This is a genomic window from Paracoccus sp. (in: a-proteobacteria), from assembly GCF_032007265.1.
Classification (GTDB): Bacteria; Pseudomonadota; Alphaproteobacteria; order Rhodobacterales; family Rhodobacteraceae; genus Paracoccus.
On sequence record NZ_DALZMB010000004.1, the window covers coordinates 1 to 46,095 of the forward strand.

A 46,095-nucleotide genomic window follows, 5' to 3' on the forward strand; every position below is an offset into this window, starting at 1 on the left:
TCCATGACCGAAATGGTCTTTGGGGCCACGCCCGTACGGGCGGGCGACCCGATTCTTCCACGCTGGTGGCGAACAGTCGACCGATGGTCCTTGGCCTGTGTGCTGGGACTTTTCGCAATGGGGCTGCTTCTTGGGCTGGCGGCATCCGTGCCTCTGGCCGAAAAAAACAACCTGCCGCAATTCTATTACGTCACGCGCCAGACCGTGTTCGGCGTGATGGCGCTTTGCGTGATGATGATCGTGTCGATGATGTCGCCACGACAGGTTCGCAGGCTGGGCGTTCTGGGCTTTGCGGTAACGATTGCTGCGGTGATCGCGCTGCCGGTGATCGGAACGGATTTTGGCAAGGGCGCGGTGCGCTGGCTCAGCTTTGGCTTTGCCTCGGTGCAGCCCTCCGAGTTTCTCAAGCCCTGTTTTATCGCACTTTGCGCATGGTTCATTGCCTCATCGGATGAGTTGGGCGGGCCTCCGGGCAAGTTCTATTCCTTTGTCGTGGCCTTTACCGTTGTGCTGATGTTGGCGCTGCAGCCGGATTTCGGTCAGGCCTCGCTGGTGCTGTTTTCCTGGTGCGTGATGTATTTCGTGGCGGGCGCGCCGCTGGTTCTGCTGTGCATCGTCTTGGGTGCGGCGCTGTTTGGCGGGGTCATTGCCTATGAGGCCTCGGATCACTTTGCCCGCCGCATCGATGGCTTTCTGGCCGCCGAGGTCGATCCGCGTACCCAGCTTGGCTATGCCACCAATGCCATTCAAGAGGGCGGATTTTTCGGGGTCGGCGTTGGCGAGGGCACGGTCAAATGGTCGCTGCCCGATGCGCATACCGACTTCATCATCGCGGTCGCCGCCGAAGAATACGGCCTGATCATGGTGCTGGCGATCATCGCACTTTATGCCACCATCGTCGTGCGCTCGCTTCAACGGCTTAAGCGCGAGCGTGATCCGTTCGCACGGATCGCGGGCACGGGTCTTGCCTGCGCGTTTGGCGTGCAGGCGCTGATCAATATGGGCGTGGCGGTACGGCTTTTGCCCGCCAAGGGCATGACGCTGCCCTTTGTCAGCTATGGTGGCTCATCTGTTATTGCTTCGGGAATTGCGCTGGGAATGCTTCTGGCTTTGACCCGCAGCCGCCCACAGGGCGAAATCAGCGATCTTTTGGGACGGGGGCACTGATGGGCGCACCATTGTGCATGATCGCCGCCGGCGGGACCGGCGGCCATATGTTTCCTGCCCAAGCGCTGGCCGAGGTGCTGTTGTCGCGCGGCTGGCGGGTCAAACTGTCCACCGACGAACGCGGCGCACGCTATGCCGGTGCCTTTCCCGCCGAAGTCACCCGCGAGGTCGTGGCATCGGCCACCACCGCACGCGGCGGCGCGACGGCGAAACTGGCAGTGCCGCTACGCATTGCACAGGGCGTTTGGGCTGCAAGGCGCGCGATGAAGGCTGACCGCCCCGCCGTGGTCGTGGGCTTTGGCGGCTATCCCACCATTCCCGCAATGTCGGCCGCGCTGACGCTGGGTGTGCCGCGAATGATCCACGAGGCCAATGGCGTCATGGGCCGCGTCAACCGCGCCTTTGCAAACCGTGTCGATCTGGTTGCCTGCGGCATCTGGCCGACCGAGCTGCCCAAGGGCGCAAAAGGCATCCACACCGGCAATCCCATTCGGGGCGCGGTGCATGATCTGGCTGGTGCGCCTTATTTGCCACCGGGCCAGGATGGGACGATCAATCTGTTGGTGATCGGCGGCTCGCAGGGGGCGCGGGTCTTGTCCGAGGTTGTGCCTGCGGCCATTGCCGGGCTGCCTGCGGACCTGCGCGCGCGGCTGGATCTTAGCCATCAGGCCCGCGCCGAAGACGCCGAAGCTGTCATTGCGACCTATCAGGCCGCGGGTATCCGCGCCGATGTTCAGCCCTTCTTTACCGATGTGCCCCAGCGCTTGGCCAAGTGCCAGCTGGTGATCAGCCGCTCGGGGGCGTCATCGATTGCCGATATCACGGCGATCGGACGTCCCGCGATCCTGATCCCCTTTGCCGCCGCGACAGGCGATCACCAGACCGCAAATTCGCGCGCTCTTGCCGAGGCAGGGGCCGCCATTGTCATGCCGGAATCGGTCCTTGACGCCGAGAGCCTGAGGCGCGACATCCTTGCCATCCTTTCGACCAAGGGCCGCGCCGCCAATATGGCCGCCAAGGCCCTGAGTCTCGGGCGCCCCGATGCGGCGACCCGCCTTGCAGATCTAGTGACGGAAATCAGCCGATGAATGCAGCGACGAAACTTCCCGGCGAGCTTGGGCCTATTCACTTCATAGGCATCGGCGGCATCGGCATGTCCGGCATTGCAGAGGTGCTGATCACGCTTGGCTATCAGGTGCAGGGCTCGGATGCGAAGCGCTCGAAGATCACCGACCGGCTCGAGGGGCTGGGCGCGACGATCTTTGAAGGGCAAAGCGAGCAGAATATCGGCGAGGCGGGTGTCGTGGTGATTTCGACCGCGATCAAAAAGGGCAACCCCGAGCTGGAAGAAGCGCGCCGTCGCGGCCTTCCGGTTGTGCGCCGCGCTGAAATGCTGGCCGAGTTGATGCGTCTGAAATCCAACGTCGCCATCGCGGGCACGCATGGCAAGACCACGACGACGACCATGGTTGCAACCTTGCTGGATGCAGGTGGGCTGGATCCGACCGTGATCAATGGCGGGGTCATTCACGCCTATGGCTCGAACGCACGGGCGGGGGCAGGTGAATGGATGGTGGTCGAGGCCGACGAATCGGACGGCAGCTTTAACCGCCTGCCAGCGACCATCGCCATCGTCACCAATATCGACCCCGAGCATATGGAGCATTGGGGCAATTTCGACGCTTTGCGCAAAGGCTTTCAGGATTTCGTCTCGAATATCCCGTTCTATGGTCTGGCGGTTTTGTGCACCGACCACCCCGAGGTGCAGGCGCTGGTCGGCAAGCTGACCGATCGTCGCGTCGTCACTTTCGGTTTCAACGCGCAGGCCGATGTCCGCGCGATCAATCTGCATTATGAAAACGGCGTGGCTCATTTTGATATCGCCCTTCAGGGTGAGGCCGAGCTGAATGACGGCGTCGCCCCGATCATCGAAGGTTGCACCTTGCCGATGCCGGGTGATCACAACGTCTCGAATGCGCTTTCGGCTGTCGCGGTCGCGCGTCATCTGGGCATGAAACGCGCCCAGATCCGCGATGCTTTGGCAAAATTCGGGGGCGTCGGTCGGCGCTTTACCCGCGTGGGCGAAGTTGATGGGGTCACCATCATCGACGATTACGGTCATCACCCCGTCGAGATCGCGGCGGTGCTGCGTGCCGCGCGTCAGGCGACCAAAGGTCGTGTCATCGCGGTTCACCAGCCCCACCGCTATTCGCGGCTCTCGAATCTGTTTGATGATTTCTGCACCTGCTTCAACGAAGCCGATGTCGTCGCCATCGCCGAGGTCTATGCCGCAGGCGAAGATCCCATCGATGGCGCAAGCCGCGATGATCTGGTGGCGGGGTTGATCGCGCATGGGCATCGTCATGCCCGCGCCGTCATCAGCGAAAGCGATCTGGCGCGGCTTGTGCGTGAACAGGCACGTCCGGGCGATATGGTGGTCTGCCTTGGCGCTGGTACGATTTCCGCCTGGGCCAACAACCTGCCGCAACTGCTGCAAGAGGCAGCTGCGTGACGGCGCTCGCCGCCAAGCCCTTTGCCACCGAGGCCGCCTTGCTGATGGTGGTCCTTTGGGCGATTGCTGCCAGCCTGGTGCCTTATGTGCGGCTGCGCTGGCGCGGCCGGGCGTTTTGGGCGCTGGTCATGATCGGCGTGCCGGTTCTGGGCTGGCTGACCTTTGTCACCGGCCCGATGATCGGCCTTGCGGCATTTGCCATCGGCATCGTGGCGCTTTTGCGCGCGCCGATGGGGCGCACGCGGGCAAACCCGGATCGCCCCCGTGACCGCGCCAGTCCGGCCGAGCCCTGACGCGACACGGCCCATCGGGTGAGGTCGATCCCGATCATGGCCATGTCAGCGCGCCAAACGCCATCTTGCGCACCAAAGCGCCAAGCCCTGCACAAGACCCGCTTTCCCTGTCTCTTACCGACCCCCAAGCGGGGTGGCGCAGGCGGGTCTAGACGCTTCTGATCTGAACTTTGCCGTGATAAAGCCTTGCCATGACCCAATTGCCCCTGCCTCAACTGCCCAGCCCGCGCGGTGCGCTGACCGCCAAGCGAACCCTGTCCGATCTGACCTGGCTGCGCGTCGGTGGCCCGGCTGATTGGCTGTTTCAGCCCCAGGATCATGATGATCTGGCAGAATTTCTTGCCCAATTGGACCCGGAAATTCCGGTTTTCCCCATGGGCGTTGGCTCGAACCTGATCGTCAGAGACGGCGGCATTCGCGGCGTGGTGATCCGTTTGGGTCGCGGCTTTAACGGTATCAGCTTTGATGGCGATCGTGTGATCGCGGGCGCGGCGGCACTGGATGCCCATGTCGCGCGCAAGGCCGCAGATCAGGGCCTGGATCTGACGTTCCTGCGCACGATTCCCGGCGCGATCGGCGGGGCAGTGCGGATGAATGCGGGCTGCTATGGCAGCTATGTCGCCGATCATCTGATCGAGGCGCAGGCCATCACCCGCAACGGCGAGCGCGTCACGCTGACCCCAGATGATCTGCGATTCGGCTATCGCCATACAGATCTGCCCCAGGGATGGGTGCTGACCGAGGCGAGCTTTCACGCCAAGCGCGACACCCCCGAGGCACTTCATGCCCGCATGGATGAACAGCTTGCGCGTCGCGATGCCAGCCAGCCGACCAAGGACCGGACCGCAGGCTCGACCTTTCGCAATCCCGCGGGCTTTTCCTCGACCGGGCGCGCCGATGACAGTCACGAGCTGAAGGCCTGGTCGCTGATCGACGGGGCGGGCCTGCGCGGCTATCGTCTGGGCGGTGCCATGATGAGCGAGAAGCACCCGAATTTCCTGATCAACACCGGAACCGCGACCGCAGCCGAGCTCGAATCACTTGGGGAATTGGTCCGCAGGCGCGTGCGGGAAAGCTCGGGGCATGACTTGCAGTGGGAGGTCATCCGTATTGGTGAGCCAAGCCCCGCTGGTTAACCCATTTTGTATGAAAAAGGCCTTTTGTGGCAAAGGGTTTGGGGCTACACTTTGCAAACGGGTGCATGATCGCAGATCAAACTGCGGCGCGGCCCCAAACGATTTCAGAAAATCCTGATTAAACAGGATGAAAGGCGAGGCGTGGCGGGCAATTCGAGCAGGATAGCCCCGACAGTCGCGGTCTTGATGGGAGGGCCCTCGGCAGAGCGCGAGGTGTCTTTATCGTCAGGGCGAGAATGCGCTAAGGCGCTGCGGCAGGCGGGCTATGAAGTCACCGAGATCGATGCGGGCAAGGATCTGCCTGCACGGCTGGCGCAAGTGCAGCCTGATATCTGCTTTAACGCATTGCATGGGCGATTCGGCGAGGATGGGCGCGTGCAGGGCCTGTTGGAATGGCTGGGCTATCGCTATACCCATTCCGGCGTTCTGGCCTCGGCCACGGCCATGGATAAATCCCGCGCCAAAGAGGTCTTTCGCCAGGCAGGCCTGCCGGTTGTCGAAAGCCTGATCGCGGATCGTGACGAGGTGCGCCAGCGCCACATTTTGCCGCCACCCTATGTTGTGAAGCCCAATGACGAGGGCTCGTCGGTGGGTGTCTATATTGTCCAGGATGGCGCCAACTGCCCACCGCAGCTGTCGGATGACATGCCAGCGCGTGTGATGGTTGAAACCTATGCGCCGGGTCGCGAATTGACCGTGGCTGTGATGGGGGACCGCGCGCTTGGCGTGACCGAGATCATCACCTCGGGCTGGTATGACTATAATGCGAAATATTCCGTCGGCGGGTCGACCCATGTGTGTCCGGCGGAAATTCCGGCCGAGATTACGGCCGCTTGCCTGGATTTTGCCGTGCGCGCCCATCAGGCCCTGGGCTGTTGCGGCATGTCGCGCACGGATTTCCGCTGGGATGACACGCGCGGCCTTGATGGGTTGATCCTGCTAGAGACCAATACTCAGCCCGGCATGACCCCCACCTCGCTTGCGCCCGAACAGGCCGCCAAAGCCGGTATCAGCTTTCCTGAACTTTGCAGCTGGATCGTCGAGGAGGCCCTATGTTCGGCGTGAACCGTGATCCGCGCAGCGCGGGCAATGCCTTTGGGCGTCCGACCCCCAACCGTGCCGCCCCAGCGCGCCCCACGCCTCAGCTGCGCAATGCGCCGATGCGTGACCCCGCACCCTCGCGGCTGGCCTATCGTTTGCACCGGCTGTGGCTAACGCCTTTCGTACGCAAGATGATGCATGTGGGTTTGCCCGCCTTTCTGGTGGCGCTGACCGCAGGCATCTGGCTGTCGGATGAAACCCGTCGGGCGCAGCTTTCGGGTGGCGTTACCGGGCTGATCGAAAAAGTTCAGAACCGTGATGAATTCATGGTTCGCGAGATGCAGATCGAGGGCGCATCGCCCGTGGTCGACAAGGGGTTGCGCGCCATGCTGCCCGTGACCCTGCCTGCTTCAAGCTTTGACATCGACCTCGAGATGCTGCGTGCCCGCGTGCTCAAGCTGGATGCGGTCGAATCGGTCGAATTGCGTATTCAACCGGGCGGTATTTTGACTGCTGTCGTGACCGAGCGCATCCCGGCGGTCCTGTGGCGCCATTCGCGTGGAATCGAGTTGTTGGACAAAACCGGCCATCGCGTGGCCTCGGCGACGTCGCGCGATGTGCGTCAGGATCTGCCGATGATCGCGGGCGAGGGCGCCGACAAGGCCGCAGCCGAGGCTTTGCTTTTGCTGGATGCCGCAGGTCCGATTCTGCCACGTTTGCGTGGGTTGGAGCGGATTGGCGAGCGGCGCTGGGATCTGGTTCTGGACCGTGGCCAGCGCGTCATGCTGCCTGTCGATGGGCCGCTGCCCGCGTTGGAACGGGTGATGGCTTTGGACAAGGCACAGGACGTTTTGGGCCGCGATGTCGCAATCGTTGACATGCGCGCCGAAGGCAGGCCGACCGTTCGTATTGGCCTGGATGCGCAAAACGCGGTGCGCCGTGCGCGTGGCCAGCCTGAAATCGGCCCCGATGGCAAAGCGATTGATCCCGAGACGCTGGCGGCCAGCGACAAGAAAAAAGGTAGCGGGGCTGCCAAGCCCGGCACGAGCAATAAGAAGAAAAGCGGTTAATCCAGACACCCGGAGGAGGAAGGAATGAAGGACCTATATCAAGGCCAGCGCGCGATGCGGAATATGCGGCGCCAGGCGATGCAACGCGGCGTGATCGCCGTGCTTGATATTGGGACTTCGAAAATCGCCTGCCTCATCCTTCAATTCGACGGCCCCGGTCAGTTCCGCGAGACGGACGGCGTGGGCCCGATGGCGGGGCAGTCGAATTTCCGCGTGATCGGCGCGGCTACGACACGCTCGCGCGGGGTGCGCTTTGGCGAGATCGAGGCCATGGCCGAGACCGAGCGCGCGATTCGAACCGTTGTGCAATCGGCCCAAAAAATCGCTGGCTTGAGGGTGGATCACGTCATCGCCTGTCTGTCGGGCGCACGCCCGGCCTCTTACGGGTTGGCGGGCGAAATCACGATCAATAATGGCAAGGTAACCGAGCAGGACGTGGCCGGGGTTCTGGCCGCTTGCGAGGCGCCCGATTTCGGCCGGGGCCGCGAGGTGCTGCATGCGCAGCCAGTCAATTTCGCGGTCGATAACCGCACCGGCTTGATGGATCCGCGCGACCACTCGGGCAACAAGCTGGCCTGCGACATGCATGTGCTGACCATTGATGGCGATGCTGCGGGCAATCTGGTGCATTGTATCCGGCGCTGCGACATGGAGCTGGCGGGCGTGGCCTCGGCCTCTTATGTCAGCGGGCTGGCCTCGCTGGTCGAGGACGAGCAAGAGCTGGGCGCGGCCTGTATCGACTTGGGCGGCGGCGTGACCGGCGTGTCGGTTTTCATCCGCAAACACATGATTTTTGCCGATGCTGCCCGCATTGGCGGCGATCTGATCACATCGGATATCGCCAAAGGCCTGCGCGTTTCGCATCAGGTCGCCGAGCGTCTGAAAACGCTGCATGGCGGGCTAGAGGCCACGGGCCGCGACGATCACGAGATGATCGAGCTGGGCGGCGATACCGGGGATTGGGAAACCGACCGTCGCACGGTCAGCCGGGCGGATCTGATCGGGATCATGCGTCCGCGCGTCGAAGAAATTCTGGAAGAGGTGCGCGCGATTCTGGATGCCTCGGGCTTTGATCATCTGCCTTCGCGCCAGATCGTGCTGACGGGTGGCGGCAGTCAGATCCCGGGCCTGGACACTTTGGCCGCTCGGATGCTGGGGCAGAATGTCCGGATCGGCCGTCCGCTGCGCATTCAGGGGTTGGCCCATTCTGCAACCGCACCGGGATTCGCCTCGGCGATCGGATTGGCGCTTTTGACCGCGCATCCGCAAGATGAATGGTGGGACTTTGAAATGCCTTCGGAAAGTTATCCCGCCCGCAGCTTCCGTCGCGCCTATCGCTGGTTCCGAAACAACTGGTGATTGAGCGACCCTAAATGGGATGGTGGGCCTATGCCCACCAGATGATGCGTCATGGGCAAGATGCCGCCGAAGCGCTTCGTTTGTACTGCTATATTTTGTATGTTAACTGTGTTTTTCGGGTGACGCTCACGAGGATTCTCGGTAGGCTTGTCCGTAAACGGGGGATTCGTCCGGGTGGCCCGAATTGCCCGGCGTAACAGGCAAAGGCAATCGAGCAATGAACCTTAATCTGATGCTGAACGAAGATCAGGAATTGAAGCCGCGGATCACCGTATTTGGCGTCGGCGGGGCTGGTGGTAACGCCGTCAACAACATGATTGAGAAGCAGCTTGATGGGGTCGAGTTCGTGGTTGCGAACACCGATGCTCAGGCGCTGCAGCAATCGCGTGCAGAACAGCGGGTCCAGCTTGGTCCCAAGGTCACTGAAGGCCTGGGCGCAGGGGCAAAGCCCTCGATCGGGGCGAAAGCCGCGGAAGAAACCATCGAAGATATCGTTGACCACCTGATGGGCGCTCATATGTGCTTCATCACGGCAGGTATGGGCGGTGGAACCGGCACGGGCGCCGCTCCGATCATCGCGCAGGCCGCGCGCGAGATGGGGATCCTGACCGTTGGTGTTGTGACCAAGCCCTTCCAGTTCGAAGGCAACAAGCGCATGCGTCAGGCCGACGAGGGCATCGAAGCCCTGCAGAAGGTCGTCGATACGCTGATCATCATTCCCAACCAGAACCTTTTCCGTCTGGCCAACGAAAAAACCACCTTCACCGAAGCCTTCGCCATGGCGGATGACGTGCTGTATCAGGGCGTCAAAGGCGTGACCGATCTGATGGTTCGCCCCGGCCTGATCAACCTCGACTTTGCCGATGTCCGTTCGGTCATGGACGAGATGGGCAAGGCGATGATGGGTGCGGGCGAAGCCTCGGGCGAGAACCGCGCGGTTCAGGCTGCCGAAAAGGCGATTGCCAACCCGCTGCTGGACGAAATCAGCCTGCATGGCGCACGTGGCGTTCTGATCAACATCACCGGCGGCTACGATCTGACCCTGTTCGAGATGGACGAGGCAGCCGAAAAGATCCGCGAAAAGGTCGATCCGGAAGCCAATATCATCGTCGGCTCGACCCTCGATCCGTCGCTGGATGGTTCGATCCGCGTGTCGGTTGTGGCAACGGGTATCGATTCGGCCGAGCAGGTCGCTGCGGATATGAACCAGCGTCGCGGTCTGCGCGAGCCGCTGACCCAGAACCCGCCGGTCGCACAAAAGCCTGCCCCGTCGATCGACGAGGACGATCTGCCCCCGCCCCCGCGTCGTGCTGCCCCCGAGGCCGCCGAAGCACCGGCTCCGCGCCCCAGCGCCAGCAGCTTTGGCAATGAGGTCGCCGACGAAATGCCCGCTCCGGCCTATCGTCCGGCCGAGCCGCGCCGTCCTGCAGCCGATCCGCTGACCGGTGATGCGGCCGAATTCACGGCGCCGCGTCGTGCCCCGGCCGCGGGTTCGCCCTCGCCCGAAGTGCTTGACCGGATGCGCCGCGCCGCAAGCGCGCAGCAATCCGCCCCCGAGCGTGCGCCGCAGCCGCAGCAGCAAACGCGCGCCTTGACCGCAGCCCAAGAGGCGGCACAGCGCGGCATGGGCCGTATGGCCGGCCTTGGTCGCATGATCGAGCGTATGGCGGGTGGTCAGAACGAGCAGCCTCAGGCCCCCAAGCCGCCGGCAGGTTCGATCGCCGAGCGCGTCAGCGAGCGCGTGGCCAGCCGTCAGAAAAGCGGTTTTGACGCCGGTTTCGAAGATCTGGCCAGCCCCGATCGCGCCGATGACCGTGTTGAAATCCCGGCATTCCTGCGTCGTCAGGCCAATTGATCCAATCACGAAATTGAGACGTGAGATCGAATGAAAGGGCCGCTTTGCGGCCCTTTTTCGTTATTTATCAATGCTTTATTTTGCGCAATCACTGCTTGGCAACATATCGCCCCCGATTGTTACAGCGAGTCATAATTCGTTAATTGAGACCTGACCGCCGCATGCCTAACTGGAACCATGCAGAACCGGGACTTGCCGGGACCGCATAAGTTTAGAAAAGAAGTGACGGTTATCATGCAGTACACGATCGAACGCAAAGCTCAGTTCCGTGGCGTCGGCCTGCACTCTGGTGCGGCGGTTCGCCTGACGATTCTGCCTGCGCCCGTGGATCATGGGATTGTCTTTTCACGTTCAGATCTTGACGGTCTGCGCGTTCCGGCCCGCTGGGATCTGGTCAAGCCTTCGCAGCTTTGCACGCTGCTTGAGGGCGAGGATGGGGCCAGCGTCTCGACCATCGAACATGTCATGGCCGCATTGGCGGGTCTGGGCATCACCAATGCCTTGATCGAGGTGAACGGCCCCGAAGTGCCGATCCTTGATGGCTCGTCCGCGCCCTTCGTGGCAGGTCTGCAAGAGGCAGGGCTGCGCGCCCAGCCCGAAGCGCCCTTGCGCGCCATTCGGGTGCTGCGCACCGTCGAGGTCCACCACGGCGAGGGATTCGCCCGCCTGTCGCCTGCCGACAATCTTGAGATCCATTTCGACATCGATTTTACCGATGCCGCAATCGGACATCAGGAAAAGCAGCTGAACATGGCCAATGGCGCCTTCGTACGCGAGCTGATGGACAGCCGTACCTTTTGCCGTCTCAAAGATGTCGAGGCGATGCAGAAATCGGGTTTGGCGCTTGGCGGCACCTTTATGAACGCAGTCGTCATCGACGGTGACAAGGTTCTGTCGCCCGGCGGGCTGCGCCACGAGGACGAGGCCGTGCGCCACAAGATGCTGGATGCCATGGGCGATCTGGCGCTTGCCGGTGCGCCGCTTTTGGCGCGCTACACGGGCCATCGTGCGGGCCATGCCATGACCAACAAGCTGTTGCGTGCTCTTTTTGCAGCACCTGACGCTTGGGAATGGGTGACCCTTTCCGAAGGTCAGCACAAACGTTTGCCGGGGGCGGGTGTCTTTGAAAAGCATCACGCATATAAAGAGCTGGCAGTCGCATAAGCGGCTGCTAGACCAATCGGCGGAAAACACCTCCACGGAAACGCTTTGGCATTTTGCGCAGCCGGATTTTCTGTGCTAGGAGATCAGCGCTGTGGCCGTCGGCCATTGCTAGGGATAATGGATTCTGACAGGCAGGATATGATGGCAGGTTTCAGAACGGCGGGTTCCTTGGTCGCAATGGCACTCTCCGTGGCCCTGCTGGCTGGATGCTCGGGTGCGGGCAAGACGAGTAAGGTCGAATCACTCGAGAACTTCACCGCAGAGCAGATCTACAAGCGCGGCGAATATGAGCTTGAGAACAACACCAAGCCCAAAGACGCTGTGCATTACTTCAGCGAGGTCGAGCGGCTTTACCCCTATTCAGACTGGGCCAAGCGCGCCCTGATCATGCAGGCCTATAGCTATCACAAGGCCCGCGAATATGAGGATGCACGCGGCGCGGCACAGCGCTTTATCGACACCTATCCCGGCGATGAAGATGCGGCCTATGCAAAATATCTGCTGGCGCTGAGCTATTACGATCAGATCGACGATGTTGGTCGCGATCAGGGCCTGACCTTCCAGGCGCTGCAATCGCTGCGCGAAGTGATCGAGCAATATCCCAACACCGAATATGCGCGCTCGGCGATTCTCAAATTCGACCTGGCCTTCGACCACCTTGCCGCCAAAGAGATGGAAATCGGTCGCTATTACCTCAAGCGCGGGCATTACACCGCCGCGATCAACCGCTTCCGCGTGGTGGTCGAGGAATATCAGACCACGACCCAGACCCCCGAGGCGCTGATGCGTCTGACCGAGGCCTATTTGGCCCTTGGTCTGACCGATCAAGCCCAGACGGCCGGCGCGATTCTTGGTCACAACTTCCGCTCCTCTCCTTTCTATGAGGATGCCTATAAGCAGCTACATGGACGCGGCCTTGAGCCCGAAGCCAAAGGCGACAGCTGGCTGACCAATGTCTATCGCCAGGTCATTCAAGGTAAGTGGCTGTAGTTCGGGATGCTGCGGCATCTGGATATTCGCGACGTTCTTCTGATTGACCGGCTGGAGCTTGACTTCCATCCGGGGCTGAACGTGCTGACCGGCGAAACCGGGGCGGGCAAGTCGATCCTGCTTGACTGCCTTGGCTTCGTGCTGGGGTGGCGGGGCAGGGCCGATCTGGTTCGCCAGGGTGCGGCACAGGGCGAGGTGACCGCCTCATTCGATCTGCCGCCGGACCATCCTGCGCGTGATTTGCTGCGCGAGGCGGGCATTCCGGTCGAAGATGAGCTGATCTTGCGGCGCATCAACAATTCCGATGGCCGCAAAACGGCCTGGATCAACGACCGTCGCGCCTCGGGCGAGGTTCTGCGCGCGCTGTCGGAAACGCTGGTCGAGCTGCATGGCCAGCATGATGATCGCGGCCTTTTGAACCCGCGTGGGCACCGTTTGTTGCTGGATGCGTTCTCGGGGCTGGATCTTGGCGCAGTGCGCCGCGCCTGGGCCAAGCGCCGCGAGGCGGGGGTGGCGCTTGAGGCCGCCGAGGCGCGCTTGGCCGCGGTTCGCGGCGAAGAGGATTTCCTGCGTCATGCGGTGGCCGAACTCGACAAGTTGTCGCCCGAACCCGGCGAAGAGGTCACACTTGATACCCGCCGCCGCGCCATGCAGGGCGCCGAGAAGATCCGCAGCGATGTCACCCGTGCGCTGAATGCGCTGGGGCCTGACGGCGCTGAAGGGGCGATGCTGGATGCGCACCGCTGGCTTGAGGGCGCGGCCGATCGTGCCGAAGGCGCGCTTGAGGCGCCATCCGCTGCGCTTCAGCGGGCCTTGGCCGAATTGGGCGAGGCGGCTTCTGGTGTCGAAGCTGCGTTACGGACGATGGATTTTGATCCGCGTGATCTGGAACAGACCGAAGAGCGTCTGTTCGCGCTCCGCGCTTTGGCGCGCAAACACGATGTTTTGCCCGATGATCTGGCGGCCTTGGCCGATCAGTTGCGCGCGAAGCTGGCCTCGTTGGATGCGGGCGAGGGGGATTTGGCACGTCTGCAATTGGCCCTGTCCGAGGCCGATGCGGCCTATGAGCGCGAGGCGGGTCAGCTAAGTGCGAAACGGGTCTTGGCCGCGAAATCTCTGGACAAGGCCATGGCTGGCGAGCTGGCCCCCCTGAAAATGGAGCGCGCGGTTTTCGAGACCCGCGTAACGCCGGGCGAGCCCGGTCCCGAGGGGCGCGATGCGGTGGCCTTTACCGTGGCCACAAACCCCGGCGCGCCATCCGGGCCGCTGGACCGCATTGCCTCGGGGGGCGAGCTTTCTCGTTTCCTGCTGGCGCTGAAAGTCTGTCTGGCACGTGGAAACGATGCGCTGGTGCTGATTTTTGACGAAATCGACCGTGGGGTTGGCGGCGCGACCGCTGATGCCGTGGGGCGGCGTCTGGCCAAGCTGGCCGATGGGGCGCAAGTGCTGGTCGTCACCCATTCCCCGCAAGTTGCCGCCTTGGGCAGCCATCACTTCCGCGTCGCCAAATCGGTCGCCAAAGGCATGACCACCTCGCGCGTGGCCGCATTGTCACATGATGAGCGGGTCGAAGAGCTGGCAAGGATGCTGGCTGGCGAGGAAATCACCCAAGCCGCAAAAGAAGCGGCGCGGGCCCTGCTTAACCCCTGATGCAGACGGCTGGCCATGGGCTGCAGAGGTGCCGACTGGCCAAAGGGCCAGTCTGGCAGCCTGCTTGTAGCAACTGAAAAGCGGTCATTTCTGCGCAGTCAGTCACGTATCGCATCGACGATGCGAATCACCGACAGGATTTGCAGAGTTCGGGGGTCGAACCTGACGAGACGATGATCGACGATGCCATATTTGCTGCCACGTGGTGCGATCCCGATGCCGTAAAGCCCCGGTCTGCTGACCACATGCAGCCTGCTTTCGTCGATCCGGCTGCCCACGCGCAGATCTCCACCAACGTTGGTGCCGACCGGATTGATCGGCGGACGCAACGCAGTGGGCGGCTTGGGGGCATTTGCCTGCGAATCCAAGCGAACGTTGACCGTGCTATGGCTGGGGCTGCTTTTATTTGCGGTGCCATTGGGGCCTTTGCGTTGGCTGACCCCGTCCGAGCCATCTGATTGACCAGAGCTATCGCCCCGGCCGAAACCGGTTTGGCCATTCGACCCCGCGGCGGCGCTTGGACCGCGTCCGACCGCGTGTTCAGCACCGGTTGGGGCTTTGGCGCTCGCGTCCGTCGAAGTGAGGCCACCACCAGAGTGCTGACCTGTCGAGGGAGATGCCAAAATGATGGGAATGATAAGCAACAATCCCAGATAGAGCGGTGATATTTTGTAGTTCAGTTTCATAAGACGAGCCGTTCAGACCGACCTTCGCGCGTGCTGATCAACGAACCAGATGCAGGGCCGTTCCGTTCCGGCTGCGACTCTTGCGGAACTGTTGTAAAAATCACACGCGATGGCGCTTGGCAAAGCGTGGCAACATCGCTGAAAAGTCGCGACCGCTGCCGTCCTCATCCTCGACAAAACTGCCATAAAGGGTGGCGGCCAGCTTACCCATTGGCGTGTCGGCATCGACCTGTTGCGCGGCCTGTTGCGACAGCCGCAGATCTTTGAGCATCAGATCCGCCGAAAAGCCCGGTTGATAATCATGATCGGCTGGTGATTGCGGACCCACGCCGGGCGCGGGACAATAAGCGTTCATCGACCAGCTATAGCCCGAAGAGGTTGAAACCACGTCGAACATCTTGGCACGGTCCAAGCCCAGTTTATCGGCAAGGGCAAAGGCCTCGCAGGTGGCGATCATGGTGACGCCAAGGATCATGTTGTTGCAGATCTTTGCCGACTGTCCCGCGCCCGAGGCACCGCAATGGACCGATTTCTGTCCCATGATCTCGAATAGGGGCAGCGCCTTGGCATAGGACGCATCGGTGCCCCCGACCATAAAGGTCAGTGTGCCCGCCGCAGCCCCGCCAATACCGCCCGAAACCGGCGCATCCAGCGCACCCAGCCCTGCGGCATCGGCGGCCTGTGCCACATCGCGCGCACTGGCCACATCGACGGTCGAGCAATCGCAAAAGACCGCCCCCCGCGCCATCGCCGGGATGATTTGCTTGGCCACCTCGCGCAGGATGGCCCCATTGGGCAGCATGGTGATGACGATATCGGCATTCTGCGCCGCCTGCGCCGCGCTGCTGGCTGGCGTGACGCCCGCGGGCATCGGGGCGATGGGGTCATGACCGGTGACCTCATGGCCAGCTTTGACCAGATTGGCGGCCATTGGCGCGCCCATATTCCCAAGTCCGATGAATCCGATCTTCATGTTACTCCTCCCAATCCAGCTCTTGGGGGCCAAGCGAAGCCAGCATGGCATCGACCTTGGCCGGGGTGGCTTCGGCGCGCCATTGCGGGTTGCGATCCTTGTCGATGATCTGGGCGCGGACCCCTTCTAGGAAATCTGCCCCGGCGGTGGCGCGGGCGGTAAAGCGGTATTCGCGGCTTAGCGAATCTTGCATGCGCTGATCGCCGCGCGCGGCGCGAACCATGGCCAGCGTCGCTGCCATCGACAAAGGCGAGTTGCGGCGCAGGGCCTTGAGCGTCTCCTCATCGCCCGAGGCTTCCACCGCTTTGATGATCTCGGGCAGGCTGCGCGCGCCAAAGGCCGAAAGGTCGCGATCGGCCAGCGGGGACAGCGGCGCGGGATGGGCCTTAAGGCCGCTGACAGTTCCACTTTGGGCCAGATTGTCGATGACAGTGGGCCATTCTTCCTCGGGGATGAAGAAATCGGCAAAACCCGCATGGATCGCATCGCCAGCGGTCATACGCCCCCCCGTCAGGCCCAGAAACTCGCCGATGCGCCCCGGTGCACGCGCCAAAAGCCAGCTGCCCCCGACGTCGGGCACAAGGCCGATACCGGTTTCGGGCATGGCAACCTGTGTTGAATTGCCGACCACCCGATGCGCAGCATGGCCGCCCACGCCCACGCCGCCGCCCATGACAAAGCCTTGCATGAAGGCCACGACGGGTTTGGGATAATCGGCCAGCATCGCATTCATGCGGTATTCATCGGCAAAGAACTCTTGCCCAAGACGGTGATCGCCCGCTTTGCCCGCCTGATAGACCGCAGCAATATCGCCACCCGCGCAAAAAGCGCGATCGCCCTCGGCATCAATGATGATCAGGGAAATTTCAGGGTCCGCGCGCCAGTTTTCCAAAGCTGCCGTAATCGCCAGCGCCATGTCATGGCTTAGCGCATTCAGCGCCTTGGGACGGGTAAAGGTGATGCGGCCCGCCTTGCGGTCCCTGCGGATTGAGAGATCATCCATCTCAGTCCCTTTCTGTCAGTAAAGCACGACCGATGATCAGCCGCATGATTTCATTGGTGCCTTCAAGGATCTGATGAACGCGCAGGTCACGCACGATCTTTTCGATCCCGTAATCCTCAAGATAGCCGTAGCCGCCATGAAGCTGCAGGCATTGATTGGCCGTCTCGAATGCTTTGTCGGTGACCAGAAGCTTGGCCATCGCACAGAATTTTGTGGCATCCCCCGCACCCCGATCCAGCTTGACCGCAGCCTGATGCAGAAAAACCCGCGCCGATTGCAAGGCGGTTTCCATCTCAGCCAAGCGAAACTGCAGGGCCTGGAACTGGTCAATGGTCCGGCCAAAGGCATGACGCTGGGACATATAGCGCAAAGTGGCGTCAAAAGCGGCCTGAGCGCCGCCAAGTGCTGTCGCTGAAATATTCAGCCTGCCACCATCCAGCCCGGCCATCGCATAGGCGAAACCTTGTCCTTCGACACCGATCAGCTGATCTGCGGGAACGGCGCAATCGTCAAACCGCATCTGTGCCGTGGGCTGCGCCTTCCATCCCATCTTGCGTTCGGGCGGACCAAAAGAAAGCCCCGGCGTATCGGCCTCGATGAGCAGCGCCGAGATGCCCTTGGGGCCGTCACCGCCGGTGCGCACCATCGCCAGATATAGATCGGAATACCCCCCGCCCGAGATAAAGGCCTTGGTCCCGTTCAAAACCCAGCTTTGCCCCTGCCGCTTGGCGCTGGTGCGCAAGGCCGCCGCATCCGAGCCGCTGCCGGGCTCGGTCAGGCAGTAAGAGGCGATTTTTTCCATCCGGCACAGCGCGGGCAAAAAGCGGGCCTTGATCTCGGGCGAGGCGAATTTGTCGATCATTGCCGCCGACATGTTGTGAATCGACAAGAAGGCAGCAACGGCGGGGCAGGCCATTGCCAATGCCTCGAAGATCAGGGTGCCATCCAGCCGAGACAGCCCGCTGCCGCCATATTCCTCACTGACGTAGATCCCGCCAAAACCAAGCGCGCCCAATTCCGGCCAGAGCGCGCGGGGAATGGTGCCCTGCTTTTCCCAATCGGCGGCAAAAGGGGCAATCTGGCTTGCGCCAAAGTCGCGAGCCAGATCTGAAATGGCCTGCTGCTCGGGGCTTTGATCAAAGTCCATGGGCACGTCCTTCTGAAGGAGGATGGGTCAGGGATGACGCATTTGGGCAACGCTGCACAACCAGCCAAGCGCAGCTCGTGAATTTTCTTGGCGAAATACCGCCGCCGTCTCACCATTCTGGCAGCATTTGCCAAGATCATGAGGAGTAAAGATCATGGCTGTCATTAACCCGTCTCCCGCGCTCTATAACGAAGATCTTGCCCCGGCAGAGGAAAGAAAATGGGGCGCATATTCGATCTTCAACGTCTGGACTTCGGATGTACACAGTCTGTGGGGCTATTATCTGGCCGCAAGTCTGTTTTTGCTTTGTGGCAATCTGGTCAATTTCGTTTTCGCAATCGGGCTTGGCTCTTTGGCGATCTATGCGCTGATGCAAATGGTCGGGCTGGCGGGGGTGCGAACGGGGGTGCCATTCCCTGTGCTGGCCCGGGCAAGCTTTGGAACCTTTGGGGCAAACGTCCCAGCCCTGGTGCGCGCCATCGTCGCGTGCTTTTGGTATGGTGCACAGACTGCGGCGGCTTCGGGGGCAATCGTTGCCCTGTTGATCCGCTGGCCGGGCATGCTCGAGTTTCACCAAAGCAGCCATATGCTGGGGCATTCGACCCTGCAGGTGATTTGCTATGTCGTGGTCTGGGCGTTGCAACTGCTGATCATCCAAAACGGCATGGAAACCGTGCGCAAGTTTCAAGATTGGGCGGGGCCGGCGGTCTGGGTCATGATGCTGGTGCTTGCGATCTATCTTTTGGTGAAATCGGGAACGTTCAGCTTCGGCTCCGAGATCCCCGAGGATGTCCTGCTCGAGGCGACCCGCGCTGCGGGCGTGCCCGGAACGCCCGGCTCGCTACCTACGCTGATGGCGGCTGCGGCAACCTGGATCACCTATTTCGCGGCGCTTTATTTAAACTTTTGCGACTTTTCGCGCTATGCCACTGATGAGTCCGCACTCCGGCGCGGCAATGCCTGGGGCTTGCCGATCAATCTGCTGGCCTTTTGCCTGGTTGCAGGTGTCACCACCACCGCCGCATGGCACGTCTATGGCGAGGTTTTGCTGCACCCGGAAGAGATCAGCGCAAAGTTCGATAGCTTCTTTCTCGCCTTGTTGGCCGCCCTGACCTTTGCCGTCGCGACGCTGGGGATCAACGTGGTCGCGAACTTCGTCTCGCCAGCTTTTGACTTCGCTAATGTGTTTCCCAAACATATCAACTTCAAACGCGGAGGCTATATTGCCGCGCTGATCGCGCTCGTCCTTTTCCCATGGTCCCCGTGGGAAACCAGCGCGACCCATTTCGTGAACTTCATTGGTTCAACGATGGGGCCGATTTTCGGGATCATGATGGTGGATTACTACCTGATCCGAAAAAGCAAAATCGATGTGGCAGCGCTTTACGATGAGAACGGTGAGTTCCGCTTTCAGGCCGGCTGGCACGTCAAGGCATTTATCGCCTTGGCCGTAGGCATGATCTTCTCGTCAATTCTACCGACGTTTACGACGATCTTGCCAAGCTGGTGGCTGATTTACGGCTGGTTCTTCGGCGTGATTATTGGTGGCGGCACCTATCTGCTCTTGCGCTGGGGCGAGCAGCCGTCGGCTGAATGAAATCCCGCCAGAGGGCGATGGGAGCGCCCTCTGGCGGAATGGGTATTTGGATGATGAAGAAAGCGTCTCTTTCTCTGTCACCCAAATACCCAAAGAGCCGTGCAATTAGTCCAGAGCTTTGAAGTTCAGGCTCGCACCGTCTTTGATGCCAGAGAACCACCGCGCGGTGACGGTTTTGGTTTTGGTATAGAAGCGGAAAGCGTCGGGTCCATATTGGTTCAGGTCGCCGAAGGCCGATTTTTTCCATCCGCCGAACGTGTAATAGCTGAGCGGCACAGGGATCGGAAAGTTGATGCCGACCATCCCCACATTCACGCGGCTGGCAAAGTCGCGCGCCGTGTCACCGTCCGCCGTGAAGATCGCGGTTCCGTTGCCGTATTCGTTGTCGATGACCAGGTTAAGTGCATCCTCGTAGGTTTGGGCGCGTACGGTCGACAGCACGGGGCCAAAGATCTCTTCTTTGTAGATGTCCATGTCGGGGGTGACATTGTCAAAGAGTGAGGGGCCGACGAAGAAGCCGTTCTCATAGCCTTGGATATGAATATTGCGGCCATCGACCAGCAGCGATGCGCCCTGCTCGACCCCTTTGTTGACCAAACCGTCAATGCGCGATTTGGCGGCGGCTGTGATCACCGGGCCAAAATCGACATCATCGCCTGCCGTATAGGGGCCGACCTTCAGCTTTTCGATACGGGGGATCAGCCGCTCGATCAGGGCATCAGCGGTGGCCTGGCCGACAGGAACCGCGACCGAAATGGCCATGCAACGCTCGCCGGCTGCACCAAAGCCTGCACCGATCAGGGCGTCTGCGGCCTTGTCCAGATCGGCATCCGGCATGATGACCATGTGGTTCTTGGCGCCGCCAAAGCACTGTGCGCGTTTGCCATTGGTTGCGGCGCGACCATAGATATATTGCGCGATCGGGGTTGAGCCGACGAAACCCACGGCCTGGATGGTGGGGTGATCAAGCAAGGCGTCTACGGCCTCTTTATCGCCATTGACCACCTGAAGCACGCCATCTGGCAGGCCTGCCTCTTGTGCCAGTTTGGCCAACATCAGCGAGGTCGAGGGCACGCGCTCGGACGGCTTGAGGATCATCGCATTCCCCGCCGAAAGGGCAGGGCCCATTTTCCACAGCGGGATCATTGCCGGGAAGTTGAAGGGCGTGATGGCGGCGACCACGCCAAGCGGTTGGCGCATCGAATAAAGATCAATGCCGGGACCTGCGTTATCGGTATATTCGCCCTTCAGCATCGAGGGGGTGCCCATGCAGACCTCGATGACCTCAAGGCCGCGCTGCACATCGCCGCGCGCATCCGGCAGCGTTTTGCCGTGCTCGCGGCTGACCTCTTCGGCGAGGCTGTCCATATTGTCATTGATGAGCTGGCCGAACTTCATCATCACGCGCGCGCGGCGCTGCGGGTTGGTCGCGGCCCAGATCAGCTGGGCTTTTTCGGCGCTGGCGATGGCGCGATCCAGCTCGGCCGGGGTGGCGAGGGGGACGCGGGCGATGAGCTCGCCGGTTGCAGGGTTGAAGACATCCGAGAACCGACCCGAGGTTCCTTTGACTTCCTTGCCGTCAATCCAATGGTAAAGCTCTTGCATCGCGTCCTCCGGGTGATGTGCCGTGCTGATTTCAGACAAAGGATAGACTTGCGGAACTGCTACGGAAAGAGGAAGTCTGGCAAAACAGTTTTGCATTTTTGCAAAGGTTTCGCGCGGAGGCTGGCCATGGATTGGGATGATTTGCGGGTCTTTCTGGCGGTTGCCCGTGATGAAAGCCTTTCGGCTGCGGGGCGCAGGCTGGGGATGGATGCGTCAACGGTGGGGCGCAGGATCGTTCGGCTTGAGCAGGCCTTGGGGGCCAAGCTGTTCGTGAAAATGCCGCAGGGCTATCAGATCGCCCCCGAAGGGCTGCGCCTTTTGCCCCATGCCGAAGCCGCCGAGACGGCGCTGCATGGGGCCGCCGAGGCGCTGATCGGTCGAGACGAGCTCAGCGGGCAGTTCCGCATCGGGGCCCCTGATGGTTGCGCCAATTACCTGCTGCCGCAGGTTTGTGCCGCGCTTTGTGCCCACCATCCTGGCCTTGAGATCCAGATCGTGGCGCAGCCCCGCATCTTTAACCTGACGCGACGCGAGGCGGATCTGGCGGTTGGGGTGTCCCCGCCGCAGACCGGGCGGCTGACCGTTCAGCGGTTGACCGAATATCGGCTGCATCTGGCAGGGCATTGCGATTATCTGGCGGCCCATCCCCCGATCACCACGCGCGCGGATCTGAAGGGGCATCGGATGATCGGCTATATCGCCGATATGATCCATGACCCCGAGCTGGACTATCTGACTGAAACCGGGGCCGACACAGCCGCACTTAGCTCGAATTCGGTTTCCGTGCAGCTTCAGGCGATTCGCGCGGGGGGGGGGCTGGGCATTGTGCATGATTTCGCCATTCCCTTTGCGCCCGGAGTGCGTCCTGTCTTGGCCGATCAGATTTCCCTGACGCGGAATTTTTGGTTGATCCGACACGCCGACGACCGACATTCGGCGCGCATGACGCTGTTGGCCGAGGCATTGGCCCAAGGTCTGCGCGCCGAGGTGCTGCGCCTTGAGGCACAGGTTTTCGTCTGATGGCAGATGGTTGCACGCCGGACTTGACGTAGCGGGCCGATGCGGCGACCTTTGAGATAAGCCCATATTCGACCCAACCAGAGGAAGGACCACGATGCTTGTCAATCAGATCCTGTCGATGAAGGTCAGCGCGGACATCGTAACAATTCGCCCCGATGAGCTGGTCTCGGAGGCCACCAGAATTCTGTCGGAGCGTCGCATCGGTGCGCTGGTGGTCAGCGAAGACGGCCGGACTGCACTGGGGATCTTGTCAGAGCGCGACATCGTGCGGGCGCTTGGGCGCAATGGCCCGGCCATTCTGGATGGCCCCATCAGTGAACTGATGACGCGCAAACTGATGACCTGCACCACGGGCGAGGATGCGCTGACCGTGCTGGAGCGGATGAGCGAGGGGCGCTTTCGTCACCTTCCCGTCGTGAATGCCGAAGGCAATCTGATCGGGCTTGTATCGATCGGAGATGCGGTTTCCGCACGCCTCAAAGAGCTGCATGCCGAAAAGGAAGCGCTGACCGGGATGATCATGGGCAGCTAGGCCACGCCGGATGCCGCGTCGTAAAGCGCCCTCTTGCATCCGTCTGAATTATCCTGTTCGACGGTTTTAAGCACCTCGGCGAAAGGACTTCACATGCGGATTGGCCTCTATCCCGGCACGTTTGACCCGATCACGCTCGGGCATATCGATATTATTCAACGCGCTATGGCGCTTGTTGATCGCCTGGTCATCGGCGTTGCCATCAATCGGGACAAGAAGCCGTTGTTCGATCTTGAGCAGCGCGTTGAGATGGTGCGGCAGGAATGCAGCGCGATTACCGCAAAAACCGGCGGTGAAATCATCGTTCATCCCTTCGAAAATCTGCTGATCGATTGCGCGCGCGATGTTGGTGCCAGCGTGATCGTGCGCGGCCTGCGCGCCGTGGCGGATTTTGAATATGAATTCCAGATGGTCGGCATGAACCGTGCGCTTGATTCGAGCATCGAGACGGTCTTCTTGATGGCAGATGCACGCCGTCAGGCGATTGCCTCGAAACTGGTCAAGGAAATCGCGCGGATGGGGGGCGATGTCTCGAAATTCGTGACGCCATCGGTCAATTCCGCGCTGCGCGAGCGTTTCGCCTAAGGACAGGTTGCGGGCGCCGATTGATGCGCGCCTTGCATTTTCTCTGTTATCGGACGGCCATGCCTTGCTAGACTTCTGGGCCACAGGAGGATGCAAAGATGAGCCAAAGCCCAACCCAGCCTCATAGCCTTGGGGGCGCTCCTTTAGCCGCGGCGCGCGAGCCTTTATCCCATCCCGCAGAGGTCTCGGTTTTGACCGAGGACGGACCTGATCCTATTCCCGAACCCGCCCGCCTGCCGCTTGGCGCGATTGGGGCGTCGTTGCGCGATGGGTGGCGCGACTTTTGCCGTGCGCCCGCATTCGGCCTTTTCTTCGCGGCGTTCTATGTGCTGGGCGGGCTGGTGATGGCCAGCGTTGCTTTGGTCACCGGGCGCGAATGGCTACTGATGCCCTTTGTCCTTGGCTTTCCGTTGCTGGCCCCATTTGCCGCAGTTGGCCTTTATGAGGTCAGCCGCCGGATCGAGTTGGGAATACCGCTGGACTGGCGCGCGGTGCTGGGCGTGGTCTGGGCGCAAAAGGATCGCCAGGTCCCGTCCATGGCGATGGTGATTCTGCTGCTGTTCATGTTCTGGGTCTTTGTCGCCCATACGACATTCGCCTTGTTCATGGGGTTGTCGGCGCTGACCAATATCACCTCCTCGCCCGAGGTCTTGTTTCAAGGACGTGGGCTGGTGATGCTGGGGGTGGGGACATGTATCGGCGCGGTCTTTGCCGGGGTCTTGTTTGCGGTGACGGTGGTGGGGCTGCCGCTGATTCTGGATCGCGAGGTTGATCTGATCTCGGCAATCATCGCCAGCTTTCGCGCCGTGGGCGAAAATCCGGGGCTGATGCTGATCTGGGCGCTGTTGATTGCCTTGCTGCTGTTTGCCGCAATCATCCCGTTGTTTCTGGGGCTTTTCATCGTGCTATCGGTGCTGGGTCATGCCAGCTGGCACATGTATCGCCGCCTGATGCCCGACTGATGCCACAGCGGCCCAAGCGCATATGAAAAAAGGGGCGACCAACTGGCGCCCCTTTCGATCATCAGCGCTTGCGCGCTTATTCGCTATCTGCCGCGGTGGTGCGCGGCGGGGCCAGCTTGGGCGTCACGCCGTTTTGCAACGGATCATCCTGACGTTGGACCGAGCCCTCGAAATGAGCGCCGGATTCGATGGCGATGGTCTTGTGAACGATGTCGCCCTCGACGCGCGCGGTGGCGGTCAGGCGGACCTTCAGGCCACGCACACGGCCAACGACGCGGCCATTGACGACGATCTCGTCGGCAACGATCTCGCCTTTGATGGTGGCGGTTTCGCCGACGATCAGCTGATGGGCGCGGATATCACCTTCGACGGTGCCTTCGATCTGCACATCGCCAGCGGTCTTGATATTGCCGGTGACGATCAGATCAGCCGAAAGGACAGAGGGCGTGCCGCGGTTGCGCGGTGCCGGAGCGGCGGGGGCGTCATAGCTTGTCGTCGTGTCAAAGCTGCGCGGGGTTTCAGTTTCAGCCGCCGGCTGCTGACGGGGGCCTGGCTCAGTGACACGGGTCTTAGAAAACATTTTGGGCTGCCTTGATGAAACTCATGGGATCCACGGACCGACCATCGACGCGCACTTCGTAGTGAAGGTGCGAACCGGTCGATCTACCGGTATTGCCCATATCACCGATCTGCGCACCGCGCGATACCTTTTGGCCGACCTTCACGCGAATCTTAGATAGGTGGCCATAGCGGGTTTCAGTGCCCAGCTCGTGGCGAACCTTGATCAGATTGCCGTAACCACGCTGCCAGCCTGCAAAGATGACTTCGCCATCAGCGGTCGAATAAACCGAGGTTCCGACCGGGCCAGCCATGTCGACACCTTCATGGCGGCGTCCCCAGCGGGCACCATAAGGTGAGGTGTAGCGGAAGGCCGACTTCAGCGGCATGGCCAGTGGCAGCTTATCCACGGCGATGCGATAGGTGTTGATCTTGTCCAGCGAGACCATGATCTCTTTGACCTTGGCATCACCTTGGGTGATTTCAGCATTGCCGCGGGTCGAATAACCTGCAGGCTCAAGCGGGCCGCCAGTGCCGGAATAGCCCGCGCGGACTTTGCGCAGCAGCGCGTCCGGGTCCATGCCAACTTTGCGGAACATCTTGTCCAAAGGCTCGGTCGAGACCGAAACGGCATCCTCGATTTCAGCGAAAAGGGCGTCGTTGCGTGCGATGATACGGTCACGCTCAAGCGCAAGCTCTTGTGCTTCGCGGCGTGCATCTGCGGATTCGGCCTCGGCCTGCACGCGATCCGATGCGGATTGTTTCAGCTCGCCCGACAAAATATCAAGCGCGACTGAGAATTCAGAAAGTCGACCGGCATCCAGCGACTCGCTTGTCTCGTCAGATTGGCCCTTGACCGAATTCAGCGCGACGACTTTTTCGTGCAAGGATGTCTGGACGGCGCTGATGCCGCTTTCCAACTCGCGGCGCTGGTTTTCCGAGGCCAGAAGCTGCGACTGCATCGACGAGACTTGATCCAGCGCGACTGCAAAACGGCTTTGGGCGGCGGCGGCTTCTTTGGCACGTAGATCCCGCTCGGCCGACAGCGCGGTCAGGCGCTGCTCGAAAGCGTGCTGGGCACGGGCGGTTTCCCCGCGCGAGGCGCCTTCGCTGACGGTTCCGATCACAAGAATAGAGCTGGCGATGATCGTCCATCCGAACAAGACCGCAACACCGCCCATCGCACCGAGCTGGGTCAGCGGCTTTAGGCGCAAGAAACGCGCGCCATTGTCCGATTTCAGAAACAAACGCTGTTCTGGCAGCCAGCGTTCCAGCTTCGCATTCAAGCGATTGGTAAGGCCCAAGGTCACTGTCCAATTCTTGTGGGTGCATTCGACCGAGCAAAGGCCGTTTGCTGATGGAATGGGTTAATCGGAACTGTGCCTTGGTTGCAACAGCTTTGGCCGTGATATGCGGAAGGTTTGGCGAGTTCCCGCCAGAGGGGTGCTTTTTTGGCGATTTTTTGCCGAAAAGATGGAACCAATCACGCAAATAATGCGTTTGCGGACCCCTAATATCAGGGAAATATTAACTTTTTTCTGGGCTATTGGGGGCCAAAAATCGCCGGAGCTTGCCGGATCTCGGCCAGCTGATTGCCTAAATTGTGATGCATAACGCAAATTTGACGCAAAAATATGCGACCAAAGTCTTATTAGTTGAAAGTATAGGGTAGGGGACCCTCACGATCACGCGGAATGCGGATTTCGCGGTCTACCGGGGGAACCGATCTTTGGTGGCAATTGGTGCGCGGGCAAATGCGACAGGAAATGCCGATCGGCTCGAACAGGCCGGGGTTTCCCAGGTCCAGCCCGTCGGCATAGACCATGTCGCGGGCATGGGTGATTTCACAGCCAAGACAGATGGCAAAGCGACGCATCGGCGCACCAAAGGCCCCACCAGGTTTCGAGACATCGCGCGACAGGCACAAATAGCGCTTTCCATCCGGCGTTTCGGCCAATTGGCGTAAAAAGCGCGTGGGTGTCTCGAAGGCTTGATGCACGGTCCACAGGGGGCAAGCCCCGCCGAAACGGGCAAATTGCAGCCGCGTCGCCGAATGGCGCTTGGTGATTGTTCCAGCCTGATCGACGCGCACAAAGAAAAAGGGCACGCCCTTGTTGCCGGCACGCTGCATGGTCGAAAGGCGGTGGGCGACCTGTTCGAGCGAGGCATGAAAAAAATGCGCCAGCCGCTCTAGGTCATGGCGCTCGGCCCGTGCTGTGGCCAGGAAATGCGAATAGGGCATCATTGCCGCCCCGGCAAAGTAATTGGCCAGGCCGACGCGGGCGATGTCGCGCGCGCCCGTGCTGCGAAAACGCGCAAGCTCTAGCGTGGCCTCCAGCAGATTGCCGCGGGTTTCCAGCGCGATCAGATGTAACAGCTGAAAAGCCAGCGTTTCGCGGCTGGCGGCGGCGTTCAAGGTGATCAGATCGCCGTCGCGGCGATAGACGGTGCTGTTGCCCAGCTCGGCCGTCACAACCCGCAATCCGCTATCGCGCAGGGCGTTGATGGCGCGCGTCAAAGGCGGCAGATCGGGTTCGGCCATGGCGAAACGCTCGGCGGCGCGGTCAACTGCATCAATGTAATTGTCGCAGTAATGAAAGAAATCGCGGACCTCTTCCCAAGGGGACGACGTCGCGTTCTGCATGCCCGCCCCCAAGGCCTCGTCCAGCGCGGCCAGGCGTTCCTGACCTTCACGATGGGCACGGTAAAGCCGCAGGAAGGCGCGGGCAAAGGCCGGGGCGTTGGTCGTGGCCAGTCGCAGGTCGATCATGCCGGGCGGGGCCTCGAACATGGGATCTGCCAGAGCCTCGGACAGATCGACGACCATGCGATCTGCATCACCCACCGCCATCGCGCTGAGATCCAGGGAAAATTCCGAAGCAAGCTTGAGCAGCACACCAGCCGAGACGGGGCGGTGATTGTTTTCCATTTGCGACAAATAGGGCAACGACACCCCAAGGCGGTCAGCAAAAGCCCTTTGGGTCAGCTTGGCGCGCGCGCGGGTTTCGCGCAGCGCTGCACCGGCATAAATCTTTTGCGTGGCCATCAGATGCTCCGTCTTTGCAAAGCCCGGATAGGCTTTGCAAAGCGCTTAGGCAAGCGGGGTTCAGACCAGGCGAGAGGCCCGGATGGTCGCTATCGTGATGATGACGGCTGCAATGGCCGATGCCAGCATGACCGCCAAAAGCGGAAAGGCCCCGCTTTCATCATGCAAAAGCGCCCCTGCCAATGCAGCCAGCATAGCGCCGCCGGCCACGCTAAGCGCGCCGCCCAGACCTGCGGCCGTGCCCGCCAGTTCGGGGCGCACGCTCATCATGCCTGCATTGGCACTGGGCAGTAACAACCCATTGCCCAGACCTAGAAAGGCAACCGCCCCGAAAAAGATCAGGGGTTGGTGAAGGCCCGCAAGATCGGCGGCCAAGGCAAGCGACAGTGCCACGGTCGATACCCAGACCCCGGCCAGCATCAGGCGCTTCATCCCAAAGATGCGGGCATAGCGCCCCGAAAGAAAGTTGCCCAAAGCATAGCCGATCGAGGGTGCGGCGAACCAATATCCGACCTGAGCCGAGGTCAGGTGAAACACCGTGCTGCCAACAAAGGGCGCGCCGCCCAGATAGGCAAAAAACGACCCCGACCCCAAGGTGATCGTGGCAGCATAGCCCCAAAACAGGCGCGAGTTTGCAAGGGCAGGATAGGTGGCAATCTGGCTGCGCAGCGGCGTGCCTGTACCGCGCGCGGTTTCGCCCAGATCGAACCAGCACAGCAAAAACACCGCAATCCCGGCAGCGGCCATCAGCATGAATGTGGCCTGCCAGCCAAAGGCCTCGTCCAGAAGGCCGCCCAGAACGGGTGCAAGCATGGGCACGATCGACATGCCCATCGTGACATAGCCCAGCAGGCTGGCGGCTTGCTCGCCCGGCACCATATCGCGCACCATCGCCCGCGAAATCACAAAGGCCGAGGTGATCACCGCCTGAATCAGGCGATAAAACAGAAACCAGCCCGCAGTTGGGGCCAAAAGCGTGCCCAGGGTTGCGGCCAGAAAAATCATCAATGCGGCAAGCATGACGACGCGGCGTCCAAAAAGATCACTGACCGGCCCGGCGGCCAATTGCATCAGCGCACCAACCCCAAGATAGGCCGAGACCGAAAGCTGCATGGTCGCGTAATCGACCCCGAAATGAAGCGCCATGCCCGGAAGCGAGGGCAGAAAGACGTTCATCGACAGTGCCGCAACCCCGGACAGCAGAACCAGCGTTGCAATATGGGGCGGCGTTCTAGCCCCAGTCATGAAAGACAAACCACGCGCCCAGACAGATCAGTGCAAAGCCAATTCCGTGCTGCCATGTGATTTTCTCGCCCAAATAGGCCCATGAAAAGATTGCGAAAACAGAAAGGCTTATCACCTCTTGAATGGTCTTTAGCTGGGCGGCACTGAAATGCCCATAGCCGATGCGGTTCGCGGGAACCTGCAGCAGATACTCAAAAAAGGCGATGCCCCAACTTGCCAAAATCACGACGAAAAGCGGGGCAGCCTTGTATTTGAGATGCCCATACCACGCAAAGGTCATGAAAATATTCGACGCAAGCAAAAGGCCGATTGTGGTGATCGGTACGGGCAGATTCATGCGTGATCCTAGAGTTAGTCCCAGTTGCTGCGGTGCTTTTCAAGGTTACCAAAGCGGGTAAACCGACCCTCGAAGCTAAGTTCGACCGTGCCGATCGGGCCGTGACGCTGCTTGCCGATGATGACCTCGGCCTTGCCATGGCAGGATTCCATGATCTGCTGCCAGGCCGCCATCTTGTCCAGCTCGTGATCGGCGGGCTTTTCGCGCTCTTTGTAGTATTCCTCGCGGAAGACGAACATCACGATATCGGCGTCCTGCTCGATCGAGCCGGATTCGCGCAGGTCCGACAGCTGTGGCCGCTTGTCTTCGCGACTTTCGACCGCACGTGAAAGCTGCGACAGCGCGATGACGGGAATATCCAGCTCTTTGGCGATGGCTTTCAGCCCCTGCGTGATCTCGGAGACCTCGTTGACGCGGCTATCTTTTGCCGAGGCTGCGCGCAAAAGCTGAAGATAGTCCACGATCAGAAGATCCAGACCCATGGTCCGCTTCAGCTTGCGCGCGCGCGCGGCCAGCTGGTTGATCGGCAAAGCGGGGGTATCATCGATGTAAAGCGGGCAGTTTTGCAGGTCATGCGCGGCCTGAACAAAGCGGCGGAACTCATCCTCGGACATATCCCCGCGACGAATGTTTTCCGAAGGAACCTCGGCCGCTTCGGACAAAATCCGCGCGGCCAGCTGTTCGGCCGACATCTCAAGGCTGAAAAAGCCGACAACACCGCCCGCGACAGTGCCATGCGTGCCGTCGGGCAGCTCGCCCATGCGGTGTACCTTGGCGACGTTAAAGGCAATGTTGGTGGCCAGCGAGGTTTTACCCATCGAGGGACGGCCAGCCAGAATGATCAAGTCCGAGCGGTTCAGACCGCCCATTTTGCCATCAAGATCAATCAGACCCGAGGAAACCCCCGACAGGCCGCCACCGCGGCTATAGGCGGCATTGGCCGCATTCAGCGCGCCGGTGACCGCAGAAAGAAAGCTTTGAAAGCCGCGTTCGGCGACGCCTTGCTCGCCCAGCTTGTAAAGGATCTGTTCAGCCGCCTTGATTTGCTCTTCGGCATTATCGTTGACGGTGACATGGGACGCGCGCGAAGAGATATCTTGCCCCAAGGCGATCAGATCCCGGCGCAGCGCAAATTCGCGGATCATCTGGGCATAGTCGCGCGCCGCATGTGACGAAATCGCCGCCGCCGCGAGGCGCGCCAGATAGGCCGGGCCGCCCAGATCTTTCAGGCCCTGATCGCTTTCCATGAAAGCCTTGATCGTCACTGGGCTTGCCAGGGCGTTCTTGGTGATCCGCTCGGCGCAGATTTCATAGATGCGGCGGTGCACCGGGTCATAGAAATGGGCCGGGGCAATGATGCGGGTAACGTGGTCAAAGACCTCGTTATTGGTCAAAAGCGCGCCCAAAAGCTGCTGTTCGGCTTCGATCGAGAAGGGAACGGCTTGCTCGGCTGCTGCGCTGGCAAGTTCTGCCGGTTTTCTAATTTCTAATGCGCGCAGCTCGCTCATTTCCATGCCCTCGATTCAGTGAAGCCCCGCTTATCTCACAAAGCGGGGCCTAGGGCTATCGGGCTTTTCCCGACAGATGATCTATAGGCGCAGATCAGGGATGCGCTGCCTGCCAGGCACGGGGATCGGACAGGAAGCTTTCCACCTCGTTCAAGGTCGCCGCGTCGAATTTGCCCTGAGCGCGCGCCTCGGCCAGCACATCCCACCAGGTGCACAGATAATGCAGTTGCACACCATGATCGGCCAGCCTTTGGGGCGTGTCCTTGAAGATGTCATAATAGAAGATGACAGCCGTATGGCCACAGCTTGCGCCGGTCTCGCGGATCGCATCGACAAAGCTCAGCTTTGATCCGCCATCCGTGGTCAGGTCTTCGACCAGCAAAACCCGCTGGCCCTCGCTCATTGCGCCTTCGATGCGCGCGTTGCGGCCATAACCTTTGGGCTTTTTGCGCACATAGGTCATGGGCAGTTCCAGCCGCTCGGCCACCAATGCGGCAAAGGGGATACCCGCAGTTTCGCCGCCGGCGATATTGTCGAATGCGTCAAAGCCAGCATCGCGCAGCACGGTTGCCGACATGAAATCCATCAGGGTCGAGCGGATGCGCGGAAACGAGATCAGTTTGCGGCAGTCGATATAGGTCGGCCCCTTCAGGCCCGAGGCATAGGTATAGGGCTCGGTCGCATTGAAATGAACCGCGCCGATTTCTAGCAACATGCGGGCGGAAAGGCGGGCGATTTCTTCGCGCGGGGGAAAGGGCAGGGTCATTTGTCGTCCTCGACGTGCCAGTACAGGGGGAAGCCGGGGTCGAATACGGTAACCGTCTCGTCGCCGACAGCAATTTTTTCGGGGTATTGCGCCGGGGTGTCGCGCTTGACCAGCCGGATCTTATCCTCATTCACCGGAAGGCGGTAAAATGCGGGGCCGTTCAGCGAGGTGAAGGCCTCGAGCTTATCCAGCGCGCCGTCCTCTTCAAAGACATGGGCTAGGATCGACATGGTGTTGGGTGCGGTAAAGCAGCCCGCACAGCCACAGGCGCTTTCCTTGGCGTGATCGGGATGCGGCGCGGAATCGGTTCCAAGGAAGAAGCGCCCATCCCCCGAGGTCGCAGCCTCACGCAAGGCGATGCGGTGGCTTTCGCGTTTCGCCACAGGCAGGCAATAGTAATGCGGCTTGATGCCGCCAACCAGGATATGGTTGCGGTTGATCACCAGGTGATGGGTTGTGATCGTGGCCGCGATATTGTCGCCCGCGCGCACATAATCGGCGCCGTCTTTGGTGGTGATATGTTCCATGATCACACGCAGGGCCGGATTGGCGCGGCGGATCGGTTCCAGCACACGGTCGATGAACACTGCTTCGCGGTCGAAAATGTCGATCTCGGGATCCGTGACCTCGCCATGGAAGCACAGCGGGATGCCCGCTTCGGCCATGGCGTCAAAAACCGGGCGGACCTTGTCGAAATCACGCACGCCACTGGCCGAATTGGTGGTGGCACCAGCGGGGTAAAGCTTGACCGCCGAGATGATTCCCGCACGATGAGCGGCGATGACATCAGCAGGATCCGTGCCTTCGGTCAAATAAAGCGTCATAAGCGGACGCAACGTCACGCCAGGGCCGCGCGCGGCAAGGATGCGCTCGCGATAAGCCGCAGCCTCGGCCCCGGTTACAACCGGCGGGACAAGGTTCGGCATGATGATGGCGCGACCAAAATGTGAAGAATATCCGCAGACTGCGGCCAGCATTGTGCCATCGCGCAGATGAAGGTGCCAGTCGTCGGGGCGGCTGATTGTCAAGGAATGGGTCATGATCTCGCTTTATATGACGGCGCTGCGGAACTATGAAGCGCCGTTTCATCTGTAGACATATCTAAAAGTGGCGCTTGGCAAAGCTATATAACCGCTTCACGATCTGTTCCACGCGACAGGAAAGGAAATTGCAGATGAAACCCGGATATTTTGGTGCAGCGCCGCTTTTTGCACCTTGGACTATCTGGCAGCAGATGACCCAGATCGCGTTGGATTCGCAAATGGTGATCGCCATGCGAACAGCAGGAATGATGGGCCTGGTCAAACAGGATGCGAACGAATCCCAGCGTATGGTGCAGGAAAAAGCCGATGCCGCCAGCGAGGCGATGACCGCTGCTTTGCGTGCTGCCGCGCGCGGCGCGCGGGCCGATCAGGTCGTTTCGGCGGCACTTCGTCCCTATCGCCGGCGCACCAAGGCTAATGCCAAGCGCCTGACTGGGGGGCAATAATCCTGCAGGCCGAATGCAGCAGTAAATCGCAGCAATACCGTTAAAAAGAACGCGCCCCAATGGGGCGCGTCTTTGTTTTCAGCACTGTGATCGCGTGATCAGATCAGTTTGCCCATGGCAACAGCGGTATCCGACATGCGGTTCGAGAAGCCCCATTCGTTGTCGTACCAGGTCAGGATGCGGCAGAAGTTGCCTTCCATGACTTTGGTCTGGTCAAGCGCAAAGATCGAGCTGTGCGAATCGTGGTTGAAGTCGATCGAGACGTTGGGCTGATCGGTAAAGCCCAGCACGCCCTTCAGCTTGCCGTTCGACGCCGCGATGATTGCTGCGTTGATTTCTTCGACCGAGGTCGCGCGCGAGGCTTCGAAAGTCAGGTCAACGACCGAGACGTTCGGCGTCGGAACGCGGATCGAGACGCCATCCAGCTTGCCTTTGAGTTCGGGCAGGACCAGACCGACAGCCTTTGCAGCCCCGGTCGAGGTCGGGATCATCGACAGCGCTGCGGCGCGGGCGCGGTACAGGTCATTGTGCATCGTATCCAGCGTCGGCTGATCGCCGGTATAGCTGTGGATCGTGGTCATGAAGCCTTTTTTGATGCCAATGGCCTCGTTGAGGACATAAGCGACCGGCGACAAGCAGTTGGTGGTGCAGCTTGCGTTCGACACAACCAGCTGATCCGCCGTCAGCGTATTGTCGTTGACGCCGAAAACGATGGTGTTGTCGGCGCCATTCGACGGGGCCGAAACCAGCACCCGCTTGGAGCCGTTCTCAAGGTGGATCTTCGCCTTTTCGCGATCGGTGAAGATGCCGGTGCATTCCATCGCGATATCGACATTGCCCCAGGGCAGTTCTGCGGGGTTGCGCACGGCGGTGACCTCGATCGGGCCGGTGCCGACGTCGATCGTATTGCCGTTGACCTTCACCTCATGCGGGAAGCGACCATGAACCGAGTCAAAGCGCAGCAGATGCGCATTGGTTTCGACCGGGCCAAGATCGTTGATTGCAACGACCTGGATATCGGTACGACCGGATTCGACGATCGCGCGAAGCACGTTGCGACCAATACGTCCGAAGCCGTTGATTGCCACTTTTACAGTCATGGTTTTCCTCTGCCGCTGATTCAGGGTTCGTCGGCAAATAGCCAGTAATTCAAGGCGATTGCAAATGGCACGAGCCCGATATGAGCGGAAAAGGCGACGGAATTAGGATGTTAGCGCCAGAAGGTTCATGTTAGCGCCAGAAGCTGACGTATTCGATCAGCGCTGCCATCTCTTTTCCCAGAAAAACCGGCAGGTGGCCGCCAAATGCCAAAGCGTCCACAACAAAGACTGCGATGATGATCAGCCCTAGGATGATGGCATTGGCATTGGACATGACGGCTCCTTCGGTCTGGGCCTTGGCGGGGCAGGCGGGCGTTGGTTAGGCGCCGGGGCTGAGTGATTGCTAGGCAGGACCATGGCGGGGCGCAAGGCGTGAATGGTGTCACAAAAGGTCGTAAGGGTGCCCGCCCTGCAACTCTTTGCCTATTCCTCGGCGCTGGCATCGGCGGCGATCAGGAACAGATCGCCCGCGGCCTCCATGCGACGGATTACGGCCACGACTGCATTCATTGCCTCTTCGGCGTCTTTGGCCGTGACCTTTCCTGCGGCCTCGATATCCTCACGCATGGAATCGGCCAAGCGGGTGGACATGCCCGAAAGCAGGAATTCGGTGGTCGGCAGATCATTACCCTTGGCCCCAGCCAAAGCCTTAGTCAGCACCGGGTTATCCACCTCGCGCAAGATGCGTGGAATGTCACGTGGATCAATGCGCGACGGAATATTGGCCCAGGTAAAGATCGCCTTGCGTACGTTTTCTGCAAAAACCGCATCGTCATCATCCAAACCGGCCAGCACGGTATCGCGGGTTGCGGCTTGCGAGAAGTTCAAGATCGCCCCCACCCGTTCCACCGGCCCGCCTTCGAGCGCAGGCTCGGGCTGCAGATCGGCGGCATGGACCAATGCCAGGCCAATGCGGCGCAGGGCCGGGCTTTCGATCCCACCGGTCAGCGACATGGCATAGGCGATCTGTCGCGCCAATTCGGATTCGATCAAGCCAAAGGTTTCCGCCGCGCGTGGCACGGGCAAGTTCGACAGCATCACTGCCGCAACCTCGACCGCCTCAGTTCGGGCCAACTCTGCCAGAACCGGGGCGGGCAGGGTGGCAATGCGTTCCCAAGGATCGCTTGCGCCTGAAAGCGCGGCCATGCGGCGCAGACGGCTGGTGGTCGTATGGGACAGGTGGCCATCCAAAAGGTCCAAGGCACCAGCAATATCACCGGGAAAATGCAGCCCCACCTCTTCGATGCGATCGCAAAATTCATCGACCACGGAATCGCGCGTCTGTTTGTCGATGATCCCCATCGAGGCGATTTCTTCGGCCAAAGCAGCCTGAGCGGCGGGTGGAAGCATCGAAAGGTCCAGTTCCTCATCCTGCACGAGCAAATAGCGCACGATGATTGCCGCCTTTTGCCGCGAGGTCAGCACTTTGGTGACGAAACCTTCGTCTGCGAACATGAAAAACCCCCGATTCTTGCGACTCGGGGGTAGATTGCCAGCTAAAACCTAATTCCGGGTTAGCCCGAAATCAGACTTCGCCAAAGACGCGACGGAAAATCGTGTCGACATGTTTGGTATGGTAGCCCAGATCGAATTTTTCTTCGATTTCCGCTGGCTCCAAGGCCGCGGTTACCTCGGGATCGGCCAGAAGCTCGGTTTTGAAATCCGCGCCTTTTTCCCAGACCTTCATGGCATTGCGCTGGACCAGACGATAGGCGTCCTCGCGCGAAACCCCGGCTTGGGTCAGGGCCAGAAGAACGCGCTGCGACATGACCAAGCCTTTGAACTTGTTCATATTGCGCAGCATGTTTTCCGGATAGATCACCAGCTTTTCGATAACGCCTGCCAAGCGGTTCAAAGCGAAATCAAGCGTGATGGTGCTGTCGGGGGCGATCGCGCGTTCGACCGAGCTGTGCGAGATGTCACGCTCGTGCCACAGCGCCACGTTTTCCATCGCCGGAACCACAGACATGCGCACAAGGCGCGCAAGCCCGGTCAGGTTTTCGGTCAGAACCGGATTGCGCTTATGCGGCATGGCCGAAGAGCCTTTTTGGCCCGGAGAGAAGAACTCTTCGGCTTCCAGGACCTCGGTGCGCTGCATGTGGCGGATTTCGATGGCGATATTTTCCATCGAGGAGGCGATCACGCCAAGCACGGCAAAGAACATGGCATGACGGTCGCGCGGGATAACCTGGGTCGAGATCGGCTCGACATGCAGGCCCAGCATCTTGCAGACATGTTCTTCGACGGCGGGATCGATATTGGCGAAGGTGCCAACCGCGCCCGAGATCGCACCCGTCGCGATTTCCTCGCGGGCATGGACAAGACGCTGACGACCGCGCTGCATTTCTGCATAAAAACGCGCGAAGGTCAGACCCATGGTCGTCGGTTCAGCGTGAATGCCGTGGCTGCGACCGATGCGTACGGTGTCTTTATGTTCGAATGCACGCTTTTTCAGTGCTGCCAGAACGCGGTCCATATCGGCCAGCAAAATATCTGCGGCACGCACGAGCTGGACGTTGAGCGTGGTATCAAGCACATCCGAAGAGGTCATGCCCTGATGGACGAAACGCGCCTGATCCGAGCCGATATGCTCGGCGAGATGGGTGAGGAAGGCGATGACATCATGCTTGGTCACGGCCTCGATCTCGTCGATGCGCGCCACGTCGAATGTGACATCCTTGGCCTTCCAGACGGCCTCGGCGTTCTCTTTGGGAATGACCCCAAGGGCTGCCTGGGCATCGCAGGCATGAGCCTCGATTTCGTACCAGATTTTGAACTTGGTTTCCGGTGACCAGATCGCGGTCATTTCGGGGCGGGAATAGCGCGGGATCATCGGTGCCTCCAATATCTGGGGTCGATTTAGCGCGGGTCTGGCTTTTGAGCAACCTTGGCAGGGGGTATTTGCGTGATGAAGAATGCGCAAGATCCGCCAAAGGGTTGGAAACAGCGAAGAAATGCTGTGCGAAAAACTGGCGGCGTCGCATGATCATATGGCGTCCGTTGGCTGGGCATATTGGGTTATGTGCGCATCGGGGACGGCTGAGGGCTGGCGACGGGGGCGCGTGAAGCTTGGCGCCTTGGTCGGAATGAGAAAGCATGAGGCGATGGGACGGGGGTGAGGCGTGGATAGGGTTTTGCAGAAGTCATTGGGTTTTGCGCCGTGGATGGATGCGCGGACACGGCGCTTGCCGGGGGTGATCCCGGTTGCTGAGGCTGATTGGCTGGTCGTCGACGACGCCTTTGGCGCCCAGATGGCCTTGCGCGAGCGGCTGATTTCAGAGCGCGAAGCAGAGGTCTGCCGACTGTCGCCGAGCGGGCTGGCCGCAGCACGTGAGCTTTACGACATGATTTTTCGCGGACTGCCCGAGCGCGGCTATCAGATCGGGCCGGGCGCTTTGGTGCGTCGTCCTGATGGGGGGCAAGTGCTGGCCGATCCCGATCGCCCGTTGCAGACTCTTGGGCGGCTGGTTGCCGAGGATCTTTGCCTGATGCAATCGGCACCTGAGGGGGCACAGACCGAGGGCGAGCATGTCTTGGCGGGCGCGATCTTGTGTTTTCCGGCGGGGTGGACGCTGTCCCAGAAGTTCGGACGTCCGATGATGCGCATCCACAAACCCGTTGCAAAATATACCGAGGATGTGGGCAAGCGCGTGCAGCGATTGTTGGATGGCATCCGACCGGGCATCGGCATGTTGCGCGGCACCGCCCATCATTCGAATGCGCCGCTTCACAATCCACGGACCGAAGAGATCGGGCGGGTTCCTGAGGGGGATTTGCCCTTTATCCGCGTTGAGCGTCAGTGTTTGTTTCGCCTGCCCGAAAGCGGCGCAGTGGTCTTTTCGATCCATACCTCGATCATCCTGCCCGAGGATCTGTCAGCGGAACAGAAGGCAGGGTTGGAGGAATGGCCCATTCGCGAAGCCGCGTGAGATTTGCGCGACCGGGGCGCAGGTTGCTGTGCAGCCAAGAAGCGGGTGGGACGGCTTGACGTTGAAGAACCCCAAGATCCCGTCCAAGGCATCGGGCACAAGTTGAAAAGCCGCCCCGAAGGGCGGCTTTTGGTTTTCGTTACAGGTGCGGATCAGCAGCTGTAATACATCGCATATTCGATCGGGTGCGGGGTATGCTCATAGGCATAGACCTCTTCCCATTTCAGCTTGATATAGGACTGAAGTTGATCGCGGGTGAAAACATCGCCCGCAAGCAGGAAGTCCATATCTTTTTCCAGCTCTTCCAGCGCTTCGCGCAAGCTGCCGCAAACGGTCGGGATTTCGGCCAGTTCTTCTGGCGGCAGGTCATAGAGATCCTTATCCGATGCCGGGCCCGGATCGATCTTGTTCTTGATCCCGTCCAGGCCTGCCATCAGCAGCGCCGCGAAAGCCAGATAGGGGTTGGCTGCCGGGTCGGGGAAGCGGGCCTCGACGCGTTTTGCCTTGGGCGATTCGGTCCACGGAATGCGGACCGCGCCCGAGCGGTTGCGGGCCGAATAGGCGCGCAGAACCGGGGCCTCGAAGCCGGGGATCAGGCGCTTATAGCTGTTGGTCGAGGGGTTGGTGAGAGCGTTCAGCGCCTTGGCATGTTTCAAAATGCCACCAATGAACCACAGCGCCTCTTGGCTGAGATCGGCATATTTGTCGCCCGAGAACAGCGGCTTGCCGTCCTTCCAGATCGACATGTTCACATGCATCCCCGAGCCGTTATCGCCCTTCATGGGCTTGGGCATGAAGGTCACCGACTTGCCATAAGCCGCGGCGACGTTGTGGATGACGTATTTGTATTTCTGGATGTTGTCGGCCTGCTCGACCAGACCGCCAAAGATCATGCCAAGCTCGTGCTGAGCGGTGGCAACCTCGTGGTGGTGCTTGTCGACCTTGATGCCCATGCGTTTCATCGTCGACAGCATTTCGCTGCGGATGTCTTGCGCGGTATCGATCGGGTTGACCGGGAAATAGCCGCCTTTATGGGGCGCGCGGTGGGCCTGGTTGCCCGAATCGTAAATCGTGTCGGTGTTCCAGGCAGCATCATGGCTGTCGATCTCGAATGAGACCTTCTGCGGCGTGATCGAATAGCGCACGTCGTCAAACAGAAAGAACTCTGCCTCGGGGCCGAAATAGGTCGTGTCGCCGATGCCGGTCGCCTTCAGATAGGCCTCGGCCTTTTTCGCGATCGAGCGCGGGTCGCGCGAATAGGATTCGCCCGTGTCCGGCTCGGCGACATCGCAATGCACGCACAGGGTTTTTTCGGCGTAGAAGGGGTCAAGGTAAACCGAAGTCGGATCGGGCATCAGTTTCATGTCGGACTGGTCGATCGATTTCCAGCCAGCGATCGACGAGCCATCAAACATGAAGCCTTCTTCGAAGAAATCCTCATCGACGAGGTCCGAAACCAGCGTCACGTGCTGAAGCTTGCCTTTGGGGTCGGTGAAGCGGACATCGACATAGGCAATTTCTTCTGCCTCGATCATGTCCAGAACGTCTTTGACTTTCATGGGGTCCTTCCTCGGTAGTCCGCCGGGCCGGGCCACGGGCGGGAGTTCTGTATCGCGGGAATATTTCAGAGCGCGTCGTCGCCGGTTTCACCGGTTCTGATGCGAATGGCCTGCTCGACGGCCGAGACAAAAATCTTGCCATCGCCGATTTTTTCGGTGCGCGCCGCACTGACGATCGCATCGATTGCGGGTTCTACCAGATCGTCAGGCAGAACCATCTCGATCTTCACCTTCGGCAGAAAGTCGACGACATATTCAGCGCCGCGGTAAAGTTCCGTATGGCCCTTCTGACGGCCAAAGCCCTTGACCTCGGTCACGGACAGGCCCTGTACACCAACTTCCTGAAGCGCCTCTTTGACGTCATCCAGTTTGAACGGCTTGATGATCGCCTCGACTTTCTTCATCGTCTGATCCTTCCTCGCGACTTGCCTGAAACCTGATTGGACGCTTTGTCGGGGCGCGTCCATCTCTATGCGGCGTGGCATCAATCGGATCAGTGGAAACGACAGCGGATGCCCCTATTTTGAGCGAGATGATTAAATAATAGGCAGACTCTTCTTGCAAGCCGCTCTTTGTGCCGGCCCAAGCAAGGTAAATCAGGCCAGCTTTGATCTGACGGGGACATGACGATGTTTACAGCGACGGGCGTGGCAGGTGGTTAATCGAAGCGCGACACCCTTAGGGCGCCCATTCTGCGGGGATATGGGCAAGAAGCCGATCCCTGGGGGATGGCATTTTTCCTTTATCCCTTTGAAAATGCGCGATTTGTATGATTTCGTAATAAAATGAAAATCCCTCTCGCGCTGTGCAAAAACCTCTGCTAGAAGGGCGCCAATCTTGCTGAGGCTCGCTAAGAGCGTCGCAAGTTTGGATGCGGGTGTGGCGAAATTGGTAGACGCACCAGATTTAGGTTCTGGCGCCGCAAGGCGTGGGGGTTCAAGTCCCTCCACCCGCACCACAAAAATCCAGATTGCAGAGTAAACGACGCGTCAGCGACTGCGCTGCGCATTTAATTGCATCGACCTTAAGCTCATCCCTTGAAATTGAAAAAGTCGGTCCATTTGCGGTGGCTGATTTAAGGCGCAATTGGCGGGGCTTAATGGCGCTAATTATCCAGACATATTTAATGTATTGAGCCGTTCACAAATCTGCGGCTTCGTGAGCGGGGTTCTCGTGAGCAATGTCTGAGGCAGTTAAAAGAAGTTATGCTCAATTTGCCTATTAATAAGCGTGTATTGGTTAATTTTAATACAATCTTAAGTTGTTGACAAGTTAACGCCTTGATTTTAGACCGCCCGGGCGATCGTAAATCCGGATCGTCCAACTCATCCTCCGCCTGCCAGGACATTTTAAAGACACGCTTTGAAATGGATTTCGGCGGACAGTGAAAGTAATATGATGTCCTATATTTTCAAAATTGACGGCGCTACGGTTGGTCAAGGCCCCGAAGGCGCAAGCTTGGATCTGCCGGGCTATACGAGCTTTGGTGATTTTGCCGAAGCAAAGCGCAGCGTCGATGAATTTAACGTTCAAGACGACGATTCGGGTTCGAAGACCCTGACGACTGGCGACTTTGTTGCGCCGATCGTAGGCGGCGTTGCAATGCCCTCGACCTATTGGGGGCAGGGCACGATCAGCTTTGACGACGTCGGGGTTAACTACACGGGTGGTCAATACCCTGGGTTGGACATGCAATTCCAGATTGCCCCGGTTAGCGGCGGTTTGGTTTCGGACGCTGACGGTGGAGCCTACTTTATCGTCGACAATGACTACGACATCGCCAATCATCCGATTACCGGAACGATTGTCTATAAAGGCGAAACTGTCCAGGTTAACACGACCTATGGCGGCTTGGCTGACGCAATGAAAAACCTTTTCCCGGGTACCCCGAATTTGGGAATGTGGCTTTCGCGGAACGTGCCGACAGTGGTATCTGGCGCAGTTCCCAATTCTGCACTTGATCCCGACGCGGCCTTTGAAATTGATGAAAGCGAAATCGGCGATATCGTTTGCTTTGCGGCAGGCACCCTAATTGAAACGCTGAATGGCGAAGTCGCCATTGAGATGCTTTCAGTGGGTGACTCGGTCTTGACAAAAGATAATGGCGCCCAAGCCATTCGCTGGATCAGCTCGACGAAAGTTTCGGCAGCAGCTCTTGCCAAGAATCCCAAACTGCGCCCGATCCGGATTGCAGCGGGTGCATTGGGGAATAATACCCCGGCAAAAGATCTGCTTGTCTCGCCTTACCACCGTGTCTTGATCCGCTCGGCAATTGCTCAGCGCATGTTTGGCGCACCCGAAGTTTTGGTCGCAGCCAAGCAACTGCTGTTGATCGATGGCGTCGACGTTGCGCACGACCTTGCCGAGGTCACCTACTATCACATGCTGTTTGATCGTCACGAGGTTGTGATGTCGAACGGCGCTGAAACGGAATCGCTGTTCACTGGTCCCGAAGCGCTGAAGACCATCGGTGCAGCAGCTGCAGAAGAAGTGTTCTCGCTGTTCCCCGAGCTTCGCGATGCTTCCTACACGCCAGTCTCGGCGCGTAACCTGCTGAGCGGTCGTTCCGGACGTAAGCTGGTAACGCGCCACATCCAGCATCAGCGCGCATTGGTCATGTAAGGCTCACCAGCCCCTGACGGCTTTATGACGCCCGGCATCTGCTTGATGCCGGGCGTTTTTTGTCCGGTCGATCGCGATATCCTTACGTATCAATCGGGCCGCGAATGCCGCCAGATCAGATCTGAGTGACGCGAAACCGGTCAGATATTGATAGATTGCCCGGGATCGCGGTCTTTCGCAGCGCGTTCTTGCCTGCTATGTCTTCCGCATCGATACGAACCCTTGTGGTGACTTAGCTGGGCTTGGCCTGGCCTCCTAGGAGAACATGCTTGTTAAATATCCATATCGGTCCGCATAAGACTGCAACGACTTACATTCAAAGCGTACTCAAAAACTCGGTTTGGAAAGATGGGTATCAGTATTACGATATCTACCGGTCTCGGCGTGATATTCTTCCTGCATTGAATGTTTCGCAGGCGGGCGTTTTGCCAGAATTTCTTCAAGACGAATCTAAGGTTCACATTTTATCAGATGAGAACTTGATTGGCGGACCTCAGGGGCCAATCAATATGTATCCGGGCGCTGCTTCCTCTTTGAAATGGGCGCAAGGACACGGAGCAAATGTTTACTTTTCTTTGCGCCCATATGATGAAATTTTCGTTTCGTCCTGGGTCGAATCCTTAAGGTTCTATCCTTATTTCCCGTTCAAGGAAGGGCCGCCAAACCGCGGATACCACCATGTCCTGGCTGAGGTAGAAAAGCAAATCGATCCGTCGAAGATCGTCACCTGGATGTATTCTGATTTCAGAGATAACTCTCAGGACATCATGCAGTTGATCGCAGGTGGCGGAATTGCCGAGTTCGGCCAGCATGAGGCTGGGGATGAACGTTTTTCCCCGTCCAAAACAGTGGTCGAGTTGTATCGCGATATTTCTGGATATGTTAAACCGGAAAAGCAGCATGAAGTCTTTAATATCTTGCGCGAGCATCCCCAGATGGGAGAGCGCGGTAAGTTTATTCCCTATAGCCAGTCAGATGTTGAGCGCCTGAAAGAGAGATTTGAGCGCGATTGCGAAAAAATCGCAAGCCGGTACGGTATCTGGGTGCCACCCAAAAAGTGATAGCGGCAAGCGTTTCCTAAGATCTGAATATGTGAAGCCATTGTTTTATTCCGACATTGAGCGTGACGTTGGTTAATGAAACATCTTCAATTTGGCCTGAAAAATAATTAAAGGTGCAGAGAATGTATTATCTGCTAGGCGGAGCTGGTTATGATAACTTCGGCGACGAGCTTATGGTTCGCTGCTGGTTGGATCTATTGACCGAAAATGGCCGTAAAAAAGATAAAATAATCGTTGATGGTTTTAGCGGTGCTCGTCTCGATGTTGCATTCGCAGGAAATTACCGCGATGTGATCTATGGTAATTTGATTAACGGGCTATCTGAAACGGGTAAGGCGACCAAATTTTGGGACGCCTTTCATCGTGGCCTCACCTTCTATGCTAGGGGTGGGTTCAATAATTATCCCAAGCTCAAGCCTAGTGCCGACCTGCTGTTAAATGCCACTGTTCTTCACCTTCATGGTGGGGGGTATTTAAACAAGCACTTTCCACGAAAGGGCTTTCTACTGGGGCTGATTATCGCGACCTCTCGCCAAACCGGGGCTAAGTTGGTCGCGACGGGTCTTGGACTGACGCCTCTGGATATTCCGCCGTCTAATCTTCAGGCAGAGGTGAGCGAGGCCATTGCTCAATTCGCCCTGATCGAGACGCGAGATGAGAATAGCGCCGAACTGCTTCGCAAGATCTCGCCATTTGCCAATATCGTTTCTGGTTTGGACGATACATTCGTTGGCGATATGGCTTATGTCACAGATAAGAAGCACAGATTACATCTGTCCTGGAATTTTCCACGCACCAAAGACCCGGAGTTCGCTCGGGTGTTTGAATATGCCCAGAAAAACCAAGACAGATATGACGAGGTCGTTTTCTGGACTTGCGCCGGGAACGATCAGGGAACTTGGGATCTTGTTTCCGAAGAGATGCCCAATGCCAGAGAGCTGACTTTTGCGGATATGCTGCATCGTCCACTGCCGGTGAGCGAAGGCGATCATATGTTGACGGCGCGTTTTCACCCGCATCTGATCGGTGCGCGAGGCGGGGCAGTTGGCGGATATTTTAGCCCTGGCTCGTACTATGATGTCAAACACGGCTCGGTTTGTGAGCTCGGTTCGGGCTTTTTCAGGATCGGTACCGATCCGATCAAATATGAAAGCTTTGCGGAATGCGCAAACTCGCTTTTCAGAAGGGCGCCCGCTTTGCAAAGCATGAAGGCCGAGCTGTATGAGAATATCAAAGAGCTGATAGCGAAGAAATAATCGCAGCTGTCGACGCTTGGTAAATGCCTAAGGCCGTGATCGTGTCACGGCCTTATAGGATGCTTATTTCTTGGCGGTACGCTCTCCGATCGCCATCCAAGATGAGGTGGCGCGGGCAATGCGTGTGTCACCCCAGGTGCTGATGCCAACAATGAAGCCGGTGTTGGTCACCTCTTTGGCGTAAACCTTGCAGCGCAGGTTCTGCTCATGCGTGGCATCTATGCCGGACAGAGAGACCTGAACTGCTGGCGGCGCCAAGTAGGGGGAATCAAATTCGATTTCCAGTTCGACTTCGCGCTCCCCATTGCCGGACCACATATAGCCGTTGTTCTCGTAATGATTGAACACTTCAATTTGGCCAGCGCTGGGAACAATCCTCGTGGCGACAGGCGGGAACGGTTGTACAGATCGCACAGCCATCATCTTCTCCAAAAATACACGTTAAAATTGTATGATTATTTAAGCTCTTTCTTTTTGCGAGCATAGTCCCTTTTGTGGCTTTGCGATCCGATCATCTGCGCTGCGCGAAATAAAACGATGAACGGGGCGTCTGCGCGGGGCAGGGCATTCAGCGTGCGGGGATGATGCGTTGTCCTTTGAGCAAAAGAGGCCCGTCTGTGCTGCGAAAACTGGCGAATTCCCCGCGAATTGCCGCCTAAGCAGCTTGTCTTGGTTCTTGCCATGTCCAGCGAAATCCCATAGCTAACGCGCTGACAGCGTGGAGCCTTACGCATAATTAGGTTCTGGCGCCGCAAGGCGTGGGGGTTTTCGGTTCCTCCACCCCCACCAGCTTGGATGAAGGAAAACAGATGCAGGTCAAGGAAACCCAGAACGAAGGCCTCAAGCGCGGCTATACGTTCACCCTGCCGGCGGCAGAGCTTGCAGCGAAAGTTGATGAGAAGCTGAAAGAAGCTCAACCCGAAGTCGAGATGAAGGGCTTCCGTAAGGGTAAAGTCCCGATGGCGCTGCTGAAAAAGCAGTTCGGCCCGCGCGTTTTGGGCGATGCCATGCAGGATGCCGTTGACGGCGCGCTGCGTGACCATCTGGAAAAGTCGGGCGACCGCCCGGCCGTTCAGCCGAAAATCGAGATGGAAAACGGCGAGAACTGGAAAGAGGGCGATGACGTTGTTGTCAACGTCTCTTACGAAGCTCTGCCCGTGATCCCGGAAGCCGATCTGTCGGGCATCGAGATCGAGCGTCTTGTCGTGAAAGCTGAAGAAGCAGCTGTCACCGAAGCGCTGGAAAATCTGGCCGACAACGCCAAGAACTTTG

The 46,095-nt window shown here is 59.4% G+C and carries 43 protein-coding genes and 1 tRNA gene; 24 read left to right on the forward strand and 20 right to left on the reverse strand.

Translation table 11 applies throughout. The annotated features are described in order from the left end of the window. Positions 1-3 precede the first annotated feature (3 nt). The 12 genes from ftsW to recN all read left to right on the forward strand — a co-directional run bounded on the left by ftsW (position 4) and on the right by recN (position 14,237). The gene (gene ftsW, locus RTS12_RS01760) at positions 4-1,167 is read left to right on the forward strand and encodes a putative lipid II flippase FtsW (protein WP_312525024.1); all 1,164 of its coding nucleotides are present in this window, start codon (positions 4-6) and stop codon (positions 1,165-1,167) included. Then, entirely contained in the window at positions 1,167-2,255 is a 1,089-nt protein-coding gene (locus tag RTS12_RS01765) for a UDP-N-acetylglucosamine--N-acetylmuramyl-(pentapeptide) pyrophosphoryl-undecaprenol N-acetylglucosamine transferase (protein ID WP_312524885.1), read from the forward strand. The genes ftsW and RTS12_RS01765 overlap by 1 nt, the downstream gene beginning before the upstream one ends. Continuing rightward, entirely contained in the window at positions 2,252-3,679 is a 1,428-nt protein-coding gene (gene murC, locus RTS12_RS01770; protein WP_312524886.1) for a UDP-N-acetylmuramate--L-alanine ligase, read from the forward strand. The genes RTS12_RS01765 and murC overlap by 4 nt, the downstream gene beginning before the upstream one ends. Beyond that, positions 3,676-3,972, forward strand: coding sequence for a DUF2484 family protein (locus tag RTS12_RS01775; protein ID WP_312524888.1), 297 nt, complete (start codon positions 3,676-3,678; stop codon positions 3,970-3,972). Before murC ends, RTS12_RS01775 begins: the two co-directional genes overlap by 4 nt. 191 nt (positions 3,973-4,163) lie before the next feature. Further along, on the forward strand, positions 4,164-5,108 hold the full coding sequence (murB, locus tag RTS12_RS01780; protein ID WP_312524890.1) for a UDP-N-acetylmuramate dehydrogenase: 945 nt from the start codon (positions 4,164-4,166) through the stop codon (positions 5,106-5,108). 141 nt (positions 5,109-5,249) lie between these two features. Beyond that, entirely contained in the window at positions 5,250-6,173 is a 924-nt protein-coding gene (locus tag RTS12_RS01785; RefSeq protein WP_312524892.1) for a D-alanine--D-alanine ligase, read from the forward strand. Then, positions 6,161-7,219 carry a cell division protein FtsQ/DivIB gene (locus RTS12_RS01790; protein WP_312524894.1) on the forward strand — a complete coding sequence of 353 codons (1,059 nt, stop codon included), beginning with the start codon at positions 6,161-6,163 and terminating at the stop codon, positions 7,217-7,219. The genes RTS12_RS01785 and RTS12_RS01790 overlap by 13 nt, the downstream gene beginning before the upstream one ends. Positions 7,220-7,243: 24 nt before the next feature. Continuing rightward, entirely contained in the window at positions 7,244-8,578 is a 1,335-nt protein-coding gene (ftsA, locus tag RTS12_RS01795) for a cell division protein FtsA (protein ID WP_312524896.1), read from the forward strand. 217 nt (positions 8,579-8,795) lie between these two features. Continuing rightward, positions 8,796-10,433: a cell division protein FtsZ gene (gene ftsZ, locus RTS12_RS01800; RefSeq protein ID WP_312524898.1), complete on the forward strand. Its 1,638-nt coding sequence runs from the start codon at positions 8,796-8,798 to the stop codon at positions 10,431-10,433. A 234-nt stretch (positions 10,434-10,667) separates the two neighbouring features. Next, a complete protein-coding gene (gene lpxC, locus RTS12_RS01805; RefSeq protein ID WP_312524900.1) occupies positions 10,668-11,597 on the forward strand; it encodes a UDP-3-O-acyl-N-acetylglucosamine deacetylase in 930 nt (309 codons plus the stop codon). A gap of 141 nt (positions 11,598-11,738) precedes the next feature. After that, positions 11,739-12,587, forward strand: a complete 849-nt coding sequence (locus RTS12_RS01810) for an outer membrane protein assembly factor BamD (RefSeq protein ID WP_312524901.1) — start codon at positions 11,739-11,741, stop codon at positions 12,585-12,587. A gap of 6 nt (positions 12,588-12,593) precedes the next feature. Beyond that, positions 12,594-14,237, forward strand: coding sequence for a DNA repair protein RecN (gene recN, locus RTS12_RS01815; RefSeq protein WP_312524902.1), 1,644 nt, complete (start codon positions 12,594-12,596; stop codon positions 14,235-14,237). Between the two features lie 98 nt (positions 14,238-14,335). Here the strand turns inward: recN and RTS12_RS01820 are convergent, their stop codons facing one another. The 4 genes from RTS12_RS01820 to RTS12_RS01835 all read right to left on the reverse strand — a co-directional run bounded on the left by RTS12_RS01820 (position 14,336) and on the right by RTS12_RS01835 (position 18,046). Then, the gene (locus RTS12_RS01820) at positions 14,336-14,923 is read right to left on the reverse strand and encodes a hypothetical protein (RefSeq protein WP_312524903.1); all 588 of its coding nucleotides are present in this window, start codon (positions 14,921-14,923) and stop codon (positions 14,336-14,338) included. A gap of 100 nt (positions 14,924-15,023) precedes the next feature. Further along, complete coding sequence (gene mmsB / locus RTS12_RS01825; protein WP_312524905.1) at positions 15,024-15,896, reverse strand: 3-hydroxyisobutyrate dehydrogenase; 873 nt, start codon at positions 15,894-15,896, stop codon at positions 15,024-15,026. Between the two features lies 1 nt (position 15,897). After that, positions 15,898-16,899 (reverse strand): enoyl-CoA hydratase/isomerase family protein, encoded by a 1,002-nt coding sequence (locus tag RTS12_RS01830; RefSeq protein WP_312524906.1) that lies wholly within the window; start codon positions 16,897-16,899, stop codon positions 15,898-15,900. A gap of 1 nt (position 16,900) precedes the next feature. Next, entirely contained in the window at positions 16,901-18,046 is a 1,146-nt protein-coding gene (locus tag RTS12_RS01835) for an acyl-CoA dehydrogenase family protein (RefSeq protein WP_312524908.1), read from the reverse strand. Between the two features lie 154 nt (positions 18,047-18,200). Between RTS12_RS01835 and RTS12_RS01840 the strand changes: the two genes are divergently transcribed. Continuing rightward, on the forward strand, positions 18,201-19,643 hold the full coding sequence (locus tag RTS12_RS01840; RefSeq protein WP_312524910.1) for an NCS1 family nucleobase:cation symporter-1: 1,443 nt from the start codon (positions 18,201-18,203) through the stop codon (positions 19,641-19,643). A gap of 105 nt (positions 19,644-19,748) precedes the next feature. Here the strand turns inward: RTS12_RS01840 and RTS12_RS01845 are convergent, their stop codons facing one another. Continuing rightward, positions 19,749-21,248 (reverse strand): CoA-acylating methylmalonate-semialdehyde dehydrogenase, encoded by a 1,500-nt coding sequence (locus RTS12_RS01845; protein ID WP_312524912.1) that lies wholly within the window; start codon positions 21,246-21,248, stop codon positions 19,749-19,751. Between the two features lie 126 nt (positions 21,249-21,374). Here RTS12_RS01845 and RTS12_RS01850 point away from each other — a divergent pair, with 126 nt between their 5' ends. The 4 genes from RTS12_RS01850 to RTS12_RS01865 all read left to right on the forward strand — a co-directional run bounded on the left by RTS12_RS01850 (position 21,375) and on the right by RTS12_RS01865 (position 24,347). Next, the gene (locus RTS12_RS01850) at positions 21,375-22,268 is read left to right on the forward strand and encodes a LysR family transcriptional regulator (RefSeq protein WP_312524914.1); all 894 of its coding nucleotides are present in this window, start codon (positions 21,375-21,377) and stop codon (positions 22,266-22,268) included. Positions 22,269-22,362: 94 nt separating this feature from the next. Then, complete coding sequence (locus RTS12_RS01855; RefSeq protein ID WP_312524916.1) at positions 22,363-22,800, forward strand: CBS domain-containing protein; 438 nt, start codon at positions 22,363-22,365, stop codon at positions 22,798-22,800. A 93-nt stretch (positions 22,801-22,893) separates the two neighbouring features. Then, a complete protein-coding gene (coaD, locus tag RTS12_RS01860; RefSeq protein ID WP_312524918.1) occupies positions 22,894-23,385 on the forward strand; it encodes a pantetheine-phosphate adenylyltransferase in 492 nt (163 codons plus the stop codon). Between the two features lie 98 nt (positions 23,386-23,483). Beyond that, on the forward strand, positions 23,484-24,347 hold the full coding sequence (locus RTS12_RS01865; RefSeq protein ID WP_312524920.1) for a DUF2189 domain-containing protein: 864 nt from the start codon (positions 23,484-23,486) through the stop codon (positions 24,345-24,347). 76 nt (positions 24,348-24,423) lie between these two features. Here RTS12_RS01865 and RTS12_RS01870 read toward each other — a convergent pair whose 3' ends face one another. The 8 genes from RTS12_RS01870 to pyrC form a co-directional block, all read right to left on the reverse strand. Further along, positions 24,424-24,927, reverse strand: a complete 504-nt coding sequence (locus RTS12_RS01870; RefSeq protein ID WP_312524922.1) for a polymer-forming cytoskeletal protein — start codon at positions 24,925-24,927, stop codon at positions 24,424-24,426. Beyond that, positions 24,917-26,215, reverse strand: a complete 1,299-nt coding sequence (locus RTS12_RS01875) for a DUF5930 domain-containing protein (protein WP_409455655.1) — start codon at positions 26,213-26,215, stop codon at positions 24,917-24,919. Before RTS12_RS01875 ends, RTS12_RS01870 begins: the two co-directional genes overlap by 11 nt. Positions 26,216-26,556: 341 nt before the next feature. Beyond that, the gene (locus RTS12_RS01880; RefSeq protein ID WP_312524924.1) at positions 26,557-27,951 is read right to left on the reverse strand and encodes a short-chain fatty acyl-CoA regulator family protein; all 1,395 of its coding nucleotides are present in this window, start codon (positions 27,949-27,951) and stop codon (positions 26,557-26,559) included. Between the two features lie 60 nt (positions 27,952-28,011). Further along, the gene (locus RTS12_RS01885) at positions 28,012-29,196 is read right to left on the reverse strand and encodes a multidrug effflux MFS transporter (protein ID WP_312524926.1); all 1,185 of its coding nucleotides are present in this window, start codon (positions 29,194-29,196) and stop codon (positions 28,012-28,014) included. Then, positions 29,183-29,533, reverse strand: a complete 351-nt coding sequence (locus RTS12_RS01890) for a DMT family protein (protein WP_312524928.1) — start codon at positions 29,531-29,533, stop codon at positions 29,183-29,185. The genes RTS12_RS01885 and RTS12_RS01890 overlap by 14 nt, the downstream gene beginning before the upstream one ends. A gap of 14 nt (positions 29,534-29,547) precedes the next feature. Beyond that, a complete protein-coding gene (locus tag RTS12_RS01895; RefSeq protein WP_312524929.1) occupies positions 29,548-31,041 on the reverse strand; it encodes a replicative DNA helicase in 1,494 nt (497 codons plus the stop codon). 94 nt (positions 31,042-31,135) lie between these two features. Continuing rightward, a complete protein-coding gene (locus tag RTS12_RS01900; RefSeq protein ID WP_312524931.1) occupies positions 31,136-31,807 on the reverse strand; it encodes an orotate phosphoribosyltransferase in 672 nt (223 codons plus the stop codon). Further along, entirely contained in the window at positions 31,804-32,847 is a 1,044-nt protein-coding gene (gene pyrC, locus RTS12_RS01905) for a dihydroorotase (RefSeq protein ID WP_312524933.1), read from the reverse strand. The genes RTS12_RS01900 and pyrC overlap by 4 nt, the downstream gene beginning before the upstream one ends. 134 nt (positions 32,848-32,981) lie before the next feature. Between pyrC and RTS12_RS01910 the strand changes: the two genes are divergently transcribed. Next, positions 32,982-33,296, forward strand: a complete 315-nt coding sequence (locus RTS12_RS01910; protein ID WP_312524935.1) for an antibiotic ABC transporter — start codon at positions 32,982-32,984, stop codon at positions 33,294-33,296. A 98-nt stretch (positions 33,297-33,394) separates the two neighbouring features. Here the strand turns inward: RTS12_RS01910 and gap are convergent, their stop codons facing one another. The 4 genes from gap to purB all read right to left on the reverse strand — a co-directional run bounded on the left by gap (position 33,395) and on the right by purB (position 37,229). Further along, entirely contained in the window at positions 33,395-34,396 is a 1,002-nt protein-coding gene (gene gap, locus RTS12_RS01915; RefSeq protein ID WP_312524937.1) for a type I glyceraldehyde-3-phosphate dehydrogenase, read from the reverse strand. Between the two features lie 130 nt (positions 34,397-34,526). Beyond that, complete coding sequence (locus RTS12_RS01920; RefSeq protein ID WP_312524939.1) at positions 34,527-34,670, reverse strand: hypothetical protein; 144 nt, start codon at positions 34,668-34,670, stop codon at positions 34,527-34,529. Between the two features lie 149 nt (positions 34,671-34,819). Continuing rightward, the gene (locus RTS12_RS01925; protein WP_312524941.1) at positions 34,820-35,851 is read right to left on the reverse strand and encodes a FliG C-terminal domain-containing protein; all 1,032 of its coding nucleotides are present in this window, start codon (positions 35,849-35,851) and stop codon (positions 34,820-34,822) included. A 70-nt stretch (positions 35,852-35,921) separates the two neighbouring features. Further along, the gene (purB, locus tag RTS12_RS01930) at positions 35,922-37,229 is read right to left on the reverse strand and encodes an adenylosuccinate lyase (RefSeq protein WP_312524942.1); all 1,308 of its coding nucleotides are present in this window, start codon (positions 37,227-37,229) and stop codon (positions 35,922-35,924) included. Positions 37,230-37,518: 289 nt separating this feature from the next. Between purB and RTS12_RS01935 the strand changes: the two genes are divergently transcribed. After that, entirely contained in the window at positions 37,519-38,325 is an 807-nt protein-coding gene (locus RTS12_RS01935) for a DUF3445 domain-containing protein (RefSeq protein ID WP_312524944.1), read from the forward strand. Between the two features lie 152 nt (positions 38,326-38,477). Here the strand turns inward: RTS12_RS01935 and glnA are convergent, their stop codons facing one another. Beyond that, positions 38,478-39,884, reverse strand: coding sequence for a type I glutamate--ammonia ligase (gene glnA / locus RTS12_RS01940; protein ID WP_312524946.1), 1,407 nt, complete (start codon positions 39,882-39,884; stop codon positions 38,478-38,480). A gap of 65 nt (positions 39,885-39,949) precedes the next feature. After that, entirely contained in the window at positions 39,950-40,288 is a 339-nt protein-coding gene (locus RTS12_RS01945) for a P-II family nitrogen regulator (protein ID WP_312524948.1), read from the reverse strand. 469 nt (positions 40,289-40,757) lie between these two features. Here RTS12_RS01945 and RTS12_RS01950 point away from each other — a divergent pair. The 4 genes from RTS12_RS01950 to RTS12_RS01965 all read left to right on the forward strand — a co-directional run bounded on the left by RTS12_RS01950 (position 40,758) and on the right by RTS12_RS01965 (position 44,823). Further along, a tRNA-Leu gene (locus RTS12_RS01950) sits at positions 40,758-40,842 on the forward strand. A 440-nt stretch (positions 40,843-41,282) separates the two neighbouring features. Further along, positions 41,283-42,506 (forward strand): Hint domain-containing protein, encoded by a 1,224-nt coding sequence (locus RTS12_RS01955; RefSeq protein WP_312524950.1) that lies wholly within the window; start codon positions 41,283-41,285, stop codon positions 42,504-42,506. 269 nt (positions 42,507-42,775) lie between these two features. Then, a complete protein-coding gene (locus tag RTS12_RS01960; RefSeq protein WP_312524952.1) occupies positions 42,776-43,567 on the forward strand; it encodes a hypothetical protein in 792 nt (263 codons plus the stop codon). Between the two features lie 122 nt (positions 43,568-43,689). Next, positions 43,690-44,823, forward strand: a complete 1,134-nt coding sequence (locus RTS12_RS01965) for a polysaccharide pyruvyl transferase family protein (protein ID WP_312524954.1) — start codon at positions 43,690-43,692, stop codon at positions 44,821-44,823. 63 nt (positions 44,824-44,886) lie between these two features. Here the strand turns inward: RTS12_RS01965 and RTS12_RS01970 are convergent, their stop codons facing one another. Next, positions 44,887-45,243, reverse strand: a complete 357-nt coding sequence (locus RTS12_RS01970) for an H-type lectin domain-containing protein (protein ID WP_312524956.1) — start codon at positions 45,241-45,243, stop codon at positions 44,887-44,889. A 389-nt stretch (positions 45,244-45,632) separates the two neighbouring features. Between RTS12_RS01970 and RTS12_RS01975 the strand changes: the two genes are divergently transcribed. After that, positions 45,633-46,095: trigger factor family protein (locus RTS12_RS01975; protein ID WP_312524958.1), on the forward strand; the 463-nt coding region annotated here is incomplete at its 3' end.

Excerpts from the sequence above, each read along its gene's own strand:
- ftsW (WP_312525024.1), top strand. The coding sequence starts at position 4 with ATGACCGAAATGGTCTTTGGGGCCACGCCCGTACGGGCGGGCGACCCG.
- RTS12_RS01765 (WP_312524885.1), top strand. The coding sequence starts at position 1,167 with ATGGGCGCACCATTGTGCATGATCGCCGCCGGCGGGACCGGCGGCCAT.
- murC (WP_312524886.1), top strand. The coding sequence starts at position 2,252 with ATGAATGCAGCGACGAAACTTCCCGGCGAGCTTGGGCCTATTCACTTC.
- murB (WP_312524890.1), top strand. The coding sequence starts at position 4,164 with ATGACCCAATTGCCCCTGCCTCAACTGCCCAGCCCGCGCGGTGCGCTG.
- RTS12_RS01790 (WP_312524894.1), top strand. The coding sequence starts at position 6,161 with ATGTTCGGCGTGAACCGTGATCCGCGCAGCGCGGGCAATGCCTTTGGG.
- ftsA (WP_312524896.1), top strand. The coding sequence starts at position 7,244 with ATGAAGGACCTATATCAAGGCCAGCGCGCGATGCGGAATATGCGGCGC.
- ftsZ (WP_312524898.1), top strand. The coding sequence starts at position 8,796 with ATGAACCTTAATCTGATGCTGAACGAAGATCAGGAATTGAAGCCGCGG.
- lpxC (WP_312524900.1), top strand. The coding sequence starts at position 10,668 with ATGCAGTACACGATCGAACGCAAAGCTCAGTTCCGTGGCGTCGGCCTG.
- RTS12_RS01810 (WP_312524901.1), top strand. The coding sequence starts at position 11,739 with ATGGCAGGTTTCAGAACGGCGGGTTCCTTGGTCGCAATGGCACTCTCC.
- recN (WP_312524902.1), top strand. The coding sequence starts at position 12,594 with ATGCTGCGGCATCTGGATATTCGCGACGTTCTTCTGATTGACCGGCTG.
- RTS12_RS01820 (WP_312524903.1), bottom strand. The coding sequence starts at position 14,923 with ATGAAACTGAACTACAAAATATCACCGCTCTATCTGGGATTGTTGCTT.
- mmsB (WP_312524905.1), bottom strand. The coding sequence starts at position 15,896 with ATGAAGATCGGATTCATCGGACTTGGGAATATGGGCGCGCCAATGGCC.
- RTS12_RS01830 (WP_312524906.1), bottom strand. The coding sequence starts at position 16,899 with ATGGATGATCTCTCAATCCGCAGGGACCGCAAGGCGGGCCGCATCACC.
- RTS12_RS01835 (WP_312524908.1), bottom strand. The coding sequence starts at position 18,046 with ATGGACTTTGATCAAAGCCCCGAGCAGCAGGCCATTTCAGATCTGGCT.
- RTS12_RS01840 (WP_312524910.1), top strand. The coding sequence starts at position 18,201 with ATGGCTGTCATTAACCCGTCTCCCGCGCTCTATAACGAAGATCTTGCC.
- RTS12_RS01845 (WP_312524912.1), bottom strand. The coding sequence starts at position 21,248 with ATGCAAGAGCTTTACCATTGGATTGACGGCAAGGAAGTCAAAGGAACC.
- RTS12_RS01850 (WP_312524914.1), top strand. The coding sequence starts at position 21,375 with ATGGATTGGGATGATTTGCGGGTCTTTCTGGCGGTTGCCCGTGATGAA.
- RTS12_RS01855 (WP_312524916.1), top strand. The coding sequence starts at position 22,363 with ATGCTTGTCAATCAGATCCTGTCGATGAAGGTCAGCGCGGACATCGTA.
- coaD (WP_312524918.1), top strand. The coding sequence starts at position 22,894 with ATGCGGATTGGCCTCTATCCCGGCACGTTTGACCCGATCACGCTCGGG.
- RTS12_RS01865 (WP_312524920.1), top strand. The coding sequence starts at position 23,484 with ATGAGCCAAAGCCCAACCCAGCCTCATAGCCTTGGGGGCGCTCCTTTA.
- RTS12_RS01870 (WP_312524922.1), bottom strand. The coding sequence starts at position 24,927 with ATGTTTTCTAAGACCCGTGTCACTGAGCCAGGCCCCCGTCAGCAGCCG.
- RTS12_RS01880 (WP_312524924.1), bottom strand. The coding sequence starts at position 27,951 with ATGGCCACGCAAAAGATTTATGCCGGTGCAGCGCTGCGCGAAACCCGC.
- RTS12_RS01885 (WP_312524926.1), bottom strand. The coding sequence starts at position 29,196 with ATGACTGGGGCTAGAACGCCGCCCCATATTGCAACGCTGGTTCTGCTG.
- RTS12_RS01890 (WP_312524928.1), bottom strand. The coding sequence starts at position 29,533 with ATGAATCTGCCCGTACCGATCACCACAATCGGCCTTTTGCTTGCGTCG.
- RTS12_RS01895 (WP_312524929.1), bottom strand. The coding sequence starts at position 31,041 with ATGAGCGAGCTGCGCGCATTAGAAATTAGAAAACCGGCAGAACTTGCC.
- RTS12_RS01900 (WP_312524931.1), bottom strand. The coding sequence starts at position 31,807 with ATGACCCTGCCCTTTCCCCCGCGCGAAGAAATCGCCCGCCTTTCCGCC.
- pyrC (WP_312524933.1), bottom strand. The coding sequence starts at position 32,847 with ATGACCCATTCCTTGACAATCAGCCGCCCCGACGACTGGCACCTTCAT.
- RTS12_RS01910 (WP_312524935.1), top strand. The coding sequence starts at position 32,982 with ATGAAACCCGGATATTTTGGTGCAGCGCCGCTTTTTGCACCTTGGACT.
- gap (WP_312524937.1), bottom strand. The coding sequence starts at position 34,396 with ATGACTGTAAAAGTGGCAATCAACGGCTTCGGACGTATTGGTCGCAAC.
- RTS12_RS01920 (WP_312524939.1), bottom strand. The coding sequence starts at position 34,670 with ATGTCCAATGCCAATGCCATCATCCTAGGGCTGATCATCATCGCAGTC.
- RTS12_RS01925 (WP_312524941.1), bottom strand. The coding sequence starts at position 35,851 with ATGTTCGCAGACGAAGGTTTCGTCACCAAAGTGCTGACCTCGCGGCAA.
- purB (WP_312524942.1), bottom strand. The coding sequence starts at position 37,229 with ATGATCCCGCGCTATTCCCGCCCCGAAATGACCGCGATCTGGTCACCG.
- glnA (WP_312524946.1), bottom strand. The coding sequence starts at position 39,884 with ATGAAAGTCAAAGACGTTCTGGACATGATCGAGGCAGAAGAAATTGCC.
- RTS12_RS01945 (WP_312524948.1), bottom strand. The coding sequence starts at position 40,288 with ATGAAGAAAGTCGAGGCGATCATCAAGCCGTTCAAACTGGATGACGTC.
- RTS12_RS01955 (WP_312524950.1), top strand. The coding sequence starts at position 41,283 with ATGTCCTATATTTTCAAAATTGACGGCGCTACGGTTGGTCAAGGCCCC.
- RTS12_RS01965 (WP_312524954.1), top strand. The coding sequence starts at position 43,690 with ATGTATTATCTGCTAGGCGGAGCTGGTTATGATAACTTCGGCGACGAG.
- RTS12_RS01970 (WP_312524956.1), bottom strand. The coding sequence starts at position 45,243 with ATGGCTGTGCGATCTGTACAACCGTTCCCGCCTGTCGCCACGAGGATT.